This is a genomic window from Streptomyces sp. NPDC048639, from assembly GCF_043199075.1.
In the GTDB taxonomy this organism is placed as follows: domain Bacteria; phylum Actinomycetota; class Actinomycetes; order Streptomycetales; family Streptomycetaceae; genus Streptomyces.
Genome location: NZ_JBICVP010000006.1, coordinates 129657 through 186182, shown reverse-complemented (window position 1 = coordinate 186182; position 56526 = coordinate 129657). Strand labels below are relative to the sequence as shown.

General features: G+C 71.3%; 50 protein-coding genes, 1 tRNA gene and 2 pseudogenes (1 of these 53 cut by a window edge). 35 read left to right on the top strand and 18 right to left on the bottom strand.

Features of this window, described 5'->3' with window-relative positions; translation table 11 throughout:
• Window positions 1-2261, bottom strand: the 5' portion of a protein-coding gene (locus ACGFNH_RS18130; protein ID WP_393654790.1) for a glycosyltransferase. It extends 88 nt beyond the left edge of the window; only the first 2261 of its 2349 coding nucleotides appear in the window; it begins with the start codon at window positions 2259-2261; its stop codon lies beyond the left edge, outside the window.
• 907 nt (window positions 2262-3168) lie between these two features.
• Here ACGFNH_RS18130 and recQ point away from each other — a divergent pair.
• The 3 genes from recQ to ACGFNH_RS18115 all read left to right on the top strand — a co-directional run bounded on the left by recQ (window position 3169) and on the right by ACGFNH_RS18115 (window position 6063).
• A complete protein-coding gene (gene recQ, locus ACGFNH_RS18125; protein WP_393654788.1) occupies window positions 3169-5094 on the top strand; it encodes a DNA helicase RecQ in 1926 nt (641 codons plus the stop codon).
• A gap of 130 nt (window positions 5095-5224) precedes the next feature.
• Entirely contained in the window at window positions 5225-5734 is a 510-nt protein-coding gene (locus ACGFNH_RS18120) for an SRPBCC family protein (RefSeq protein ID WP_393654787.1), read from the top strand.
• Complete coding sequence (locus ACGFNH_RS18115; protein ID WP_393654785.1) at window positions 5731-6063, top strand: ArsR/SmtB family transcription factor; 333 nt, start codon at window positions 5731-5733, stop codon at window positions 6061-6063. The genes ACGFNH_RS18120 and ACGFNH_RS18115 overlap by 4 nt, the downstream gene beginning before the upstream one ends.
• A gap of 326 nt (window positions 6064-6389) precedes the next feature.
• Here the strand turns inward: ACGFNH_RS18115 and ACGFNH_RS18110 are convergent.
• Window positions 6390-6905, bottom strand: a pseudogene (locus ACGFNH_RS18110) (GNAT family N-acetyltransferase); the annotation flags it as partial.
• Between the two features lie 171 nt (window positions 6906-7076).
• On the opposite strand from ACGFNH_RS18110, the gene ACGFNH_RS18105 reads away from it, so the two are divergent.
• The gene (locus tag ACGFNH_RS18105; RefSeq protein ID WP_393654783.1) at window positions 7077-8084 is read left to right on the top strand and encodes an RNA polymerase sigma factor RpoD/SigA; all 1008 of its coding nucleotides are present in this window, start codon (window positions 7077-7079) and stop codon (window positions 8082-8084) included.
• Window positions 8085-9070: 986 nt separating this feature from the next.
• Here the strand turns inward: ACGFNH_RS18105 and ACGFNH_RS18100 are convergent.
• Window positions 9071-10234, bottom strand: a complete 1164-nt coding sequence (locus ACGFNH_RS18100; protein ID WP_393654781.1) for a low temperature requirement protein A — start codon at window positions 10232-10234, stop codon at window positions 9071-9073.
• A gap of 208 nt (window positions 10235-10442) precedes the next feature.
• Here ACGFNH_RS18100 and ACGFNH_RS18095 point away from each other — a divergent pair, with 208 nt between their 5' ends.
• The 6 genes and pseudogenes from ACGFNH_RS18095 (at window position 10443) to ACGFNH_RS18070 (ending at window position 15455) form a co-directional block, all read left to right on the top strand.
• A complete protein-coding gene (locus ACGFNH_RS18095) occupies window positions 10443-11507 on the top strand; it encodes an MFS transporter (RefSeq protein ID WP_393654779.1) in 1065 nt (354 codons plus the stop codon).
• On the top strand, window positions 11504-13711 hold the full coding sequence (locus ACGFNH_RS18090) for a molybdopterin oxidoreductase family protein (protein WP_393654777.1): 2208 nt from the start codon (window positions 11504-11506) through the stop codon (window positions 13709-13711). Before ACGFNH_RS18095 ends, ACGFNH_RS18090 begins: the two co-directional genes overlap by 4 nt.
• Window positions 13712-13718: 7 nt before the next feature.
• Window positions 13719-14318, top strand: coding sequence for a 4Fe-4S dicluster domain-containing protein (locus ACGFNH_RS18085; protein ID WP_393654775.1), 600 nt, complete (start codon window positions 13719-13721; stop codon window positions 14316-14318).
• The gene (locus tag ACGFNH_RS18080; protein ID WP_393654773.1) at window positions 14315-14935 is read left to right on the top strand and encodes a Rieske (2Fe-2S) protein; all 621 of its coding nucleotides are present in this window, start codon (window positions 14315-14317) and stop codon (window positions 14933-14935) included. Before ACGFNH_RS18085 ends, ACGFNH_RS18080 begins: the two co-directional genes overlap by 4 nt.
• A pseudogene (locus ACGFNH_RS18075) lies at window positions 14926-15189 on the top strand (hypothetical protein); the annotation flags it as partial. The gene ACGFNH_RS18080 and the pseudogene ACGFNH_RS18075, both read left to right, overlap by 10 nt.
• 65 nt (window positions 15190-15254) lie before the next feature.
• Window positions 15255-15455: a hypothetical protein gene (locus tag ACGFNH_RS18070; protein WP_393654771.1), complete on the top strand. Its 201-nt coding sequence runs from the start codon at window positions 15255-15257 to the stop codon at window positions 15453-15455.
• A gap of 91 nt (window positions 15456-15546) precedes the next feature.
• Here ACGFNH_RS18070 and mscL read toward each other — a convergent pair whose 3' ends face one another.
• The 5 genes from mscL to ACGFNH_RS18045 all read right to left on the bottom strand — a co-directional run bounded on the left by mscL (window position 15547) and on the right by ACGFNH_RS18045 (window position 21543).
• Window positions 15547-16035, bottom strand: a complete 489-nt coding sequence (mscL, locus tag ACGFNH_RS18065) for a large conductance mechanosensitive channel protein MscL (RefSeq protein WP_393654769.1) — start codon at window positions 16033-16035, stop codon at window positions 15547-15549.
• A gap of 681 nt (window positions 16036-16716) precedes the next feature.
• The gene (locus ACGFNH_RS18060; RefSeq protein WP_393654767.1) at window positions 16717-17565 is read right to left on the bottom strand and encodes an S-methyl-5'-thioadenosine phosphorylase; all 849 of its coding nucleotides are present in this window, start codon (window positions 17563-17565) and stop codon (window positions 16717-16719) included.
• Window positions 17566-17685: 120 nt separating this feature from the next.
• A complete protein-coding gene (locus tag ACGFNH_RS18055; RefSeq protein WP_393654765.1) occupies window positions 17686-18054 on the bottom strand; it encodes an FmdB family zinc ribbon protein in 369 nt (122 codons plus the stop codon).
• A gap of 66 nt (window positions 18055-18120) precedes the next feature.
• Entirely contained in the window at window positions 18121-19554 is a 1434-nt protein-coding gene (locus ACGFNH_RS18050) for an MFS transporter (protein WP_393654763.1), read from the bottom strand.
• A 450-nt stretch (window positions 19555-20004) separates the two neighbouring features.
• Window positions 20005-21543: a potassium/proton antiporter gene (locus tag ACGFNH_RS18045; protein ID WP_393655399.1), complete on the bottom strand. Its 1539-nt coding sequence runs from the start codon at window positions 21541-21543 to the stop codon at window positions 20005-20007.
• A 170-nt stretch (window positions 21544-21713) separates the two neighbouring features.
• Between ACGFNH_RS18045 and ACGFNH_RS18040 the strand changes: the two genes are divergently transcribed.
• Window positions 21714-24482 carry a penicillin acylase family protein gene (locus ACGFNH_RS18040; protein WP_393654761.1) on the top strand — a complete coding sequence of 923 codons (2769 nt, stop codon included), beginning with the start codon at window positions 21714-21716 and terminating at the stop codon, window positions 24480-24482.
• Between the two features lie 97 nt (window positions 24483-24579).
• On the opposite strand, the gene ACGFNH_RS18035 is transcribed toward ACGFNH_RS18040, so the two are convergent.
• A complete protein-coding gene (locus ACGFNH_RS18035) occupies window positions 24580-25185 on the bottom strand; it encodes a 5-formyltetrahydrofolate cyclo-ligase (RefSeq protein WP_393654759.1) in 606 nt (201 codons plus the stop codon).
• Window positions 25186-25258: 73 nt separating this feature from the next.
• Here ACGFNH_RS18035 and galU point away from each other — a divergent pair, with 73 nt between their 5' ends.
• The 7 genes from galU to ACGFNH_RS18000 all read left to right on the top strand — a co-directional run bounded on the left by galU (window position 25259) and on the right by ACGFNH_RS18000 (window position 30936).
• On the top strand, window positions 25259-26182 hold the full coding sequence (gene galU / locus ACGFNH_RS18030) for a UTP--glucose-1-phosphate uridylyltransferase GalU (RefSeq protein WP_393654757.1): 924 nt from the start codon (window positions 25259-25261) through the stop codon (window positions 26180-26182).
• 100 nt (window positions 26183-26282) lie between these two features.
• A complete protein-coding gene (gene glp, locus ACGFNH_RS18025) occupies window positions 26283-27563 on the top strand; it encodes a gephyrin-like molybdotransferase Glp (protein ID WP_393655397.1) in 1281 nt (426 codons plus the stop codon).
• A gap of 54 nt (window positions 27564-27617) precedes the next feature.
• Window positions 27618-28160, top strand: a complete 543-nt coding sequence (gene moaC, locus ACGFNH_RS18020) for a cyclic pyranopterin monophosphate synthase MoaC (RefSeq protein ID WP_393654755.1) — start codon at window positions 27618-27620, stop codon at window positions 28158-28160.
• Complete coding sequence (locus tag ACGFNH_RS18015; protein WP_393654753.1) at window positions 28157-28651, top strand: molybdenum cofactor biosynthesis protein B; 495 nt, start codon at window positions 28157-28159, stop codon at window positions 28649-28651. Before moaC ends, ACGFNH_RS18015 begins: the two co-directional genes overlap by 4 nt.
• A 2-nt stretch (window positions 28652-28653) precedes the next feature.
• The gene (locus ACGFNH_RS18010) at window positions 28654-29277 is read left to right on the top strand and encodes a GNAT family N-acetyltransferase (RefSeq protein WP_393655395.1); all 624 of its coding nucleotides are present in this window, start codon (window positions 28654-28656) and stop codon (window positions 29275-29277) included.
• Between the two features lie 151 nt (window positions 29278-29428).
• Window positions 29429-30760, top strand: a complete 1332-nt coding sequence (gene glpR / locus ACGFNH_RS18005; protein ID WP_393654751.1) for a gephyrin-like molybdotransferase receptor GlpR — start codon at window positions 29429-29431, stop codon at window positions 30758-30760.
• Window positions 30761-30862: 102 nt separating this feature from the next.
• A tRNA-Ala gene (locus ACGFNH_RS18000) sits at window positions 30863-30936 on the top strand.
• On the opposite strand, the gene ACGFNH_RS17995 is transcribed toward ACGFNH_RS18000, so the two are convergent.
• Entirely contained in the window at window positions 30928-31329 is a 402-nt protein-coding gene (locus ACGFNH_RS17995; RefSeq protein WP_393654750.1) for a hypothetical protein, read from the bottom strand. The two genes, ACGFNH_RS18000 and ACGFNH_RS17995, sit on opposite strands and share 9 nt — an antisense overlap.
• Window positions 31330-31678: 349 nt before the next feature.
• Complete coding sequence (locus ACGFNH_RS17990; RefSeq protein WP_393654748.1) at window positions 31679-32125, bottom strand: hypothetical protein; 447 nt, start codon at window positions 32123-32125, stop codon at window positions 31679-31681.
• Window positions 32126-32510: 385 nt separating this feature from the next.
• Here ACGFNH_RS17990 and ACGFNH_RS17985 point away from each other — a divergent pair, with 385 nt between their 5' ends.
• Window positions 32511-32864 (top strand): VOC family protein, encoded by a 354-nt coding sequence (locus ACGFNH_RS17985; RefSeq protein WP_393654746.1) that lies wholly within the window; start codon window positions 32511-32513, stop codon window positions 32862-32864.
• Between the two features lie 42 nt (window positions 32865-32906).
• On the opposite strand, the gene ACGFNH_RS17980 is transcribed toward ACGFNH_RS17985, so the two are convergent.
• From ACGFNH_RS17980 to ACGFNH_RS17965, 4 genes are all read right to left on the bottom strand, one after another.
• Entirely contained in the window at window positions 32907-37082 is a 4176-nt protein-coding gene (locus tag ACGFNH_RS17980) for a Pls/PosA family non-ribosomal peptide synthetase (RefSeq protein WP_393654744.1), read from the bottom strand.
• The gene (locus tag ACGFNH_RS17975) at window positions 37079-38482 is read right to left on the bottom strand and encodes an aspartate aminotransferase family protein (protein ID WP_393654742.1); all 1404 of its coding nucleotides are present in this window, start codon (window positions 38480-38482) and stop codon (window positions 37079-37081) included. The genes ACGFNH_RS17980 and ACGFNH_RS17975 overlap by 4 nt, the downstream gene beginning before the upstream one ends.
• 440 nt (window positions 38483-38922) lie before the next feature.
• Complete coding sequence (locus ACGFNH_RS17970; RefSeq protein ID WP_393654740.1) at window positions 38923-39135, bottom strand: acyl-CoA carboxylase epsilon subunit; 213 nt, start codon at window positions 39133-39135, stop codon at window positions 38923-38925.
• A complete protein-coding gene (locus ACGFNH_RS17965) occupies window positions 39132-40730 on the bottom strand; it encodes an acyl-CoA carboxylase subunit beta (RefSeq protein WP_393654738.1) in 1599 nt (532 codons plus the stop codon). The genes ACGFNH_RS17970 and ACGFNH_RS17965 overlap by 4 nt, the downstream gene beginning before the upstream one ends.
• Before the next feature lie 96 nt (window positions 40731-40826).
• Here ACGFNH_RS17965 and ACGFNH_RS17960 point away from each other — a divergent pair, with 96 nt between their 5' ends.
• A complete protein-coding gene (locus ACGFNH_RS17960; protein ID WP_393654736.1) occupies window positions 40827-41861 on the top strand; it encodes an acyltransferase domain-containing protein in 1035 nt (344 codons plus the stop codon).
• A 31-nt stretch (window positions 41862-41892) separates the two neighbouring features.
• Here the strand turns inward: ACGFNH_RS17960 and ACGFNH_RS17955 are convergent, their stop codons facing one another.
• Window positions 41893-44253, bottom strand: coding sequence for a multicopper oxidase domain-containing protein (locus ACGFNH_RS17955; protein WP_393654734.1), 2361 nt, complete (start codon window positions 44251-44253; stop codon window positions 41893-41895).
• A gap of 113 nt (window positions 44254-44366) precedes the next feature.
• On the opposite strand from ACGFNH_RS17955, the gene fabG reads away from it, so the two are divergent.
• From fabG to ACGFNH_RS17905, 10 genes are all read left to right on the top strand, one after another.
• On the top strand, window positions 44367-45107 hold the full coding sequence (fabG, locus tag ACGFNH_RS17950) for a 3-oxoacyl-ACP reductase FabG (RefSeq protein ID WP_393654732.1): 741 nt from the start codon (window positions 44367-44369) through the stop codon (window positions 45105-45107).
• Between the two features lie 10 nt (window positions 45108-45117).
• Window positions 45118-46602: a peptide MFS transporter gene (locus ACGFNH_RS17945; RefSeq protein WP_393654730.1), complete on the top strand. Its 1485-nt coding sequence runs from the start codon at window positions 45118-45120 to the stop codon at window positions 46600-46602.
• 156 nt (window positions 46603-46758) lie between these two features.
• On the top strand, window positions 46759-47079 hold the full coding sequence (locus ACGFNH_RS17940; protein ID WP_393654728.1) for a TcmI family type II polyketide cyclase: 321 nt from the start codon (window positions 46759-46761) through the stop codon (window positions 47077-47079).
• A gap of 86 nt (window positions 47080-47165) precedes the next feature.
• A complete protein-coding gene (locus ACGFNH_RS17935) occupies window positions 47166-47591 on the top strand; it encodes a cupin domain-containing protein (protein ID WP_393654726.1) in 426 nt (141 codons plus the stop codon).
• Window positions 47588-48853: a beta-ketoacyl-[acyl-carrier-protein] synthase family protein gene (locus ACGFNH_RS17930; protein ID WP_393654724.1), complete on the top strand. Its 1266-nt coding sequence runs from the start codon at window positions 47588-47590 to the stop codon at window positions 48851-48853. Before ACGFNH_RS17935 ends, ACGFNH_RS17930 begins: the two co-directional genes overlap by 4 nt.
• A complete protein-coding gene (locus ACGFNH_RS17925; RefSeq protein ID WP_393654722.1) occupies window positions 48850-50061 on the top strand; it encodes a ketosynthase chain-length factor in 1212 nt (403 codons plus the stop codon). The genes ACGFNH_RS17930 and ACGFNH_RS17925 overlap by 4 nt, the downstream gene beginning before the upstream one ends.
• A 61-nt stretch (window positions 50062-50122) precedes the next feature.
• Window positions 50123-50377 carry an acyl carrier protein gene (locus ACGFNH_RS17920; protein ID WP_393654720.1) on the top strand — a complete coding sequence of 85 codons (255 nt, stop codon included), beginning with the start codon at window positions 50123-50125 and terminating at the stop codon, window positions 50375-50377.
• A 1-nt stretch (window position 50378) separates the two neighbouring features.
• The gene (locus ACGFNH_RS17915) at window positions 50379-50849 is read left to right on the top strand and encodes an SRPBCC family protein (RefSeq protein ID WP_393654718.1); all 471 of its coding nucleotides are present in this window, start codon (window positions 50379-50381) and stop codon (window positions 50847-50849) included.
• Complete coding sequence (locus tag ACGFNH_RS17910) at window positions 50846-51169, top strand: antibiotic biosynthesis monooxygenase family protein (protein ID WP_393654716.1); 324 nt, start codon at window positions 50846-50848, stop codon at window positions 51167-51169. Before ACGFNH_RS17915 ends, ACGFNH_RS17910 begins: the two co-directional genes overlap by 4 nt.
• 18 nt (window positions 51170-51187) lie before the next feature.
• A complete protein-coding gene (locus ACGFNH_RS17905; protein WP_393654714.1) occupies window positions 51188-51622 on the top strand; it encodes an SCP2 sterol-binding domain-containing protein in 435 nt (144 codons plus the stop codon).
• Between the two features lie 111 nt (window positions 51623-51733).
• Here the strand turns inward: ACGFNH_RS17905 and ACGFNH_RS17900 are convergent, their stop codons facing one another.
• Window positions 51734-52474, bottom strand: a complete 741-nt coding sequence (locus ACGFNH_RS17900; protein ID WP_393654712.1) for a SchA/CurD-like domain-containing protein — start codon at window positions 52472-52474, stop codon at window positions 51734-51736.
• 32 nt (window positions 52475-52506) lie between these two features.
• Entirely contained in the window at window positions 52507-52953 is a 447-nt protein-coding gene (locus tag ACGFNH_RS17895) for an anthrone oxygenase family protein (RefSeq protein ID WP_393654710.1), read from the bottom strand.
• Window positions 52954-53200: 247 nt separating this feature from the next.
• On the opposite strand from ACGFNH_RS17895, the gene ACGFNH_RS17890 reads away from it, so the two are divergent.
• From ACGFNH_RS17890 to ACGFNH_RS17870, 5 genes are all read left to right on the top strand, one after another.
• The gene (locus tag ACGFNH_RS17890; protein WP_393654708.1) at window positions 53201-53668 is read left to right on the top strand and encodes an anthrone oxygenase family protein; all 468 of its coding nucleotides are present in this window, start codon (window positions 53201-53203) and stop codon (window positions 53666-53668) included.
• Window positions 53669-53742: 74 nt separating this feature from the next.
• Complete coding sequence (locus tag ACGFNH_RS17885; RefSeq protein WP_393655394.1) at window positions 53743-54795, top strand: methyltransferase; 1053 nt, start codon at window positions 53743-53745, stop codon at window positions 54793-54795.
• Between the two features lie 221 nt (window positions 54796-55016).
• On the top strand, window positions 55017-55766 hold the full coding sequence (locus ACGFNH_RS17880) for an SDR family NAD(P)-dependent oxidoreductase (protein WP_393654707.1): 750 nt from the start codon (window positions 55017-55019) through the stop codon (window positions 55764-55766).
• A 1-nt stretch (window position 55767) separates the two neighbouring features.
• The gene (locus ACGFNH_RS17875; protein WP_393654705.1) at window positions 55768-56079 is read left to right on the top strand and encodes an antibiotic biosynthesis monooxygenase family protein; all 312 of its coding nucleotides are present in this window, start codon (window positions 55768-55770) and stop codon (window positions 56077-56079) included.
• A complete protein-coding gene (locus ACGFNH_RS17870; RefSeq protein ID WP_393654703.1) occupies window positions 56079-56396 on the top strand; it encodes an antibiotic biosynthesis monooxygenase family protein in 318 nt (105 codons plus the stop codon). Before ACGFNH_RS17875 ends, ACGFNH_RS17870 begins: the two co-directional genes overlap by 1 nt.
• The last annotated feature ends 130 nt before the right edge of the window (window positions 56397-56526 follow it).

Here is a 56526-nt window from a genome sequence, read left to right as displayed (position 1 = left end):
AGCATGTTCTTGAAGTGGCTGTAGAAGACCGTGGACACCAGGACGTAGTGCCAGAACCACCGGCGCCGCGTGCGGAGTTCGGGCGCCGCCAGCCGCCACGCGAACACCGCCTGGATCAGCCCGGCCGAGACCGTGAAGAGCGTCGCCAGCAGGCAGACGGGTACGGCCCAGTCGAGTTCGCCCACACCGCCCGCCCGCCAAGCCGAGTACAGCAGCACGGGCAGGATCTGCAGTGTCAGCCAGGGCTGCACCTCCCGCCATCCCAGCAGCACGAACAGACCGGCCTTCTGACGGCGTGTGAACACCGGGGAGCGCAGGGCCTGCCACAGATGCCGGAGCGAGACCTGCAGCCAGCCCTGGGCCCAGCGCGACCGCTGGTTCCACAGCGAGGTGAGGGTGGTGGGCGCCAGTTCGCGCGAGATGAGCGTGCGGTCCATGGCGAACCGCGCGCCCTCCTTCAGCGCCCGCATCGTGGAGTCGATGTCCTCGGTCAGCATCGAGCCGTGCATACGGGTGCGGGCGAGGAGGTCGGTGCGCCAGAAGCCGTTGGAGCCGCCGAACACCCCGAATCCGTAGAGCCGGGTGCGGCCCGGGTGGCTCACCGCGTAGATCGCCTCGAACTCCACCGCCACCAGCCGGGAGACCCAGGTGCTGTCGCCGTTGCGGACGACGCAGTGGCCCTGGACGACGTCGTAGCCGTTCGACAGCCAGTCCCAGGCGTGCCGGAAGGCGTCGCGTGCCGGGTGGTGGTCGGCGTCGAAGATGCCGACGAACTCGCCGCGGACGCGCGTGACGGCGGCGTTGATGTTCTGGGCCTTGGACGTGCTGCCCTGGACGGGCAGCAGCACCAGGCGCGGGTCCCGGCGTGCGATGGCCCGCAGCGTGTCCTCGACGGGCAGGGGATGCGGGGTGTTGTACGCGAGCACGATCTCCAACTCGCCCGGATAGTCCAGGCACAGGAACGACTCGACGGTGTCGACGATCGTGGCGGCCTCGTTCGGCAGATACGCGGCGATGACCGCGCTGGCCGTCGGATACGGCGAACCCGGCCCGGCCGGACGGGGGACGGAGTCGAGGGAGTAGAGGCACTCCAGCACGATCAGCAGCGCGGAGAGCAGCAACCCGGAGACCACCACCCAGTACATGACGGAGCCCAGGTCGAAGCCCATCGCGTACACCTGCTGGTAGAGCACGAACGGCACGCCCACGCCGACCGCGAGCACCACGACCGGGGAGAGCCACGTCAGCACGGTGCGGACCGCCGCGCCCAGGGGATTGCGGCGGGGGGTGCCGCGCATCCACGGGGCGTACCGCACCGGGCGCAGATCGCGGTGGGTCGACGCCTCGGCCGTCGCGCCGCGCGCCTGCTCCACAACCCGCGTCCGGCGGTCGCAACCGGCCAGGGGCGTCCAGCCGATCGCCGGGGTCAGCAGCACGTTCTCGTCGGCGACGATGAAGCGGGTGCCCGCGACCGTGTGCGCGAACTTCTGCAGCCGGCGGCGCGCGGACTCGTCGTCCACGCCGGGCATCAGCATGAGCAGCCGGCCCTCGTGGTCCCAGCCCAGCCGGTCGCAGGGGCTGCCGAGCTTCTCGGCGACCGCGGCGAGGCGTTCGGCCACCTCGCGGCGGACGCGCGGGCCGAGCCGGGACTCCAGCACGCTCATCTCCGCGACGCTCACGATCGCCAGCACACCGCCGCTGCGGGCGGGGCGCGGGCGCTGGAGTTCTCGGTCGAGCTCGTCGAGGAAGTGCGGCTCGGAGTAGAGGCCGGTCCGCGGGTCGAGCAGGAGATTCTCGACCGGGACAGGAACGCGGCGCAGTTTCGCCTCGATACGGGCCGTGAGTTCGACCGGATCGGAGGTCTCGGGTATGCAGTCGTCGGCGCCCTGCCGCAACATGTCCGCGACATCGGCCGGGCCGGGGTTGTCCGTCACCATGAGCAGGGGCAGCGCACGGCCGGCGGGGGCATCGCGGACCTCGCGGATCACATCCAGCCCGTACGCGCCGAAGGGCCCGCTGCGGTCGTCGTCCAGGGCGACGATCGCGTCCGGGGGTGCCTGCTGGAGCGCCTCGGTCACGCGGCCGGGCAGAGCATGGCTCACCTCGTGCCCGGTGGAGAGCAGGGTCCTGGTCAGCTGCTCGAGTCTCGGTCCGGGCATGCCGATCGCCAGCACGCGCCCACCGGTGGGGGGTTGTTCGTCCCGGCGGCCGGGGAGTGCCGCGGACGAACGCAGTGAGATGGTCGGGTGCGAGGTGAGCACCTGTGAATTTCCTTCCTCTGCACGGAAGTTGTGGAAAATCCGGTACGGCTGCCTAGAGCGCGGGAATGCGTAGGGGGTTGTGTCCTCCGGGTGGAACGGCCCGTGGACACGACGGAAACAATCGGTGGACTTCCCGCCGGGGGCGGCGTGATGAGAAGGCGCGCCCGCGGATACGCGAAGCGCGGGGATGCTCAGGGAGTACTCAGGGATCCGGTACTCAACGGCGGGATAACCCGCAGCCCGTGAGGAAACCGGAGCCCGTGAGGAAAGCCTCGGCCCGTGAGGAGGCCGTGGACAGTGGAGCCCTCGGAATGCTCCCCGGAATGCCCGGAGCCCGCGGGTGTTCGTGGCCCGCGGGTGCTCAGGGCGAAGCGCGCATCGGCTTCGGGGCCGGGCGGACCTCCGGATCCGCACGGCAGCCCGTGCCATGGCCCCTGCGGTGCAGGTGCGGGGACAACTGCGCGCCGTGGTCGGCTCGTTGAAGGCGGCTGCGCTCCGGCCCGCCCGGGTGGGGCGGTCCGTGCGGAGGCCGCCCGGTCGCGTGGGGGCGCGGCGGGGCCGCACCCCGGAGCGCACCGATGCGCTCCGGCGAGTTCTCCATATTGCGGTCCCATCCTTGTCGGATTGTGGGGGAGGACCTGTGGGTGTTCGGCGTGAACTCCAGGCTGTGCCGCGCCGATATGCCGGCAGCGGCGACACCAGAGTTCATCGTCACCGTGTCATGAAACGTACGCAGAAGTAACGCCTTGATTAAAGCCGCCACCAGGGGTCCCGCGAGTGGACACACCTCCTGCGCAATGTGAAGGCATTGCGCGGATGAGGTTTATGGAAATCGCTTGTCGTTCCGCATTTCTGTGAGGGAGAGGGAACGGCCCGCGCGGTATCCGCATCCTCCTAGGATGGGCGGATGGACGACCCCGAGGCGACCGGTCCCGTGACGAGCGACCCGAGTGACGACAGTGACGTGAGTGACGGGCAGGACAGCACCGTTCCGGATGCCGGAGGCGCGGCCGAGGCACCGGCTCTGCAGGCGCTGCGACGCGTCTTCGGCTACGACTCCTTCCGGGGCGAACAGCAGGAGATCATCGAGCATGTGGTCGCGGGCGGCGACGCCCTCGTCCTCATGCCCACCGGTGGCGGCAAGTCGCTCTGCTACCAGATCCCGGCGCTCGTACGCCGCGGCGTCGGCGTCGTCGTCTCACCGCTCATCGCGCTCATGCAGGACCAGGTCGACGCCCTGCGTGCCCTCGGCGTGCGTGCCGGATTCCTCAACTCCACCCAGGACCTCGACGAACGGCGACTGGTCGAGGCCGAATTCCTCGCGGGCGAACTGGACTTGCTCTACCTCGCGCCCGAGCGGCTGCGGGTCGAGGCGACGGCACGTCTCCTCGAACGCGGCGAGATCGCGCTCTTCGCCATCGACGAGGCCCACTGTGTGTCCCAGTGGGGCCACGACTTCCGCCCCGACTACCTGGCCCTGTCCGAACTGCACGAGCGCTGGCCCGACGTCCCCCGCATCGCCCTCACCGCGACCGCGACGCCCGCCACCCACGCCGAGATCGCCTCCCGGCTGAAGCTGCAGGACGCACGGCACTTCGTCGCGAGTTTCGACCGGCCCAACATCCAGTACCGGATCGTGCCCAAGGCCGAACCCAAGAAGCAGCTACTGCACCTCCTGCGCACCGAGCACCCCGGTGATGCCGGCATCGTCTACTGCCTGTCGCGCGCCTCGGTGGAGAAGACCGCCGAGTTCCTGGTGCGCAGCGGGATCGAGGCGCTGCCGTACCACGCCGGGCTCGACGCGCGGACCAGGGCGGCGCACCAGTCCCGCTTCCTGCGCGAGGACGGTGTGGTCATCGTCGCCACCATCGCCTTCGGCATGGGCATCGACAAGCCCGACGTACGGTTCGTGGCGCACCTGGACCTGCCCAAGTCCGTGGAGGGCTACTACCAGGAGACGGGCCGGGCGGGGCGCGACGGCCTGCCGTCCACGGCCTGGCTGGCGTACGGCCTGCAGGACGTCGTCCAGCAGCGGAAGCTGATCGCCGATTCCGACGGCGACGAGGCCCACCGGCGGCGCCTGGCCACCCACCTCGACGCCATGCTGGCGCTCTGCGAGACCGTCGAGTGCCGTCGCGTCCAACTCCTGGCCTACTTCGGGCAGAAGGGCACCGCGTGCGGCAACTGCGACACCTGCCTGACGCCGCCCGAGTCCTGGGACGGCACGGTCACCGCGCAGAAGCTGCTGTCGACCGTGGTCCGGCTGAAGCGCGAACGCGGTCAGAAGTTCGGGGCCGGCCAGATCATCGACATCCTGCTCGGGAAGAAGACGGCGAAGGTCATCCAGTTCGACCACGACGCGCTCAGTGTCTTCGGGATCGGCTCGGACCTGCGCGAGCCCGAATGGCGGGGCGCGGTACGGCAGTTGCTGGCCCAGGGGCTGCTGGCGGTCGAGGGCGAGTACGGCACGCTGGTCCTCACCGACGCAAGCGCCGCCGTGCTGCGCGGGGAGCGCGAGGTGCCGCTGCGGCGCGACCCGGAGAAGGCGGCGCGGGCCGCGAAGCCGCCGAGGGGCGACAGCGCGCGCCGCGCGGCTCCGGCGGACCTGCCGGAGGAGGCGGTGCCGGTCTTCGAGGAGCTCCGCGCCTGGCGGGCGGCCACCGCGAAGGAGCAGGGCGTGCCCGCGTACGTGATCTTCCACGACGCGACGCTGCGCGAGATCGCCACGGCGGCGCCGTCCACGCTCGCGGAGCTGGGCGGAATCGGGGGCGTGGGCGAGAACAAACTGGCGAAGTACGGCCAGCAGATCCTGGACCTGCTCGCCGGGGGGTGAGGCGTCCCCGTCTCCACGGCTTGATGCGCAACCCAGGGGTTGCGCATCGACAGTGAACGTGCAACTTTGGAGTTGCGCATCAGGCCGCTGGGGCGAGGGCCGCGAGCGGACACGCACGGAGGTGAACCCCATGGCGGACAGCCGGGACAGTGACAGTCGGGACGGCCGCGCAGGCGAGCGGGACGGTGAGGACAGGATCGTCCGGGAGATCCGGATCGACGCGCCCGTCGACCGGGTCTGGGCGGTGCTCACGGAGCCTGAGCACATCGGCCAGTGGTTCGGGCAGGGCAAGCCCACGCCGATCGACCTGCGCCCCGGCGGCATCATGCACCTCGACCACGGCCGGTACGGGTACTTCCTCACCCGGATCGTCACCGTCGAGCCGCCGCGCTCCTTCGCCTACCGCTGGGCCAGCGGCTTCCCGGGCGAGGAAGCGACGGAGGAGAACTCCACGCTGGTGGAGTTCACACTGACCGAGGACGGGGACGGCACGCTGCTGCGGCTGGAGGAGAGCGGCTTCCTGGGGCGCGCGGTCCCGGCCGAGCCCAGCCCGGACGACACCTACGAGAGTCATGGCGCGGGCTGGACCGGCATCCTCGACCTCGTGCGCGCCCACGTCGAGGCGCTGGGCGCGGAATGACCGCTGAGTCCGAGGCCGCGGACGAGGCGTTCGCGGCACTGGCCGACCCGACTCGGCGTCGGCTGCTCGACGCCCTCGCCCGGCACGGCGAGGCCACGGCGACGGTCCTCGCGGCCGAGGTGCCCGTCAGCAGGCAGGCCGTGGTGAAGCACCTCGCCGTACTGGACCGGGCGGGGCTCGTCGCAGGCCGGCGGGAGGGGCGCGAGATGCGGTACGTGGTGCGGCCGGAGGCGCTCGGCGCGACCGCGCGCCTCCTGGAGCGAATGGCCGCCGAATGGGACGCCCGCCTCGCGGTGATCAAGCGCATCGCGGAGTCGGGGCAGCCGTAGCGGGCGTCTCCGCTGGGGGCGCGCCCGCGGCCTGCGCCGGATGCGGTGGCGCGTTCGCGGTGGATGGCGCGCGGGTGCGCAGTCTCTGCTTGGGGGCCCGGTGCCCGCGGTCGACCGCCGGGAGTGTGCCCGGTGCCGCGGCGATCGAGGGCAGGGGACAGGGCGGTCGAGGGGCGGGCGGCGTGCGGCTATCCCGCCTCGGCCCCGCTCCGTATGCCGCCCCGCATGCCGCCCACGCCGCTCGCGTCGCCCACGCCACCCATCACATCCGCGCCACCCGCGGCGACGGTCCTGTCCGCCACGCCGGTCTGATCCGCGCGCCGCCCGAGCGGCTTCTCGTACCAGGCCACGTCCCAGTAGCGGCCGAACTTCCGCCCGACCTCGCGGAATGTCCCGGCCTGCGTGAAGCCGAAGCGGCTGTGCAGGCGGGCCGACGCCTCGTTGGGAAGGGCGACGCCCGCGTACGCCCGGTGCAGATCCTCGCCCTCCAGCGCCTCGAACAGCGCCTTGTAGAGCTGTGTGCCGATGCCTCGCCCGCCCGCGTCGGGGGCGCAGTAGACGCTGACCTCGACCGAGGTGTCGTAGGCGGGCTTGGGGCGGAAGCTGCTGCTCGTCGCGTACCCGAGAATCCGGCCACCGGGCCGCTCCTGCGCAACCAGGAGGCGGTGCGGGCCGTCTTTCCTGTGGGAGAGCAGCCACGGGCGGCGTTCCTCGGACGTGAAGGGCCTGGTGTCGAAGGTGATCGCCGTCTCGCGGACGTAGTGGTTGTAGAGGTCCGTGAGGGCCTCCAGGTCGTCCTCCGTGCCGGGTCTGACCTGCACTTCCGAAGATACCGACACCATGTCGCCTCCCTGCGTGGCCGGACAGGGTACTGCATGATCACAAAAATTGTCGGGCGGCTTGGGAATTGTGTCCGGATTCCAGTCGTTGTTTCCATCGGAACGGGCACCCGATGTCAGGGTGAACCGCCGCCACGAACCTGCGTCAGACCGGACACGTGAAAGGGAGCACGCATGGCAACCCGCGCCGTCGCCCGTCGTCAGTCCGACGGCACGACCACCGAGACCGACCGGGTGAACAGTGGTCGCGCCGTTGGCGGAGAAATCGCCGACCGTGACTTGGTCGGCATGTATCTGGACGAGATAGCGCGCACACCTCTGCTCGACGCCGCCAAGGAGGTCGAGCTGTCCCAGGCCATCGAGGCGGGGGTCTACGCCCGGCAGATCCTCGACGACGAAGCCGGTGGGACCGAAGGAGCCGGGGCGACCCATGAGGAGCTCGAGGTCCTGGCCGCCGAGGGCGAGCGCGCGAAGGACGTCTTCATCCGTTCCAACCTCCGTCTGGTCGTCGCCGTGGCGCGCCGCTATCCGCGCAGCGGGCTTCCCCTGCTCGACCTGATCCAGGAGGGCAACGCGGGCCTGGTGCGCGCGGTGGAGAAGTTCGACTACACCAAGGGCTTCAAGTTCTCGACGTACGCGACCTGGTGGATCCGGCAGGCCATCACCCGTTCCATCGCCGACCAGTCCCGCACGATCCGGCTCCCCGTCCACCTGGTGGAGGAGCTCGGGCGGATTCGGCGGGTCCAGCGCGAGTTCAACCGGGAGAACGGCCGCGATCCGGAGCACGGCGAGATCGCCGAGGAACTCGGCTCCACGACCGACCGCGTCGGCGATGTCCTCGACTGGGCGCGCGACCCGGTGAGCCTGAACATGTCGGTGGACGACGAGGGCGAGACCCAGTTCGGCGACCTGCTCGAGGACACCTCCGCGGCCACGCCCGAGCAGTCGGTCCTCGTGATGCTGCGGCGTGAGGGGCTGGACGATCTCATCGGCAGGCTCGACGAGCGCACGGCGTCGATCATCAAGATGCGGTACGGCATCGACGACGGCCGGGAGCGCACCCTGACCGAGGTCGGCAAGCAGCACGGCCTGACCCGCGAGCGGATCCGGCAGATCGAGAAGCATGCGCTGCTCGAACTGAAGAAGCTCGCTCGCGACACGGGTTTTGATGAGGCGGCGTAGTGCCCGCGAGGGCATTGCGTCCTCCCCCTGAACAGAGCCCCGGCGCCTACCCCCCCTGGCGCCGGGGCTCTCCTGTGTCGCGGGCCGAGTGCGTTCCCGTGTGTGGGCCGCGGGCGCCCTGTGGGGGTGTCGCCGCCGCGGAGGCCGGAGTGAACCGTGGGCCCGTCCCGGCGTCCGCCCGGGTGGCCGTCCCCCCTTCCTGGGGTCCCCCCCGGTCCTGGGGTCCGCCCCCTGCCCGCCCCGCGTCCGTCCACCCCCGTCCGGCCCTGCGTCCTCCGCGCGTCCGTCCGCGAATCCCGACAGGGGGCCGTTCGCGGGCCCGTTCTGCCCGCGGGCGCGTGTGCCCGGCACCGGTCGCGGCCCGAGGCCGCGCGCCGCGCGCCCCGCGGCTCGTGCCCGCGGGCGCGGACTCGCTCCCTCGTGCCCGCGGGGCGGCGCGGACTAGTTCCCGAGCGGGCGCGCCCGCGGGCACGACCGATCGGCCGCCGGTCCGTGCCGGTTCGCACCCGCACCTCGTACTGCCCACACCCCGGCCCCCTTCCCTTCCCTCCCTCAGCGGAACGCGTCCGCGTGATCGGCCGCCACAAGTGCGGAACGTCCGGCCGGTGCCGCCGAGGTCCAGCCCTCCCGGGACACCGGTTCGGGCCGTCGCACCCTCTCGACGTAAGCCGAGAACACGCCGTCCGCCATTACGGCGGGACGGCTCTGGGCGAACATCGAGGCGCACGTCCTCCACCGGCATCTCCTCGAAGGCCGCACGGGCAGCCGACCGACGGCGTCGGCGATGGCGTCGGCGTCGACCTGTTCACGCGCGGTCAGGGGTCCGGGCCGGCCAGGACATACGTCCGGCCGTTGTGGCCCGGTTCCGTAATGGCCGGGGGCCGGGACTGCCCGCGATCTCCCGTCCATGGATCAGCGGCCGGGCGAGGTCTCCGAACGAGTCCTCCGCTACGTCGGGCGGACTCCTGCGTTGTCTCCTCCCGGACTCATGTGCCCTCCCGCTCCGGTTCCCCGAGCCCGGCTCGCCTCTGACGCGTGGCCACCGTGACGCCGGCCACCACCGAGAGAGCCGATACGACGCCCGCCAGCAGCACGGCCGCATGCCCCGTGAACGTGCACGCCAGCACGAGGACGGCCGTCACCGGCAGGACGGCCTGGCCGATCCCGCGTTTGCCGTGCCGGGCGTGCAGCAGCCAGACCGTGAACAGATACAGGGCCGTGGGGATCGTGACGGTCAGCGCCGCCGCCTCAGCGGATATGTGGGCCTTGCCGACAGCCTCCTCGACCGCGACCTCGATACCCGCACCGATGGCGGCCGCCGAGCCGAAGACCAGGTAGTGGCCGTACCCCCAGAGGAACGCCACCCGGTTCGAGGTGAGCCGCTCGTGCGCCGGGACGACGAAGTAGATCCACCACGCGGAGAAGATGATCAGCAGGCCGCCGGCCGCGATCGGCAGCAGATGGCCCAGTTCGTCGCTCTCGTCGACGGCCACCCGGATGCCCGTCGTCGCCGCCAGAACGGTCTCGCCGAGGACGATGATGATGAACAGCCCGTACCGCTCCGCGATGTGGTGGGGGTGCCAGGTCGTCTGCCACTTTCGCTCGGCCCACAGGGGGACGGACAGCTCCAGGAGAGCCATCACCAGGAACAGCCAGGGCCGGGCATGGTCCGGCAGGAACAGCAGCCCGACCCACCCGATCTGGCAGGCGGTCACCCCGGCGACGTATCTCAGGGCCATGCCGCGCTCCGCGCCGCCGGCCGACCGGGCGGACCGCAGCCACTGGCTGACGAGCGCGACCCGCATCACCAGGTAGCCGAACCAGACGAGCGCGAAGTCGTTGTCGTCGAGCGCGCGGGACACACCCGCCGCCAGGATGAGCACACCCGTCATCTGGACCAGCGTGGTGACCCGGTAGAGAACGTCGTCGGTGTCGTACGCGGAGGCGAACCACGAGAAGTTCATCCACGCCCACCAGATGGCGAAGAAGACCATGGCGTAGCCGACGACACCATGCGCGTAGTGCCCCTCGGCCAGAGCGTGGGCCAGGGACACTCCCGCCTGGGCGATGGCCACGACGAAGACCAGGTCGAAGAAGAGCTCCAGCGGGGTGGCGGCGCGGTGCGTCTCATCGCGGCTGCGGGCGGTCATACGGCGCAAGGGCACGGCGGCGCCGCCGTGCCCCGGGCCCACTGGGTCGGACCGGCCCGACCGTGCGTGCTCGCTCATCTCGGGTCCCCTCCGCATCTCGTCCCCGTGTTCCGTGACGGTCCGTAACCTGTCCGCATCCTCATCTCACCTCTCACCCGCGCGCCCCGCATATCGGGCTTCCCGCCTCATAAGCCGTTACGTTGACCGTGTGTCCGAGCCCTCAGCCGCACGTCCGGCAGCAGCGGCGCCGTCCCCCACCGCGCTGCGGGCGACCATCGTGGCCACCGCCGTCTCCCTGCTGCTCGTCCTCGCCATCGTGCTCGGCAGCCGCTACCTCCGGACCTTGGACGCCGCTCTGCTGCCCTACGCCGTCGCGACCGTCTTCCTCGCCTTCGGTGTCGCCTACCGCTGTACGGTCCGCCTCGCGGCGCCCGCACCCCGCAACCTCCACCGGCAAGGCCGGCATTCCCTGTTCTCCGCGGCCGGGCTCCGCGCGGTCCCCGCTGCCCTGGCCCGTACGCTCGCCGTCCAACTCGGCTTCAGGACGCCCCCGGGCGCGGGCTCGCGTATCCGGTGGATCGCACATCAGCTCATCGTCTGGGGCTGTCTGCTCGCCGTGCTGATCACCTTTCCGATGACCTGGGGATGGGTGTCGTTCACCGCGACCAGCCCCGCGGGCCCCGGATACATGCTGCGGATCTGGGGATTCGAGGTGCTCGGCTTCGACGCACTCAACGTCGTGGGGTGGGCACTGTTCCATGTGCTGGACCTGGCCGCCGTCCTGGTCATCGCGGGCGCCGGGTACTTCCTCTGGCAGCGCATGCGCAACCGCGGCGGAGCCACCGGCCAGAACTTCGCGTACGACATGCTGCCGCTGCTCGCGCTGATCGTGATCGCCGTGACCGGGCTGCTCCTCACCTTCTCCTCCCTCTTCCTGGGCGGCCGGGGCTATGCCTTCCTGGCGGTCCTTCACATGGTCTCGGTGGTCTTCACCCTCATCTGCCTGCCGTTCGGGAAGTTCTTCCACATCGTGCAGCGGCCCGCCTCGGCCGGTGTCGGGCTGCTGGGGGACCGCGCCCGGCGGTCCGGGGAGATCCTCACCTGCCGCCGCTGCGAGGAGCCCCTCGGTACGGAACCCGCCGCAGCGAACCTCCGCACCACGATGGGCGAGCTCGACCTCCGCCTCGAGGAGTGGGCCGGGTACTGCCCGCGCTGCAAACGGAAGATGCGCGGCGGCGCGTACTTCGCCGAGGCCAAGAAGAGCACCACGTGACGGCGCCCGGCACCGGTGAGACGCGCGTGCCGACCCACTGCTGCTACTGCGGCGTGCAGTGCGGCCTCTATCTGCGAGTGGACCGGCGCGGCACGGTCTTCGGCGTCGAACCGCGCGACCATGACATCAACCGCAAGCGCCTGTGCTCCAAAGGCATCGATGCCTACCAGCAGTTGGGCCACGCCGACCGGCTCACCACCCCGCTGATCCGGGGCACACGCGACGAGCCCTTCCGCCGGGCGACCTGGGAGGAGGCCCTGGACCACACCGCCTCCGAAATGCGGCGCATCCAGGCGGCGTACGGGCCCGATGCCGTGGGCGTGCTCGGCGGCGGAAGCCTGACGTGCGAAAAGGCTTATCTCCTCGGCAAGTTCGCCCGGGTGGCATTGCGGACCCGGCATGTCGACGGCAACGGAACGCTGGGCGCCGCCGCCGCGAGCGCGGCCGCCGACCTGGCCTTCGGCATCGACCGGTCCGCCAACCCCTTCGCCGACATGCTGCTGTCCGACTGCCTTCTTCTCGCGGGCTCGAACACCGGGCAGTGCTTCCCCGTCGTGATGCAATACGTCTGGGGCGCACGGGACCGCGGGGCGACGCTGATCGTCGTCGACCCCCGCGAGACCGCTGTCGCCCGCACCGCCGACGTTCATGTCGCCCTCCGTCCCGGCACCGACTCGGCCTTCTTCAACTCCGTTCTCCACGTGGCGATCCGCGACGGACTCACCGACCGCGCCTTCCTCGCCGCGCACACCACCGGCTGGGAGGAGGTGCGGAAGACCGCCCAGGCGTACCCGCCGGAGCGCGCCGCCGCGATCTGCGGCGTTCCCGTCGCGCAGGTGGAACAGGTCGGACGGATCTTCGGGCGCGCCCGCAACGCCATGGCCTGGCACGCACGCGGCCTCCAGCACCACACCCACGGTGTGGGCAACTGCCTCTCCCTCATCAACCTCTGCGTCGCCACCGGCAACATCGGCCGACCCGGCGCCGGATACGGCACCCTGGCGGGCCAGGCAAACGCCTCGGGCGGACGCGAGCACGGCCTGCACGCCGACACGCTCCCCGGCGGCCGGTCCGTCACCGACCCCGAGCACCGTCGCGACATCGCCCGCCTCTGGGGCATCGACCCATCCCAACTCCCCGACACCGGGGTCTCGATGGCGGACATGCCCCGCCTGATGCGCCGCGGCGAGATCCGCGGCCTGATCGGTGTCGCCACCAACCCCCTCGCCTCCCTTCCCCATCGTGCGGCAGCCAAGGACGCCTACGACGCGCTCGACTTCCACGTCCAGTGCGACGTCTTCCTCTCCGAGACCGCCGCCGACGCCCATGTGGTCCTGCCCATCGCCTCGTGGGCCGAGGACGAGGGCGTCATGTCCAACGCCGAGGCCCGGGTGGTCAAGCACAACAAGGCGCAGAACCCTCCCCCCGGGGCGCGGACCGACATCTGGGTGCTGTGCCAGCTCGCGCTGCGTCTCGGCTCGGGCGACGCGTTCGCCTTCGCCGGATCGCGCGAGGTCCTCGACGAACTGCGGACCGCCTCCGCCGGCACGCCCTACGACTACTCCGGCATCACCTACGAACGGCTGGCGGAGACCGGTGGTATTTCCTGGCCCTGCCCGTCCACCGACCATCCCGGAACACCGCGGCTCTTCGAGGAGGGCCGCACCCACCACCCCGACGGCAGGTTCCATCTGCAGCCCGTGGAATGGCAGGAGCCCCCCGAACCGCCCGAAGCGCTGTACCCCCTTTCGCTCACCACCGGCCGCGCCGGTGCGCACTACCTCTCCGGCAACCACACACGGCGGTTCCCGGACCTCACCGAGCAATCCCCGCACCCCTGGGTCGAGTTGCATCCCTCGCACGGCTACGGCACGGGTGACGCGGTCCGTGTCGTCACCCGCCGCGGGGCGGTCGTTCTGCCCGCCGTGGTCACCGAGGCCATCCGCCCCGACACGGTGTTCGTGCCGCACCACTGGCCCTTCCCGGCCGCGGCGAACGCGTTGACGTCCGACGCGCGGGACCCGCAATCCCACGTCCCCGCCTACAAGCAGTGCGCCTGCCGGATCGAACGGGGGCAGGCCACCGACGAAGTGCCCGGCCCACCCCCGCCGCCCACCGCGGCTCGCGCCGCCCGCACCGCGGACCCAGCCACCTCCGTACGGTCCGCGGACCTCAGGAACCCCACCACGGGCGAGAGGGGCTGAGCCGACGATGATGGGCAGGACACTCTTCATCGACCCGGACCGCTGCACCGGCTGCGGAGCCTGTGTCTCCGCCTGCCGTCAGTGCGACTCCCACCGCGGCACCGCGCTCGTGCACATCGACCAGCCCGACGAGGGCCGCAGTGCCGCCTCCTTCCCCACCCCGTGCATGCATTGCGAGGACCCGGCCGCGCCGTGCGTCCAGGTGTGCCCGGCCGATGCGTTGCGCATCACCCCGGACGGAGTGGTGCAACAGACCGATGTCACCCGGTGCATCGGATGCTCGGACTGCGTGAACGCCTGCCCGTTCGGGGCCACGGAGATGGACCTCCGCACCAAGGTCCCGATGAAGTGCGACCTGTGCCACGACCGCACGGCACAGGATCTCGACCCCCTGTGCGCCGCCGTCTGCCCCACTGGCGCGCTGTTCTACGGAACTCTCGAGGAACTGCACGCCGCACGCCCCGGCGTCCAGGTCACCGACGCGTTCGCCTTCGGCGACGTGACGGTCAGAACGGGCGTGGCGACGGTCGTACCCGCAGACAAGGTGCAGTGGCCGGTGCCCGGCGGGCTCCCGGTCGTCGAGGTGAACGGAGTGGACGTGCGATGAGCCTGACGGAGGAGACGGATGACCGGCCGGAGGCACCGCCAGGTAGCCCCGGCGCCGGCCCCCCGACCACCCGGCGGGACTATCTGCGCATCCTGGCCGTCGTTTCCGGTGGCCTGGCGCTGGGCGGTGCCGGGGTCGCCGGAGGGATGCTGCACCGGGAGGCCGACGCCGACGGCTCCCCGGGCCCCAAGCGCATCGCCGCCCGGCTCCCGGTCGGCCAGGCCGTCGCCTTCCGCTATCCCGGGGCGGACGACCGGGCCGTCGCGGTACGGCTCACCGACGGGTCCCTCGTGGGCTATTCCGCCGTCTGCACCCACATGGCCTGCGGGGTGCTCTGGCGCGAAAAGCCCCAGGCCGACGGCGAGTTGTACTGCCCGTGTCATGAGGGCGTCTTCGATGCCCGCACTGGCGAGGTCGTCGCCGGGCCGCCCCCGCGCGGCCTGCCGAAGGTGGCGGTCGTCGAGCAACTGGACGGCAGCATCTGGGCGATCGGGTCCGCCCGCTCCGGCGAGACGATCGAGGAAGGACTGTGCCGTCAGTTGCTCAAGAACTACCCGGACACGGCCCGCGAGATCGGTTGCCCGGGAGCTCCGCCGGTGGGGAGTGAACGGGTGTGACAGACCCGCGCGTTCGGCACAGCGGCCCGGGCATGGGCTCGGACGCCCAGCAGCAACCAGGACGCTCCACGCGGCTGTCTGGGCGCCTTGCCCTGGCCATCGCCGTGGTCGTCGGACAGCTCTGGGCGCTGTCCGTGGCCGTCGACGCCTGGATGCAGGGGAGCACGCGCACGGCTTGGTGGTGCACGGGCTTTCTCGGGCTGTCGTTCGCCGTCGTCCTGGCGCTGTGGCTGCTGGATCCCCAGGACCGCTGAACCGGACCCCATCGCACCGGCACCTGTCGGAACCGCCTCCGACGCCACCCCCGTACCCTGGGCGCATGAGCACTGTCCCCACGCCCGAACGGCCCGAGCCTGCAGAAGGCGCCGCCGCTCCGGCGGCCAGGCTGGACTTCGACGATCCACTGGCCCGGCCCTCCACGGACGACTCCGACCAGGGCTGGGGTGACCGCACCTCGGGCGGCGAAAGCGCCTCCGACCTGGCCCGCTTCCTCGACGAGAAGCCGCCGCACCACGTCTGACCGGCAGGTCGATCCGCAGCGACCGCGCGGCACGAACCCGGTCCGCGCCACCACCGCCACCGTGATGCCTGCCGCTCTCCAGCGGCCGGTGCTACGGCTGGTGCTTCTGCGTGGGCAGACGGCCCGGAGCCGTGCCGTCCCGCTGAGCCGCCAGTAGGTCGCGGATCTCGGCCAGCAGCTCGATCTCGGTCGCCTGGGCCGGTGTGGCGTCCAGGGGAGCCTTGGCCGCTTGCCGCTCCTTGTACCGGTTCATGGGCAGGATCATGAGGAAGTAGACGACCGCCGCCGTGATCAAGAACGTGATCGAGGCGCTGAGCACCGAGCCCCAGAGGAAGTAGAGCCCGTCGGTGACCTCGCCCGATGCGTTCTTCACACACTTGTCGCTCAGACACAGCGAGTAGTGGTCGAGGTTCGTGGAGCCGATGGCGCCCAGGACCGGATTGATGAAGCCCTTCACGATGCTGTTCACGATGTTCGTGAAGGCGGCTCCGATGACCACCGCGACCGCGAGGTCCACCACATTCCCGCGCATCAGGAACTGCCTGAAGCCCTGCAGGATGCCCTTGTTCTCCTCGCTCACCTCGGAGCCTCTCTCTGAGCGCACGATCAACGGACCAGACGGCTCCGCAATCTACGACAGGGAGGGCGAGCGCTGTCCAATCCCCGCCGCCTGGAGTGGCCGCGGCAGCCGCCAGCGCCGCCACGGCGGCGAGCAGGACGGCCACGGTGCGCCGACGCTTCCGTAAGGCTCTGAGCAGGCGATATCGGCGGCCGCCCGACCGCACGGGAGCGAAGAGAGGAACCTCGCGGGGCGGGGGAGTGGGAAGCGCGTGACCGGTGTGGTTGACGATGCGGGACATGGGCAGGGCACCACCTGTCGTGGAGAGCGGGGCGGCCGAAGCGACGGAGAGAGCCGGATCGCTCTCGTTTCCGCCCTCACACTGCCCGCCTTCGCGCCGCCCCGCTGAGCCCTGTGGACAGCCCCACGGCTGTGGAAAACCTCGTCACCCGAAGGTGTGCGGGCGCGCTCCGCGCCAGGCGCCCCCGGCCCGCCGCACCGCACCGTGCCCGCCGCCCGCCGCACCGCACAGTGCCCGCCGGCGCGCCGCGCCGCACCGCACTGCGCGAGCTGTCCCGCCACACCGCACCGCACCGCGCCAGCCGCCCCCGGCCACGCACCGCGCCAGCCGTCCGGCCACGCACCGCGCCCTTGGACGCTCGCCCGCGGACGCACGTACGCCCCTCCGTCGCAGCGTCAGCGCTACGGAAGCTCCACCCCGGTGTCCATACCGTCCAGTGCCGTCGAGCACAGACAGACGCGGTCCTCCGATGCCGGCAGCGCCTTCACCGCGTCGAAGAGGACGGACCGGAGCCGGGCCACGTTCTCCCCGAACACCTGCATCACCTCGGCCATCGAAACGCCTTCGCCCGTCTCTGCGCCCGCATCCAGATCGGTGACCAGCGTCATGGTCGAGTAGCAGAGCCCCAGTTCGCGCGCCAGGATCGCTTCCGGGTGGCCCGTCATGCCGACGACCGACCAGCCCTGCGCGGCGTGCCAGCGGGACTCCGCGCGGGTCGAGAAGCGCGGCCCCTCGATGACCACGAGGGTTCCGCCGTCCACCGGCTCCCAGTCGTGCCCGCGCGCCGCGGCCAGTGCCGCATCCCGCCCCACCGGGCAGTAGGGGTCGGCGAAGGCGACATGCACGACGTTCGGTACACGCCCGTCCTGCAGTGCCTCACCGTCGTAGAAGGTCTGCGTGCGCCCCTTCGTACGGTCCACGAGCTGGTCCGGTACGAGCAGCGTGCCCGGCCCGTACTCCGGCCGCAGGCCGCCCACCGCGCACGGCCCCAGTACCTGCCGGACGCCGAGCGAGCGCAGGGCCCAGAGGTTGGCGCGGTAGTTGATGCGGTGCGGCGGGAGGTGGTGCTTTCGGCCGTGCCGGGGGAGGAACGCGACCCGGCGGCCGGAGATCTCGCCCAGGAAGACCGAGTCGCTGGGTGGTCCGTAGGGGGTGTCGACCGTGACCTCGGTCACGTCGTCGAGGAAGGAGTAGAACCCCGACCCGCCGATGACGCCGATATCCGCCTGGGAGCTGCTCGTCTCGACCATGCGCCCCACTCTATGGGGCCCCCGTCACACGCCGGACCCCGCTCCCTCGAACTCTCAGGGGGCGGGGTCGGTACGTATCCGTGGCGGCGTCTCAGTGACGGCGCCGGCCGTCGTGACGCCTCAGGCCGCGCTGCCCGACTTCGCCGACTTAGCTGACGTCGACGAGGACGACGTGGACGAAGAAGAAGTCGAGGAGGACGAATCCGAGGACGAGGATCCGGTCGACGCGGAGGACGAGCCGCTGTCGCTCTTCGACTCCGTCGACGACCCGGACTCGGTCTTTGCCCCGTTACCGGCCGAGCCGGACGACGAGCCGCGGCTGTCCGTCCGGTAGAAGCCGGAGCCCTTGAAGACGACACCGACCGCGGAGTACACCTTGCGCAGGCGCCCCTCGCAGTTGGGGCACTCGGTAAGCGAGTCGTCGGTGAACTTCTGCACCGCCTCGAGGCCCTCGCCGCACTCGGTGCACTGGTACTGATAGGTCGGCACTTGCTCCTCCTGGCACTCTCACTCGATGAGTGCTAACGACGCAATATAGTGCAGCATTCCGCCGGATCAGTCCACTGCAACGGGCACACGGTGACGGACCCCACGTGCCGTTTCCGCTCCGGGGGCTTCCGGTGCACCGGCCTCCGGTGCGGCCGCCGCACCCGTGGCCGGTGCGGCTGACCCGGCCGGTGCCGCTCCCGCCGCGACCCGGCCCGTCCGACGGGGCGCGATCCGCCCCCGCAGCGCGACCACGGTCGCCAGCGCCAGCGCCGTTCCTGCCAGCGGCACGGTGAAAGCGGCGCTCGCGCCGAAGTCGTCGGCCATCCGCCCGGCGGCCGTGACTGCCGCGGCCTGCCCCAGGGCGACCGCACCGGTCAGCCAGGTGAACGCCTCCGTACGGGACGACGCCGGCACCAGCGACTCCACCAGTGTGTAGCCAGTGATCAGCGCCGGAGCGATGCACAGCCCGACCAGCAGCCCCAGCCCGCCCAGCAGCAGCGGCGAGTGCACAGCCCAGAGGGCCGAGCACGCCAGCGCCAGCGCCGTGTACGACATCAGCAGTCGCCGCTGCGGCGAGGTACGCCAGGCGATGGCGCCACAGGCCACGCCCGCGAGCATGTTGCCCGCGGCGAAGATCCCGTACAGCACCCCGTTGATGCCCGGGTGGCCGGCCTCCTCGGCGAAGGCCGTCAGTGCGACCTGCATGCCGCCGAAGACCGAGCCGATGCCGAGGAACACCACGGCCAGCACGCGGACTCCCGGTACGGCGAGGGCCGACGTGTGCGGCGCGTGCCCGTCGGCGCCGGCCTTCCACCGGTTCGCGGGCGGTGCCGTGCGCCGCTGGGCCGCGAAGAGCAGACCGCCCGCGAGCGTGAGCGCCGCCTCCGCGATCAGGCCCGCGGCCGGGTGCACTCCGGCGCACAGCGCGGTCGCCAGCACCGGGCCGATCACGAACGTCAACTCGTCCGTGACGGATTCGAAAGCGGCCGCAGTCGCCAGCAGCGGGTTCCGTCCCCAACTCGTCCCGGCGTCGCTGCCGGAGCCGTCCGAGGTGCCGCCCCCGAGCGTGGACGCCCAGCGCGCCCGCACCATGGGGCCGATCTGCGGAATGGAAGCGCCGGTCGGTACCGCGGCGGCGAACAGCGCCCACAGGGGAGCGTCCGCCAGAGCAAGCACCGTCAGCAGCGCCGCCGACGCCGCGTGGATCAGAACGCCGGGCACCAGGACCGCGTTCTGGCCGTAGCGGTCGGCGAGCTTGCCGCCCTGCGGGGCGAACAGCGCCATGGCCACGCCGGTGACGGCGGCGACCGCACCGCCGACGCCGTACGAACCGGTGGTGTGGCGGAGCAGCAGCACGATGCTGATCGTGAGCATCGCGAAGGGCTGCCGTGCGGCGAAGCCGGGCAGCAGGAATGTCCATGCGCCGGGCGTGCGCAGCAACTGCCCATAGCCGGGGCGCTTGACGGAGGGTGCAGTGGTGGTGGAGACCGCGGATGCCACGGCCGTGCCTTTCTGCCGCCTGGTGACGCACCCGGACCATGGTCACGGAGTGCGCCGAGAGCTGTCCTCTCGCGCGAGACCGGGGTAGATACCGGGTCCGCGCCGAGAAGGAGGCAGAGGGACCGCGGCCGCCGAGCGGTCGCGCCAGCTCTGCATCAGGCAGAGTGGATCGTCATGTGCCTCTTCATAGTACAGGGAGATGCGGCCGCTTCCCTGTGATGTGCGCGACCGCGGCCGCCTTCCTCCTGCGATTGCCCGGCTTCGCAGCGGTGACCCGGGTCTGTATGGGCCAACGCCCCATGACCGTACGGGTTGAAGCCCCGGTCTGTACGGGCCGGCGTCCTTGGCCTGTACGAGCTCACACCCGCGACCGTCCGGCTCGGCGACCATCCGGCTCCGTGACATCCGGCTCCGCGAACGTCCGGCTCGGCGGCCGTCCGGCCCCGCGCCCTAGCGGGCCCCCGGCCGGCGCCCGCCGTTGCCGCCCGTGCCCAGCCAGCCCGCCAACTTGCCGCCCATCGACACCGCCCGCAGCCGACGTTCCGCCGCGTCCCGCACCTGGTCCGTCGCCACGACGAGCAGTTCGTCCCCCCGCCGCAGCACGGTCGCCGGCGACGGCACGAAGCTCTCCCCTTCGCGTACGACGAGGGTGACCGCGGATCCTGCCGGCAGCCGCAGCTCGCCGACCTCCACGCCGTGCATCCGGGACTTCTTCGGGACGGAGAAGGACAGCAGGTGCCCGTTCAGCCGCTCCAGCGGGGCCGACTCGATCCCCAGGTCGGCCGTCGTCTCCGCCTCGCCCAGCCGCAGATGGCGGGCCACCCAGGGCAGGGTCGGTCCCTGCACCAGCGTGTAGACGATGACCAGGACGAAGACGATGTTGAAGATGTCCTGGCTGGCGTCGACCTCGTACACCATCGGGATCGTGGCGAGCACGATCGGGACCGCGCCGCGCAGCCCGGCCCACGACAGCAGTGCGCGCTCCGCCCAGGACGAACGGAAGGGCGCCGTACTCACCAGGACCGAGAGCGGCCGTGCCACGAGCGTGAGCACCAGCCCGACGAGGAGCGCGGGCGCGATGTCGTCGCCCAGTTCGTGCGGGGTGACGAGCAGCCCGAGCAGCACGAACATGCCGATCTGGGCGATCCAGCCGATGCCTTCGGCGAAGCCGCGGGTGGCCGGCCAGTGCGGCAGCTTGGCGTTGCCCAGGATGAGGGCCGCGATGTAGACGGCGAGGAATCCGCTGCCGTGGGCGAGTGCGCCGGCGGCGTACGCGGTGATGGCGATGGCCATCACCGCGATCGGGTAGAGGCCGGACGCGGGGAGGGCCACGTGCCGGAGTCCGTACGCCCCGAGCCAGCCCACCGCCAGGCCGATGGCCGCTCCGATGGCCAGTTCCAGGGCGATCTTGCCCAGCAGCAGATACCACGCGTCGATCGGGCCGGAGCTGGAGAAGGCGACCACCAGGATCACCACGGGGGCGTCGTTGAAGCCCGATTCGGCCTCGAGCGCACCCGTCAGCTTCGCCGGTAGCGGCACCCTGCGCAGCACGGAGAAGACCGCCGCCGCGTCCGTGGAGGACACCACCGCGCCAATGATCAGAGCCTGCCGCCACTCGAGCCCCACGAGGTAGTGGCCCGCTGTCGCGGTGATCCCCACGCTCACCGCGACACCGACCGTCGACAGCACCGCCGCGAGGGGCAGAGCGGGCTTTATCTCGCGCCACTTCGTCGACAGTCCGCCCTCGGCCAGGATGACGACCAGGGCGGAGTAGCCGAGCAGTTGGGTCAGATGCGCATCGTCGAACTCCACGCCGATGCCGTCGACGCCGACCGCGACGCCGATTCCCAGGTAGATGAGCAGGCTGGGGAGCCCGCTGCGCGAGGAGATCCTGACCGCCGCCACCGCGAAGAGCAGAAGGATCGAGCAGACCAGCAGGAGTTCATTGAGGTGGTGGACAGTCAGGGGCCAGACCCTTTCTTGCGTTATCGACCGAAGCGTTCCCGTTTGGCGACCGGAAGTTCATTGCCTTACCTAACATTTTACCGGTTCTTGACGCGGGCTGGTGCCGGGCTCCGACTCCCCGTACGGACGGTCGAGGTGCTCCGCCTATGGTTGCTCCTGCACTCCCAGGTTCACCTGCCCCGCGAAGGACAGCGATGCCCGCCAACAAGACCGGCCCTTCCGGCAAGAAGAAGGGTCGTCGTGCCCGCTTCCTCGTGATCGCAGTCGTGGTGCTGCTGCTGACGGGCTTCGGCTACGGCACCTATTGGAGCGTCAGCACCGTGCGTGCCTCGTTCCCGGAGACCACAGGATCGATCAAGCTCAAGGGCCTCTCCGGACCGGTCGAGGTGAAGCGCGACGGCCACGGCATCCCGCAGATCTACGCGGATTCCGACGAGGACCTGTTCCGCGCCCAGGGGTTCGTCCAGGCGCAGGACCGCTTCTGGGAGATGGACGTCCGCCGGCACATGACGGCGGGCCGGCTGTCGGAGATGTTCGGGAAGGGCCAGGTCGAGACCGACGCCTTCCTGCGCACGCTGGGCTGGCGCAAGGTGGCCCAGGAGGAGTACGACACCAAGCTGTCGGCGCGGACGAAGAAGTACCTCCAGGCGTACTCCGAGGGAGTCAACGCCTACTTGAAGGACCACAAGGGCTCCGACCTCTCGGTCGAGTACGCGGCCCTGGACCTGAGCCACGACTACACCCCGGAGAAGTGGACCCCGGTCGACTCGGTCGCCTGGCTCAAGGCCATGGCCTGGGACCTGCGCGGCAACATGCAGGAGGAGATCGACCGTTCCCTGATGTCCAGCCGCCTCACCCCGCAGCAGATCGAGGACCTCTACCCGGACTATCCGTACGACCGCAACCAGCCGATCGTCGGAAGCGGTGGCGTCGACCGTGCCACCAAGAAGTTCGACCCCAAGGCCGCCGCCACCGGCACGGCCTCCGGTGAGGGCTCCGGTGCGGGCGGGGCGAGCGGACTCGGTGAGGCGTCCCAGGGGGTGGCCACCCAGCTCTCGTCCCTGTCCAAGACCCTGGAGCAGGTCCCCGCGCTGCTCGGCCCGAACGGCAGCGGCATCGGCTCCAACTCCTGGGTGGTCTCCGGTAAGCACACCGCCACCGGAAAGCCGCTGCTCGCCAACGACCCGCACCTGGCGCCGCAGATTCCCTCGCTCTGGTATCAGATGGGCCTGCACTGCCGCACCGTCAGCGCGTCCTGCAACTTCGACGTCGCCGGCTACACCTTCGCCGGCATGCCCGGTGTCGTCATCGGCCACAACAAGGACGTCGCCTGGGGCTTCACCAACCTCGGCGCCGACGTGTCCGACCTCTATCTGGAGAAGGTCACCAGCAGCACCTATCTCTCCGACAACAAGCAGCTCCCGTTCAAGACCCGCAAGGAGACCATCAAGGTCGCCGACGGCACCTCGCGCGAGATCACGGTCCGCACGACGGGCAACGGCCCGATCGTCTCCGACCGGAACACCGAGCTGGGCAAGGTGGGCAGACAGGCCCCCGTCCGCGACGCCGCACCCGACAGAGGCAGTGGCTACGCGGTGTCGCTGCGCTGGACGGCACTCTCGCCCGGCACGTCCATGGACGCCCTCTTCGGGCTGAACACCGCCAAGGACTGGACGAGCTTCCGCAAGGCCGCCGCCGACTTCGACGTCCCCTCGCAGAACCTCATCTACGCCGACGCCGCGGGCAACATCGGCTACCAGGCCCCCGGCCGGATCCCCGTCCGCGGCAAGGGCGACGGCCGCCACCCCGCCGACGGGCGCTATCCCGCCCCCGGCTGGGACTCCCGTTACAAGTGGACGGGTTACGTCCCGCAGTCCGCGCTCCCCTGGGAGTACAACCCCTCGCGCGGCTACATCGTGACCGCGAACCAGGCCGTCATAGATCAGCGCACCTACCCGTACCACCTCACCGGCGACTGGGGTTACGGGGCGCGCAGCCAGCGGATCAACGACCGCATCCAGTGGAAGATCAAGGACGGCGGCAAGATCTCGACGGACGACATGCAGGAGCTTCAGCTGGACAACAGCAGCGAGATCGCCGAGCTGCTGACGCCGTACCTCCTCCAGATCGACGTCAAGGACCCGTTCGTCCGGGAGGCGCAGAAGCTCCTGGAGAACTGGGCCTACACCCAGGATGCCGACTCGGCCCCCGCCGCCTACTTCAACGCGGTCTGGCGCAACACCCTCAAGCTGGCGTTCGGCAACAAGCTGCCCAAGGAAGTACGGGTCAAGGGCCAGTGCCTGAGGGTGCGCCCCGCGGACGACGCCGGCCCGCTGGAGGACCTGGACGGCAACGCCCGGACCGTACGCGAATGCGGCGAGCGCGCCGCGGACGAGGCGCAGCCCGACGGCGGCGACCGCTGGTACGAAGTGGTCCGGACCCTCCTCAAGGACCCGGACAACGACTGGTGGAAGACCACCGGCACGGTCCGCAACCCCGGTGACCGCAGCCGCGACGAGCTGCTCGGCCACGCCATGCGCGACGCCCGCGCGGAGCTCACCGCCAAGCTGGGCAAGGACATCGACACCTGGAGCTGGGGCCGCCTGCACCAGCTCACGCTGAAGAACCAGACGCTCGGCACCTCCGGACCCGGAATGATCCAGCACGTCCTCAACCGGGGCCCCTGGAACATGGGCGGCGGCGAGGCGGCGGTCAACGCCACCGGCTGGAACGCGGCCGGCGGGTACGACGTCATCTGGGTGCCGTCGATGCGGATGATCGTGAACCTGGGAGACATGGACAAGTCCCGCTGGATCAACCTCTCCGGTGCGTCCGGACACGCCTATCACCCGCACTACACCGACCAGACGGAGAAGTGGGCCAACGGCGAGCTGCTGCCCTGGGCGTTCAGCGACGAGAAGGTCGAGAAGGCGACGTCGGACACGCTGGCACTGACGCCGTAGCTCCGTGGCTCCGTAGCTCCGCAGCGCCGTCGACACAGCGCGGCCCCGCCTCCCGGCCGACACCGGGGGAGCGGGGCCGCGGTGCTGCCGGCGCCGCTCAGGCGAAGCGGCGGACCCCCGAGGGCGTCACCGCGGCGTGCACCGGACGGTCGTGCGCCTCGGCCGGGACCTCGCCCGCGCCGAGCAGCTCACCGTCGTACAGCAGCACCACCAGCGCGGGGTCCGCGCCCGACCGCTCCAGCCGGGCCAGTACGCGGTCGTAGCTGCCGCCGCCGCGGCCGAGCCTCATGCCCTGCTCGTCCACGGCGAGGCCGGGCAGCAGCACCACCTCCGCGGTCGTGATCGCCTCGGGGCCGAGCCGTTCGCCCTCCGGCTCCAGAAGCCCGCGCCGTGCTGCCGCGAGCCGTGACGCGCCCTCGTGGACGCCCCAGTCCAGGTCGTCGTCCTCGAGCAGGACCGGCAGCAGGACGCGGGTGCCCCGGGCGTGCAGCGCGTCGAGCAGGGCGCGCGTCCCCGGTTCGCGCCCCACCGAGACGTACGCGGCGACCGTACGCGCCTGCGCCAGCTCCGGGAGCTCCAGTGCCCGCCGCGCGAGAACCGTGCCGGTCTCCGAGACGTCATCCACTGTCAACCCGCCTCTAACCGCCAGGAGATCCCGCCGCAACTCGGCCTTCCTAGCGTGACTTCGACTCACGGTGGGCACAAACCTCTCTTTATGAGAACGTATGAATCAGGGCCCCATCTTCTCCTCATACTCACCGGTTATGGTGTGCCGCATGACTGAATCGCCCTCCCGGATCAGCAAGGCTGTCATCCCCGCCGCAGGACTCGGCACCCGCTTCCTCCCGGCCACCAAGGCCACGCCGAAGGAAATGCTGCCGGTGGTCGACAAGCCCGCGATCCAGTACGTGGTGGAGGAAGCCGTCGCCGCCGGCCTCCCCGACGTCCTCATGGTCACCGGACGCAACAAGCGCCCGCTCGAGGACCACTTCGACCGCAACTACGAACTGGAATCGGCCCTGTTGAAAAAGGGCGACGAGTCCCGCCTCGCCCGCGTCCAGGAGTCCAGCGACCTGGCGACCATGCACTACGTCCGCCAGGGCGACCCCAAGGGCCTGGGCCATGCCGTCCTGTGCGCCGCCCCGCACGTCGGCGAGCAGCCTTTCGCCGTCCTCCTCGGCGACGACCTCATCGACCCGCGCGACCCGCTGCTCTCCCGCATGATCGAGGTGCAGGAGGAGCACGGCGGCAGCGTCATCGCCCTGATGGAGGTCGAGCCCTCCCAGGTGCACCTCTACGGCTGCGCCGCGGTCCGCTCCACCGGCGATTACGACGTCGTGCAGGTCACCGACCTGGTGGAGAAGCCCGAGCCGTCCGAGGCGCCCAGCAACTACGCGATCATCGGCCGCTATGTCCTGGACCCGGCCGTCTTCGAGGTGCTCCGCAAGACCGAGCCCGGCCGCGGCGGCGAGATCCAGCTCACCGACGCGCTCCGTACGCTCGCCGAGACCCCGACACTCGGCGGCCCCGTTCACGGCGTCGTCTTCAAGGGCCGCCGCTATGACACCGGAGACCGCGGCGACTACCTCCGTGCCATTGTCCGACTGGCGTGCGAACGTGAGGACCTGGGACCGGACTTCCGGTCCTGGCTTCGCAGTTACGTCACGGAGGAGATGGAGCACGTTGAGCGACACCGCTGACCGGGCCGCCGCACCGGACGGACTCGGGGACGAGGGGCCCCGTAAGGACCCGGGTCCCGGCGCGGAGCGGGGAGCGCAGGAGGGCGACCGCGTCTGGACGGTGACGGAGCACCTCGACGACATCCTCCGCCACGCACGGCCGCTGGAGCCGATCGAGCTGCAACTCCTCGATGCCCAGGGCTGTGTGCTGGTCGAGGACGTCACCGTCCCCACCGCCCTGCCCCCCTTCGACAACAGCTCCATGGACGGCTACGCGGTCCGCGCCGTCGACGTCGCCGACACCACCGAGGAGTACCCGGCCGTCCTGACCGTCGTCGGCGACATCGCCGCGGGCAGCGCGGAGTTGCCGACCGTCGGCCCCGGTGAGGCCGCCCGCATCATGACCGGCGCACCGATCCCCCCGGGCGCCGAGGCGGTCGTCCCGGTCGAATGGACCGACGGCGGTACGGGTGGTGGTCCGGCCACCGGCATGGCGGCCGCGGCGCACGCCCCCGAGGGCGCCACCGGCGAGGTCCGCGTCCACCGCGCCGCCGAGCCCGGCGCGCACATCCGACGCCGCGGCTCCGATGTCTCCGTCGGGGAACTGGCGCTCACGGCCGGGACGATCCTCGGTCCCGCGCAGATCGGTCTGCTCGCCGCCATCGGCCGCGGCACGGTCCGCGTCCGCCCGCGCCCGAGGGTGGTCGTCCTCTCCACCGGCAGCGAACTCGTCCCGCCCGGCGAGGCGTTGGGCCCCGGCCGGATCTACGACTCCAACAGCTTCGCGCTCACCGCGGCCGCCCGCGACGCCGGGGCCATCGCGTACCGCGTCGGTGCCGTCGCCGACGACGCCGCCACACTCCGCTCCACCATCGAGGACCAGCTCATCCGCGCCGACATCGTCGTCACCAGCGGCGGCGTCAGCGTCGGCGCCTACGACGTGGTCAAGGAAGCACTGTCGGAGTTCGAGGGGGGCGAGGAGGACGGCAGCGGCGGTGGCCGGGTCGAGTTCCGCAAGCTCGCCATGCAGCCCGGTAAGCCCCAGGGCTTCGGCTGCATCGGCCGCGACCGCACGCCCTTGCTCGCCCTGCCCGGCAATCCGGTCAGTTCCTATGTCTCCTTCGAGCTGTTCGTACGTCCCGCCATCCGGTCCCTCATGGGCATCGAGCCGGTCGAGAGGGAGACCGTCCGCGCGACATGCCCGCAGGGCATCGGCTCCTCCCCCAAGGGCAGGCGCCAGTTCCTGCGCGGGCGGTACACGGACGGGACCGTCACTCCTGTGGGGGGTGCGGGTTCCCATCTGGTGAAGGCGCTGGCCCAGGCCAACGCCCTGATCGTCGTGGACGAGGACAGCACGTCCGTGGAACCCGGCGGCGAGGTCACCGTCGTCCTCCTCGACTGATCCGCCGTCCCTGCCGGTACGGTATCTGCCCACGGATACCGGACCGGGAGAACGATGAGCAGCGGCGAACAGCAGCACCTCACGCACCTCGACGACGCGGGCGCAGCCCGTATGGTCGATGTCTCCGGGAAGGACGTCACCGCGCGGACCGCCCGGGCCACGGGGCGCGTGCTGGTCTCGGCGCGCGTCGTGGAGTTGCTGCGCGGGGAGGGGCTGCCCAAGGGCGACGCACTCGCCACCGCCCGTATCGCCGGGATCATGGGGGCCAAGCGGACGCCTGACCTCATCCCGCTCTGCCACCCGCTCGCCGTCTCCGGCGTCACGGTGGACCTGACGGTCACCGACGACGCGGTGGAGATCGAGGCCACGGTGAAGACGACGGACAGGACCGGGGTCGAGATGGAGGCCCTGACCGCGGTCTCGGTCGCCGCCCTGACCGTGATCGACATGGTGAAGGCCGTGGACAAGGCGGCCGTCGTCACCGATGTACGGGTCGAGGAGAAGACCGGCGGAAAGTCCGGGAGTTGGCACCGGGCGGGCGACGGACCCAGCGGTTCCGGGGAGCGCACCGGCTCCGGGAAGCGGGGCGAGGCATGAGCCGCTACCGCGCCCTCGCCGTCACCGTCTCCAACCGGGCTGCCGCCGGTGTGTACGCCGACAAGGGCGGCCCCGTCCTGCTGGAGGGCCTGGCCGCGATGGGCTTCGAGGCCGACGGCCCGCGCGTCGTCCCGGACGGGGAGTCCGTCGAGGTCGCCCTGCGCGAGGCGGTTGCTGCGGCGTACGACGTCGTGCTCACCACCGGGGGCACCGGCATCTCGCCCACCGACCGGACGCCAGAGATGACCCGCCGCGTCCTCGACCACGAGATCCCCGGCATCCCCGAGGCGATCCGCGCCGAGGGCCTGGCCAAGGTGCCCACCGCCGCGCTCTCCCGAGGGCTGGCGGGCGTCGCCGGCACTACGCTGATCATCAACCTCCCCGGTTCCACCGGCGGTGTCCGGGACGGCCTGGCCGTGCTGGAGCGCCTGCTCGTCCACGCCGTCGACCAGATCCGCGGCGGCGACCACCCCAGACCAGCGGGGAGCTGAACCTGAACGTCCCCTGGCCCGTCGAGCTGGCGGACGGCGATGTCGCCCTCCGTCCCATAAGGCTGCGCGACCAGCGCCTCTGGCGTGAGGTCAACCGCCGTAACCGGGACTGGCTGCGGCCGTGGGAGGCGACTGTCCCGCCCCCCGCTCCCGGCGGCCCCATGACCCAGCGCCCCACGTACCGGCAGATGGTCCGTCACTTGCGCGGGGAGGCCCACGCCGGACGGATGCTGCCGTTCGTCATCGAATACCGGGGGCGGCTCGTCGGGCAGCTCACGGTCGCCGGAATCACCTGGGGCTCGATGTGCTCGGGCCACATCGGTTACTGGGTCGACCAGGGCGTGGCGGGCCGCGGTGTGATGCCGACGGCCGTCGCACTCGCGGTCGACCATTGCTTCCGCGCGGTCGGGCTGCACCGCATCGAAGTGTGCATCCGGCCCGAGAACGCACCGAGCCGCCGGGTCGTCGAAAAGCTCGGATTCCGGGAGGAGGGCATGCGCCCGCGCTACCTCCATATCGACGGCGCCTGGCGTGACCACCTGGTCTACGCGCTGACGGCGGAGGAAGTCCCCGAGGGTATGGTCGCGCGCTGGCACCGGTCGCGTCCCGGAACCGCTTACAAATAAGAAATCTGTTCGAAAATTGACCGCAGTGGATCGAATTTGCCGTCTGCTGATCTCAACAATCACAAGAAAAGTTCGAGATATCAGCCAGATCGTGCGACACACCGCGCCAATTGGCAGATGGCCCCATGCAAACCCCTCTACCGTGTGAGGCGTGAGCAGCAGCGGCCTCATCTACGCAGTCATTGTCGGGGCCTGGGCCGCCTACTTGGTGCCGATGTGGCTCCGTAGGCAGGACGAGCTGAACGAAGCCCGTCCGACGGAACGCTTCAGCACCGCCATCCGGCTGCTCGCCGGACGGGCGGGGATGGAGCGCCGTTACGCCAAGGACCTGGAGAAGCGGAGCTCCGCCGACGGGGACGACGAGGAACCCGAGCGGAGTGCCGCGGACCCGGACGCCGAGACCGGATCGGTCGACGTCCGGTCCTTCGCCGTGTCCGCCTCCACCGAGACGCTGCTCCGCGCCACGATCCCCGAGGATGCGCCGCCGCATCGCCCTGACGAGGCCGCCCATCGCCGTGACGAAGCGGACCACCGGCGTGACGAGGCCGCCCATCGCCGTGACGAAGCGGACCACCGGCGTGAGGAAGCGGACCACCGGCGTGAGGAGGCCACCCACCGTCGTGAAGAGGCGTCGCACCGGCGTGACGAAACAGCGCACCGGCGTGACGAGGCCGCGCGCGAGCGCGCGGAGCGTCCTGCGCACCGGCCCGCCGCCCAGCGTCCCGCGCTGTCGGCGGCCCAGCGGGCCCGGCGCTCCAAGGCCATCGCCCGGCGTCGGCGCACGACGATGGTCCTCTTCCTCGCCTTCACTCTCGGCTCCGTCGTCGCGGCGGTCGGCGGGCTGGCCTTTCTGTGGGCCCCGGCCGTCCCCGCCGTCCTGCTGAGCCTCTACATCGGGCACCTGCGCATCCAGGAGCGCCGCCGCTTCGCCTTCACCATGGATCAGCGACGAGCCGAGGCCGCTGCCCAGCGCCTGCGTGAGCGCCGCCCGCGCCCGTCGGCCCGCCCCGAGCCGCGAGCCGAGGACACCTCCAGGGACGTGGGCCGGGCTTCTCTCCCGGACGCCCCGCCTGCCGATGATCCGGCCCCCGCTTCCCCGCACGCCGCCGGCAGGCGGGCGCTGGTCGAGCAGACCGACCACGCGGAGTGGGTCGACCAGCAGCGCCGCCGTGGTGCAGCGGAGGGCGACAGCTGGGACCCGGTTCCCGTGCCGCTGCCCACGTATGTGACGGCGCCCGTCGCACCGCGGGCCACCGGGAGTGTGGACCTCGATGCCCCGGACGCGTGGAGCTCGGCACGGTCGAGCACCCTAGGGCCGGCCTCCGAGTCCGCCCCGGCCGAGGCGGAGCCCGCCGTCCGGCGACCCGTGGGTCGCCGGGCCCGGGAGCGGGGGCGCACGCCGTTGTTCGACCAGTACGCTCCGCCGTCGTCGGGCGCCCCGGAAGCGGGCGATGTGGACCGTCCCCGGGCCGCCAACGAGTGAGCCGTCAGGGACGCCCAGCGCGACCCGGCACAGCCTCCGCCCCGGCCGGGGAACGGATTTCCAGGCTCCCCGGCCGGGATGCTAAAGTTTCACCCGTTGCAAGGGCCTGTGGCGCAGACCGGTAGCGCACCTCGTTCGCATCGAGGGGGTCAGGGGTTCAAATCCCCTCAGGTCCACAGCAGCTCAGAGTCCCTGACGGAGAGATCCGTCAGGGACTTTGTCGTGTTGTGCAAGAAGTCGCGCGGCCCGATGGGCGTCGCATGGCGTGTGGTGAACACGAAGTCCGAGTCCGTCCACAGCTCACCGGCACTCTGTGCGGACGCCTCCCGGCTTTTCCGACGGAGTTGCAGCGCGGTGAGGCAGCTCTGAGGCAGTGGCAGCGTTGCCGTCGACGCCTCTGTCCCGGCCTCGTCCCCTACGAGGGGCTGCTGCAATGCGCTGGAGCGGAGTGCACCGTGACCTTCTCCGGCATCCATGTCCACGTTGTCCCCGGTGAGGCCGAGCACCTCGCCGGGGCGGAAGCCCAATACGTGGATCAGCGTGGGCCGGGTGCAACGGATCACGGGCACCGCGGCCGGTTACGAGGAACTGCCGGGCTTCTTCGACCGACCAGGGTTGAGGACGATTCCGTTTCCGCGTTGTCGATCGGGCCTTGACCAGGCCGACGACGCCCTTCGACGCCCCCTCGGGTCAGCGCGGACCGCAGGACGGTGCGAGCATCCTGCACCGTTCGGCGGGATCGTGCTGCGGGTCGCCGGGTCGCCGGGTCGCCGGGTCGCCGGGTCGCCGGGTCGCCGGGTCGCCGGGCCGAGTCCGGCTTGAGTCCGGCTTGAGCGGCGAGGCGGGGCCGCGGACGGGAAGCGTCGTCGCCTGCTTCGATGAGGATCCGGTCGAAACGGGGGCGCCGGGATTCAGCGGCTAGCCGACGTCGACGGCCTCCACCGCAGCGGGGACGAGCACGACCTCCTGCGGGGTCCAGCAGTCCGAACGCTCGGTGGCCACATCGGCCGTGCACCAGCGGCATACCAGGTTCGGGCCGTCGCAGCCGTCCAGGCCGCAGCAGCCGTTCCGCCGTCCGCGCTGCGAGGTGAGCTCGGTTCCGTGCAGATCGGCCCGGGCCAGGACGATGCCATCCAGCCCTGTGCGGTGGAGGCCCAGTGCCGCCCCCGCCAATTGTGGCCGGTGGACCCGCTCCCCGGCCTCCGGCGGATCGTAGGCGAAGGTGCCCGGACGCATCCGCGGCGGGCACTCACCGTCCTTCGGCAGCGCGTACGGTGCCGGGGCGCTATCCGCATCGGGCAGCGTCTCCTCTCGTACGGGCGCGGTGAGATCGCCGTGACAGCGGCGGCAGCGGAAGACGACCATGCCCCAGTGTCCGGTCCCTGGCGGGCCCGGCGCCTCCGAATTCCGGCGGGCGGCCCGGGTGCCGACGGTGTCTCCGGGCCTTCGGCTGTCCGGATCCAACACGCAGGGCGTCTCGGTCCGGGATACCAACTCCCCGCCACGGCACGGGACATGACTCTCCCACTCCGTCCTTCCGGGCATAACCGTGCCCGCATCGTGCGGCGTTGGGGGGGGCGGGTGCTCACTCGTGGGGCGAAACCGGCGGGTTCGCGGAATCCGAACGCTGGTGTGTGCCGAACCTGCAGGGCGTCGGTGGTTCCACGAGGGGAAAGGCGCTCGGATTCAGCCCGATGAGGGAGGCCCGAGTGCCCGCTTTTCGAAGCCCTGGCAGGTCTAGGATCGGCGGATGGCCTTGGAATGGGAACAGGTAATTGTTCACTCGGTGGATCCGGTGGCCTTGGGGCAGTGGTGGGCTACGGCTCTCGGTTGGGTAGTGGTCCACTCCTCTGATGAGGAGTTCGAGATCCGCCCGGAGCCGGATCGCCTGCCGGGGTTGGACTTCGTCCGGCTTGATGAGAGCAAGAAGGTGAAGAGCCGACTGCATCTCGACTTCAGGCCTGATGACCAGGACGCCGAGGTGGCTCGTCTGGTGGCTCATGGCGCACGGCGTGTCGACATTGGCCAGGGTGATCAGTCGTGGGTTGTATTGGCAGACCCCGAAGGCAACGAGTTCTGTGTCCTTGGCCAGCGGCGTCAGTAATTGCGCAAGCCGCCTTGAGCCGGTCTCGCGCAACACCCTCCGTCAAGCGGCGCTCTCCTCTGCGGTTGCGCCGTCCCGTGCGACCACGGGACGGACTTCACGCGCCGGGTTGCCGCGCCATTGCGCGCCGCGGGGGATCTCTTCGCCCTTCATCAGGAAAGAGTCCGGGCCCAGCGTCGCGCCGTCGCCCATCGTCACGCCGTAGTGGACGAACGCGCCCGGGGCGAGGGTGCAGTTGGCGCCGATCGTGATGCGGCCGGTCTTGAAGGTGCCGTCCTCCAGGGAGTGGCACTGGACTGTGGACTCCATGTTCAGCGCGCAGCCGTCGCCGATCGTGACGAGCGTCTTCTCCGGGATGCCGCAGCCGTCGTCGAAGACCCTTCGGCCCATGCGCACGCCCGCGAGCCGCCACAGCAGGGGCTTGAAGGGCGTGCCGTTGAACAGCGGCACCATGCTGAGTTTCCACATGCGTTCGTGGCGCCAGAACTGCGGGTCGTAGATGGAGCAGAACCGCGGGCGCAGGGAGCGGAATCCGAGGGCCGCCCGTTCGGCGAGGGTGGAGAAGGCGATGGTGAAGGCGAGGCCGAGCAGGGTCGCGGCGGCGACCGCCAGGGCTCCGATCGCCGTGTAGTGCTCCGCGGCGAGCACCGCGAGCAGCAGCAGGACGAAGAACTCCATCCACATCACGAGCAGGAACAGGCCGATCGTGGCGGTGTTGTGCCGTCTCTTCGCCGCGAGCCGCAGGGGGAGTTCCTCGCCGCTCTTCAGGTGGTCGAACCGGCTGTCGCGCTGTACCGACCGCGGGATCTCGAAGGACGGGGACCCGAGCAGCCCGACGCCCTCCCGCACCTCTCCGTCCACGGGCACCATGACCTTCGTACCGAGGAGGCAGTTCTCGCCCGTTCTGCCGCGGGACGGATAGGCGACGTCGTTGCCGAGGAAGTTGTGCGGTCCCACCGCCGTCCTGGTGACGCGGAAGGACGTGCTGGAGAAGTCGGCGTTGATGACCGACAGCCCGTCGGAGACCATGGTGCCGCTGCCGATCACGGTCAGGAACGGCGTCTCGTGCTGCTGCGCGACGCCGAAGTTCGAGCCCGTCTGCACGACCTTGGACAGGTCCCATCCGATGGACCGCAGGTAGTGGACGATGAACGCGCTGTCCCCGAAGAGGCCCATGAACGCCGACATGTTGCTGATACGGGCGATCGTCCGCTGGACCGAGTAGTGGAATCCGTAGAGGGGGTAGACCCTGTCCGGCCTCAGGACGACGTTGAGCAGGCGGGGGACGGTGACGACGACGGCGAGCCCGGCGAGCAGCGGGCCGAAGAACAGCACCAGGGAGGCGGCGAGTTGGTCCCGGTAGAACGCCGGGCTCGTCAGGCTCAGCCCGTCGGTGGTGAGGAGCTGCGGCAGCAGCGCGCCGAGGGCACCCAGGCCCAGTGGTACGTACAGCAGGGGCACGGTGAGGAGCTGTGCGGCGGAGTACAGGGCCCGGCGGACGGTGCCGCAGTGCACCGACTCGACGACCCGGAAGTCGGTGCCGGTGCGCTGGGCGGGCGAACCGGCCCACGCCTCGCCCCCGGGCACGGTCTGGCCGGCGTGCAGCGAGGAGGCGTGGCCGAGCTGCGCGCCGTCGCCCATCGTCGCCTCGATGTCGATGACCGTGTGCTCGCTGACGAGGACGTCGTCGCCGAGGGTGACCCGGCCGGTGCGGATCCATCCGCGCTCGGCGCGGTAGCAGTTGAGGAGGGCGTTCTTGCGGATGACCGTGTTCTCGCCGACGGTCAGCAGGTCGGTGCAGACGGGTACGGACCGCGAGAAGATCACCGCTCCGCGTCCGATCCGCGCGCCCAGTGCCCTGAGGTAGAGGGCGTAGAGCGGTGAACCGGCGAACAGGAGCATCGGGCTGAGCCGGATCAGCGTCTTGACCGTCCAGAACCGGAGATAGGTCAGGCTCCAGATCCGGACCTCGCAGGGTCTCCACCGCCCGATGAGGACCCATTTGGCCACGACCGGCACCGCGGCAAGGATCAGGAAGGTGGCGATGCCGAAGACGGTGGAGCGCAGGTAGTCGTCCAGCAGGCCGCTGCCGTCCGAGACCCAGCGGTAGCCCTCGATCAGCAGTAGCGAACCGGCGTAGACGTAGCCGAGGAAGAGCAGGAGCTGGAGCGTCCCGCACAGGGCGTACCGCGGTTTGCCCGGGAGCCGTTCGACCGGCGCCGCCTCCGGGGCGGGTGCGCCGGCGGGCGAGGGCGGGGCTTCGGCGAGCGCCGTGGCGAGGCCGGTGATCGTCGGGTGGAGGTAGATGTCCCGCATCGACACCGAGGGCAGTCCCGGGTGTTTCCGCACACGGGCACAGAACCGGGCCATGAGCAGGGAGTTCGCGCCGAGCTCGTCGAAAAAGTGGCTGTCGGCCGAGACGTGGCCGAGGTTCAGGACCTCGGCCAGGAGACCGGCCAGGCTCCCCTCGGTACGGGTGGCCGGTGCCGTGTACGGGCGGGTGGCCGGGCTCCGCGGGCCGCTGGGCGCCGGGAGGCTTCTGCGGTCGATCTTGCCGCTGGGGAGGACGGGCAGCGCCGCCATCTCCTCCAGATAGGCGGGCACCATGTACCCGGGCAGCAGGGCGCGCAGCTCCTGGTGGATACGGTCCCGGTCCGGCGGGTCGGCGTACCGGCGCGGGCAGTAGTACGCGGCCAATTCGACGATTCCGGGGGCGGATTCATGAGTGGTGACGACCGCCTGGGCGATGCCCGGGACCCGAAGCAGGACGGACTCGATCTCACTCGGCTCGATCCGGTACCCGCGGATCTTGACCTGGGTGTCGATGCGGCCGTGGTACTCGATCTCGCCGTCGTCGTTGACGCGCCCCAGGTCGCCGGTGCGGTAGATCCGGCCGGAGGGGTTGTTGCCGATGTGCAGGAAGTCCTCGACGAAGGCCCGGTCGGTGAGGTCGTCGCGGTTCACATAGCCCCGGGCGAGGCCCACCCCCGCGATGCCGATCTCGCCCAACTCGCCCGGGCCTACTAGGCGTTGCTCCACGGGGTCGAGGATCACGGCCGAGTAGGTGGGCAGCGGCACGCCGATCGTCACCGGCTTGTCCGGGTGGACCGATGTCCACGTCGCGGTGACGGTGGCTTCCGTGGGCCCGTAGACGTTGAGGAACCGGCGCCCCGGCCGGTGCCAGCGGGTGACCAGGTCTTCCGGGCATGCCTCGCCGGACACCAGCAGGAAGCGCAGCGAGGGGAGTTCGGTCTCCAGCGTGGCAAGCAGGGTGGGCACGCAGCACAGCGCGGTGACGGAGCGGGTGTCGAGGAACTCCCACAGGTCCCGGCCGACGAGCGGGGAGCCGGCCGGTCTGGGGACGAGCGTCGCGCCGACCGTCAGCGGCACCCAGATCTCCTCGACCGAGAAGTCGAAGGCGATCGTCATGCCCTGGTAGACCCGGTCCTCGGGCCGCAGCCCGTAGACCTCGCCCGCCACGCGGACGAAGTTGCAGATGCCGGCGTGGGTGATGGCCACGCCCTTGGGGCGGCCCGTCGAACCGGAGGTGTAGATGATGTAGCAGAGATCGTCGGGCGGTTCGCGGCGTTCGACGCGCCGCAGCCGCCGGGGGTCCTCGGCAGCGAGGAGTGCCGCCGCCTCGTCGAGGCAGAGGACGGCCGCGCCGGTGTGATCGAGGCGGTCCCGCAACGCGGAGTGCGAGACGACGGTGCGGACTCCGGCGTCCCGCACGATGTACGCCAGCCGGTCGGGCGGGAACGCGGCGTCCAGCGGTACGTACACGGCGCCCGCCTTGAGCACGGCCAGCATGCCGACGTACGCGTGCACCCCCCGGGTGAAGAGGAGCCCGACGCGGTCGCCGGGCCGGACGCCGCGGGCCAGGAGGTGGCGGGCGAGCTGGTTGGCCCGGGCGTCCAACTGGGCATACGTGAGGACGGAGTTCCCCTCGTCCACGGCCGCCCGCCCGTTCACTGCCGAACGGCCTTCCCCGGGGACCCGCCCGTTCACCACCGAACGGCGTTCCCCGGGGGCCCGCCCCTCCCCGTCGCTCCGGCGGATCAGATCGCAGCGGGCCTCGAAGAGGTGCTCCAGCCGCTCGCCGGGGCGCCAGCGGACCGTCCGCTCGCGGCCGGGGGAGACCAGGACCGGGCCCGGCGGGGCGGCCGGGGGGACAGCCCCGTCGCCGTGGCGTTGCGCGTGGCGCGCCCCGGTGCTCATGCTGCCGGTGCTCGTGCCGCGGCGGTCGACGGCAGCGCGGGCGCGCATTCCGCGATGGCCTCGACGAGGATGGTGCAGGCGATGTCGATGACCTCGGCGGGCACATTGAGGGGCGGCAGCATCCGGACGACGCCGTCGTCGCGGCCGCCCAGCTCCACGATGAGCCCTCGCCGCAGCGCGCGTGCCTGCACGTCGGCGGCGAGCTCGCCGGCCGGGCGGCCGTCATGGGGATCGGCGAGTTCGATGCCCCACATCAGGCCGCGTCCACGCACCTCTCGGACCCACGGCTGGTCCTTGAGCTCCGCGAGCCGTGTCGCGGTCTGGTCGCCGCGGCGCCGGACGTTGCCCAGCACGTCGTCGCGTTGGAAGATCCGGACGGCCTCGAGGCCGGAGGCGAACGCGAGCTGGTTGCCGCGGAAGGTCCCCGTGTGCGCGCCCGGTGCCCAGACGTCCAGCCGCTCGTCGTAGAGGATCAGCGCGACCGGGGCGCCGATGCCGCTCAGCGCCTTCGAGGCGACGATGACATCGGGCTCGATGCCGTACTGCTCGAAGGCGAACCAGGTGCCGGTGCGCCCGCCGCCGGTCTGGACCTCGTCGACCACCAGCGGGATGTCCAGCTCGCGGGTGAGCGCCCGTACTCGGCGGACGAATTCGGGCCCGGCGGGCACCACTCCGCCCTCGCCCTGCACCAGCTCCAGGACGACGGCCGCGGGGCGCGGGATGCCCGCCAGGCTGTCGTTGAGCGACCGCTCGAGGAAGCCGACGCAGTTGGTGTCGCAGGTGTCCGGGTCCAGGCCGAGCGGGCACCGGCTGCAGTACGAGTAGGGGAAGAAGTGGACGCCGGGCACTCCGCCCGCGATCGGCTCCTTCTGCGCCACCGTTCCGCTGAGCGCCATCGCGGCATGCGTGCAGCCGTGGAAGCCGCCCTGGAAGGAGATGACGTCGGCACGCCCTGTCGCGGTCTTGCAGAGTTTCAGGGCGGCTTCGACCGCATTGGCTCCCGTAGGGCCGCAGAAGTGGACCTTCATCCGCTCGCGCAGGTCCGATGGCAGCATCGAGAGCTGGGCCTCGGTGAAGGCGTCCTTCACGGGGGTCGGGAAGTCCAGGCCGTGGGTGAATCTGCCGAGCTGCTCGGCGACGGTGCGCACCAGTTCCGGATGGTTGTGGCCCAGGGAGAGCACCCCCGCGCCGCCGAGGAAGTCGATGAAGACATTGCCGTCCAGGTCACGGACGAAGCTTCCGAACCCCTCGTCGATGGCGATGGGGAAGTGGCGGGGGTAGACCCTGGCGTTCGACTCCCGCTGCTCCTGCCGTTCCAGGAGTTCCGACGAGCGGGGTCCCGGCAGTTCGGAGTCGACGTGCGGACGGGTGAGGGTGTCGGGCTGCTGGAAAATCGTCATCGGACTCTCGCAACGATGGTGATGGTCGTGCTGGGGTGCGGATGCGCTCACGGTCGGTGCATGAGGACACCGCAGATCACGCGGAGACCGCAGATCACGCGAAGACCGCACGCGAGCGCGGGCACTGCACGTCACCGGGGCACCCCACCGCTGCGCGGTCGAGGCACGCGGTCCCGAGCCCGGCCGAGCCGTCTCGGACCGGATGGAGCGAGCGCACGTTTCACATACGACCGAAAGTGCGTTTTGGATTGTTCTGCCCGAAATGTTCAGCTGGTATCGCGGGGTGCGGGGGCGATTCCCGTGGCGCCGGTTCCGCCGGTCCCGCCGGTCCCGCCGGTCCGATCGGTCCGATCGAGCGGGGAGCGCGTGCAGTTCCGGGTGGTCCGCGTGCTCTGGGTGCTCTGGGGTCAGGTCGGCCAGGTCGGTCGGACGGGCGGGGCCTACGGGGTGCGCCACCCCGGGTGGGGACGGGTGAGCCAGGCCGCGGCCGGCAGGCCGGAGGCGAGGCGCGCCCACGGGGCAGCCGGGGGTGGTGCGGCGACGGGAGGAGCGGCGGCGCCGGCGAGGGCGCCGAGGACCACGAGAAGAGCGGCGAGTTCCTCGGCCCGCGGCTCACCGCGGACGACGCGGACCATGCCGGCCGGGCCGCTCATTGGGGCTGGTTCCCATGCTTGCGGGTGGGGAGCGGGGCGTGCTTGGTGCGCAGCATCGCCAGCGCCCCTATCAGACGGCTGCGGGTCTCCGCCGGGTCGATCACGCTGTCGACGAGGCCGCGCTCGGCGGCGTAGTACGGGTGCATCAGCTCGGCGCGGTACTCCTTGACCAGGCGGGCGCGCGTCGCCTCCGGGTCCTCCGCCGCGGCGATCTCCCGGCGGAAGACGACGTTCGCGGCGCCCTCCGCGCCCATCACCGCGATCTCGTTGCTCGGCCAGGCCAGCGAGATGTCCGTGCCGATGGAGCGGGAGTCCATGACGATGTACGCCCCGCCGTAGGCCTTGCGCAGGATGAGCTGTACACGCGGCACGGTCGCGTTGCAGTACGCGTAGAGCAGCTTGGCGCCGTGGCGGATGATGCCGCCGTGCTCCTGGTCGACGCCTGGCAGGAAGCCGGGCACGTCGACCAGGGTGACCAGCGGCAGATTGAAGGCGTCGCAGGTCTGGACGAAGCGCGCGGCCTTCTCCGAGGCGTGGATGTCCAGCACCCCGGCGAAGGCCGCGGGCTGGTTGGCGACGATGCCCACCGCCTGCCCGTCGAGCCGCGCAAGGGCGCAGATGATGTTGGTCGCCCAGGACTCCTGGACCTCGAAGAAGTCGCCGTCGTCGACGATCTCCGCGATCACGGCCCGCATGTCGTACGCCCGGCCGGGGTCGGCAGGGACCAGGTCCAGCAGCGCCTCGGTGCGGCGGCCCGCCGGGTCCGCGGTGGGCTCGGCGGGAGGCAGCTCGCGGTTGTTGGACGGCAGCAGGGACAGCAGATGCCGTACGTCCTCCAGGCAGCTCCGCTCGTCGTCGTACGCGAAGTGGGCCACGCCCGAGACGGAGGCATGGGCGTCGGCGCCGCCGAGTGCGTCGTGCGTGATCACCTCGCCCGTGACCGCCTGCACCACGTCCGGGCCGGTGATGAACATCTGGGCCGTGCCGCGCACCATGAACACGAAGTCCGTCAGCGCGGGGGAGTAGGCGGCGCCGCCGGCGCACGGTCCGAGGATCACGCTGATCTGCGGGATGACGCCGGAGTTGCGCACATTCCGGGTGAAGATCCCGCCGTACCCGGCGAGGGCCGTCACACCTTCCTGGATCCGGGCGCCCGCGCCGTCGCACAGGCCGACCACCGGGCAGCCCGCGGACTCGGCGAGATCCATCAGCTTGTGGATCTTCTCCGCATGGGCTTCGCCCAGGGCCCCGCCGAAGATCCGGAAGTCATGGGCGTAGGCGAAGACCGTACGGCCGTGCACCTGCCCCCAGCCGGTGACCACACCGTCGGTGTGCGGCCGCCGGTCCTCCAGGCCGAAGCCGGTGGCCCGATGCCGCCGCAACTCCTCGACCTCCGTGAAGGTGTCCTCGTCGAAGAGGAGCGCGAGGCGCTCGCGCGCGGTCAGTTTGCCCTTGGCATGCTGCGCTTCGGTCGCCCGCTCGCTGGGGCCGCGCCGCACGCTCTCGTGCAGCTCGGCGAGTTCGGCGGCACGGTCGCGCAGATGGCCGTCCGCGGGGGCCAGTGTGCTCAGGGGCGTTTCCTCGACCAAGCTCATGCCGACCAGCGTGCGCGCGCCTGCTCAAGACGGACTCGACGGCCTCTGGACGTACGGGTGGAGTGCGGCTCGACCCGCGCCGTCCACGCTCGCGCCATGACGCGTCTCCAGCACCGCTCCGTCGTCCTGATGTTCCCGGGCACCGGCGCCCAGCACGCGCGGATGGCGGCCGGGCTCTACGGGCACGAGCCGGTCTTCACCGACGCCGTCGACGCGGTCCTGGCCGAACTCGGCGCCGAGGGCGGGGCCGTGCGCGCCGACTGGCTCGCCGACGCGCCCGCAGAGCCCATGGACGCCGACACCCGCTCGGCGCCGCTGCTGTTCGCCGTGGACTACGCGATGGGGCGGCTGGTCGAGAGCTGGGGCGTGCGGCCGGCCGCGTATCTGGGGCACAGCATGGGCGAGTTCGCCGCCGCCGTGCTCGCCGGGGTGTTCCGCCTGGAGGACGCGGTGCGGCTGCTGTGGGAGCGGGTGCGGATGCAGCGCACCACACCGGCGGGCGGCATGCTCGCGGTGGCGGCCGCGGAGCGTGAGCTGTCGGGTTACCTGGGCGACGGCGTGGTGGTCGGCGCAGTCAACGCCCCGCGCCACACCGTGCTGTCGGGCCCGGAGGCGCCGCTGCGCGCGGTCGCGGAGAAGCTCGTCGCGGACGGCAGGACCTTCCGCCGGCTCGCGTCCCGCACCCCGTACCACAGCCCCGCCCTGGCGCCGCTGGTGCGGGACACCGAGGCGCTCATCGGCACGATGCGGCTCGCCCCGCCGCGCACGCCTCTCTATTCCGCCTACACCGCACGGCTGTTGAGCGCGGCGGAGGCGGTCAGGCCCGCCTTCTGGGCGGTGCAGCCCACGGCTCCCGTGCTGTTCTGGCCGACGCTGGACCGGGTGCTGAAGGATGACGACCGCCTGCTGGTCGAGGCCGGTCCCTCGCAGAGCCTCACGGTGCCGGCTCGGGGGCACGAGGCCGTGCGCTCGGGGCGCAGCGCGGTGGTGCCCGCCCTGCCGCCCCGGGCCCTGGGACCCGAGGCGGACCGGCGGAGTGTGCGCGCGGCGCGCGAGCTCCTTCTGGCGGTGGCCGCGCCGCTTGCGCCGGAGGGCGCCCCGGCCGGATCGGCGGGTCCGCCGGCCCGGTAGGGCGCCCGTGCGCGGGAACCTCGGGCCCGGATCACTCCGGGAGATTGCCGGTGGACCTCCCCGACTCATAGGGGCTCGACACACCGTCGTACGCCAGGTGCAGCACCATGCCGTCGCGCGCGTGGTCGAGGTTGTGGCAATGGTCCATCCACAGACCGGGGTTGTCGGCGCGGAAGGCCACCTCATAGCGCTCGCCCGGCGCGACGTTCAGGGTGTCGGTCCACCATGGGCTGCCGGTCGCCTTCTTCCCGTCCTTGGACAGGACGAGCATGCGGTGGCCATGCAGGTGCATGGGGTGGTCGTCCAGACTCCGGTTGACGAACGTGGTGCGTACCAGGTCGCCCTGTTCGACGAGGAGGGCCGGGATGTCCGGGTAGACCGCGTTGTTGATGGTCCACAGCACCATGGGCCGGCCGTCGAAGAAGCCGAAGCTGTTGCCGAGGACCAGATGGAAGTCCCGGTCGAAGCGGGGCGAGGGGCCGAACGGGGCGGTGCCGCGCGAGCCGTAGTCCAACGGTTCGAACAGCGGCCCGGTGACGGCGCCGGGACGCTCGGCCGCGGCCGTGTCCGGTGCAAGGAGCAGTGACGCCGTTTCGGCCCGGCCCGCTCCGTAGGCGCCGTCCTCGCCGCAGCCCTCGAAGCCGTGGCTGGCGTTGGAGGCGTTCGCGTCCCCGACGACGGTCAGATGGACGGGCCCTGCGGGCTGGCGGAAGGTGACGTCGTACCTTCCGCCGCCCGCGATCCGCAGTCGCCGGTCGCGCAGTTCGGTCGGCCCGTTCACGTCGTTGCCGTCGATCGCCGCGACTTTGAAGGGAGTTCCGGCGAGCGAGTACGTACGGGGGCAGTTGTCGGCGTTCACCAGGCGCAGCCGCACCTCGGTCCCGGCCGCGACCTTCTCCTTCTGCATCCGGGTGTCGTCGCCGAAGGCCGTACGCAGGGTCCCGCCGGTGCCGTTGACGCCGCTCATGGCGCCTCCGCCACCTCCACCGCCACCTCCACCGCCTCCGCGGGGCGGGCCGCCCGCGGAGGGCTTCGCGCCCCCGATGGTCCAGGCGTGCGCGACGACGGTGCGGTCCAGGACCCCGGGGCCGCCGGGTGCGTCCCCCTCGGGCTCCTCCACCACCAGTGACCCGAACAGGCCGCGCGCGACCGTGCTGCTGGACTGCTGGTGCGAGTGGTACCAGAAGGTGCCCGCCCGGTCCGGACGGAAGCGGTACACATGGCGCTCGCCGGAGCGTACGGCGTCCTGGGTGACCCCGGCCACGCCGTCCTCGGCGTTGGGGACGTCGACACCGTGCCAGTGGAGGGTGACCCCGCCCTTCACGTCCCGGTTGACCAGGACCACCTCGACCAGTTCGCCGCGGCGCACGCGCAGTTCGGGCCCCGGGAGCTGTCCGTTGAAGGCGAGGGCCGCCACCTTCTCGCCGGACGCCAGGCGGATCATGCGGTCCGTCGCGGTCAGCGTGAAGCGCCTGTCCGGCTCGCCCTTGCGGTCACCGGTGAGGTCGTCGACGTTCCGTACGCGGGCCCGGCCGGCGGACGCGCCGCCTCCGGTGTCATAGGAGTGCTGGTGTCCCGACTCGCCCATCCGGCCCGGCAGTCTGCTCTGTTCGGCCACCAGCGAGCAGCCGCCGACGGTCAGCACGGCCAGACCGGTCACCACGGCGGTCGCGCGCAGCAGGCGTCTCGGACGGGACGGAGGCCGCCAGCCGGGGGCTTCCAGGACGGTCCTGCGGCGCTGCTGGAACAGCAGCAGTGCACCCGACGCGGCCCCCAGCAGGGCGAGTTCGACGAGGACCATGCCGGTGTACGGGGGCGTGGGCGGGTGGAGCGTACCGGCCGCGCCCAGCAGGGCGGCGACGCAGGCGGACTGCACGGGGACGACGAGCCGTGCCCGGGCGGCCAGCCGCCGCAGCGCGGACAGATCGGGCCGTGCGCGGTCAGCGGTCCGCGGCGGGGCCTGGGACGTCTCCTGTGCCGCGTCTTGTCGCTCGCCCGGCGCCGCGTCCCCTACGGCGTCCGGTGCCGTGCCCGGTGCCGGAGCCGCCTCCCGTACGGCATCCCGTGCGGCGCGCAGCACCCGCCAGTACGCGGGCACGGCCAGCGCCACGACGGCGACCGCCGCGAGCACCGGGGGCATTGCCCCGAACAGCACGTAGTCGGCGCCCCCGAGCCATCCGGCCGCGCCGGCGAGAGCGAGGGCCAGCGCGGCCCGTACGGCGAGCGCCAGCAGCGCGCACCCCAGCAGGATCAGGCCGAGCAGGGCTCTGCGCCGGACGGCCGCCGCCGTGGGACGGGTCGCCAGCCGCCGCGCCCCGCGGGCCGCGAATCCCCATAAGAGGGCCGTGAGTACGGCCCAGAGGATGTTCTGTTCGAAGAGGTTCTCCACCATGGGGGACAGCCTGGCGTGACTCCTTCGAGCCTCCCTCGAGGCGGCTGGACGATGCTCGCGCACGGCCGGAGCAGCCGCCCCGGTCCTGCCGTGCACGTGGGAGGGGACACGAGATGCAGCAAAGGCGCAGTGCGCTGGTGACCGGCGGATCGAGGGGCATCGGCCGCGCGGTCGCGGTCCGGCTGGCGCGGGCGGGGTACGACATCGGTTTCTGCTCGCGGTCCGCGGACGAAGCCGCCCTGGAGACGGCACGGTTGATCGGCGAGACCGGTGCGCGGGCCCACCACGTGGTCTGCGACGTCACCGACGCCGAGGCCGTCCGCACCTTCGTCGGCGAGACGGAGGAGAAGCTCGGTCCGGCGTACGCGGTGATCAACTCCGCGGGTGTGCTCCGGGACCGTCCCATGGCGCTGATGGCCGCCAAGGACTGGCAGGCCGTGGTCGGCACGAGCCTGGACGGCACGTTCAACGTCTGCCGCGCCGTCGTGCGCGGACTGCTCACCCGCAGGGCCGGCGCGCTGGTGAACGTCTCCTCGGTCATCGGCGTGTACGGCAACGCCGGCCAGACCAACTACGCCGCAGCCAAAGGCGGGTTGAACGGCCTGACCCGCGCCCTGGCCAAGGAGGTCGCCCCGTACGGAGTGCGGGTCAACGCGGTCGCGCCCGGGTTCATCGAGACCGAGATGCTCGACGGCATGACGGCCAAGGCGCGGGAGGCCGCCCTGGGCAAGATCGCCATGGGGCGGTTCGGCAGCGCCGGGTCCGTCGCGGAACTCGTCGCCTTCCTCGTCTCCGACGCCGCCGACTACATCACCGGCCAAGTGGTGCAGATCGACGGCGGGATCGCGCTGTGAGGGGAGTGTCATGACCTCCGGCAGCACCACGGCCGCGAGCCCGGCCACCGCGCAGGACGACCCCGGCCGGCCGCTCCGGTCGATGTTCCGGGAGCGCTGGTTCTCCACCCTGTTCATGACCGACATGTGGGAGCGCTTCAGCTTCTACGGCATGCAGGCGCTGCTCTTCCTCTACGCCACGGCGCCCGCCTCGGAGGGCGGCCTCGGACTCTCGGACGGCACGGCGGGTGCCCTCTTCGGCCTCTACATCTCCGCCTCGTTCCTGGCCGCCATGCCCGGCGGCTGGCTCGGGGACCGGGTCCTGGGCACCCACCGGGCCATGCTCTGCGGGGCCCTGGTCATCATGGCCGGGCACCTCTGTATGGCCGTGCCCGCCCACGCCACGTTCTATCTCGGCCTGGTCCTCGTGGCCTGCGGCACCGGGCTGCTGAAGCCCAACCTGCCCGTGATGTTCGACCAGATGAACCCGGGGGCGAGCAGCAGCCGCCGGCAGGCGGCGTTCTCTCTCTTCTACATGAGCATCCAGGTCAGCGCCCTTCTCGGGCCGCTGGTGACGGGCGCGCTGGGCGAACGCGTCGACTGGCACCTGGGGTTCGGCGCCGCGGCGGTCGGCATGGCCTTCGGCGTCCTCCAGTATCTGCACGGCGCGCCGTCGCTGCGCGGTGCGGCGACCGGTCCCAGCCGGCCCCTGCCGCCCGACGCGCTGCGCCGCCTGATCCGCCGCGCCTGGGCGGCCCTGGCGGGCGCCGTACTGCTGGGAGCCGGTGTGGCCGTCGCGGGCGGTCTGCCGCTGCGGCCCGTCCTGGCCCTGTGCGGGCTGGCCTCCCTGGTGGCACCCGTCTGGTACTTCCGGCGGCTGCTGCGCGGCGCGGAGCTGGACGAGGCCGAACGGGCGCGGATCCGCGGCTACCGGAGCATCTTCGTGCCGTCGGTGCTGTTCTGGGCGATGTACGGCCAACTGGGCTCCGTCTTCAGCCTGTTCGCCCGTGAGCACACCGAGCGTGAGATCGCCGGGTTCACCGTCCCGGCGAGCTGGTTCCAGTCCGCGCATCCGCTGTTCCTGCTGCTCCTGGCGCCGTTGTTCGCCTGGCTGTGGCTGAGGATCGGGGCGCGCGCCGGGGTGGTGCGGAAGTTCTCCTCGGGTCTGCTGTGCGCCGGGGGCGGCTTCGCCGTCCTGGCCACCGGCGCGTGGTTCGCCTCCGACGGGGACACCCTGGTGTCCGCGCTGTGGCTGCTGGGCGCCTTCCTGTTCATGACGTGCGGCGAGCTCGTCTTCGGGCCCGTCGGGCTGAGCACGACGGCGGAGTCGACCCCCGAGGGGCACGGCAGCCGGATGATGGGGCTGTTCTATCTCGGGGCGGCCCTCGGGGCCGGTGCCGGCGGCCAGTTGTCGCACCTCGTGGGTGTCCTGCCGCTCTGGATCTACCTGGCGGGATTCGCCGCAGCAGCGGCCTTTACCGCTCTTTTACTCCGCCGCAGAACGACACGAATCTGACGTCGAGCTGCCCTGGACGAGGTCTCAAGTCCCCGGGGCCAGCATCGCTTTCGGACAGCCGCCCGACCGCTTACGGGCACGGCACCCGTCCGCTCACGGGCGCCACGGCCGTCCGCCCCGCCCGACCGCTCCGGGCCTTACCGTGAAGGAGTCCCCATGGCGCACCGCACCCTCATCGTCGCGCGGATGGACCACGACGACGCGGACAAGGTGGCCGCGCTCTTCGCCGAGTCCGACGCGACGGATCTGCCGCACATGATCGGCGTCCAGCGGCGCACGCTGTTCCGCTTCCACGGCCTGTACTTCCACCTCGTCGAGGCGGAGGCGCCCATCAACGGCGATCTCTACAAGGCCCGCAGCCACCCGCTCTACCAGGACATCAACACCCGGCTGCAGGAGTTCATGACGCCGTACGACCCGTCGTGGCGAGAGCCGAAGGACTCCATGGCCGAGCCCTTCTACACCTGGACGCCCTGAATCCGCCGACCGCAACCGGACCACCCGAGTCCACCGGTCCGCCGCATCCCGTCCCCGGTTTTTCCGTCCCCACCTGTGGAGCACCTATGCAGACCTCCGACCTGACCAAGGTCGCCATCGACGACGTGGAGCCGAACCGCAAGCGCGGCGGCGATCTGCGTGTCCTGCTCAGCCCCAAGACCTGCGGAGCGACCTCGGGGTTCATGGGCGTGGGCACGCTGGAGCCCGGAGAGTTCGTCTCCGAGCACTACCACCCCTACTCCGAGGAGTTCTTCCACGCCATCCGCGGGCGGATCCTGCTGCGGGTCGAGGGCCGGGAGGTGGTGCTGGAGCCGGGCGAGTCGTTCATGGTCCCGATCGGCGTGCGCCACCGCATCGAGAACCCCGGCACCGAGCAGGCCTTCGTGGCGTTCTTCCTCAGCCCTCTGGCCCCGCGCCCCGATCTGGGGCATGTGGACTGCGAGCCGCTGCCGGGGGAGGGCACCCTGCCCGAAGTGGGGGACGTGCGATGACCGCACGCGCGGTGATCACCGGCATCGGTGTCGTCGCCCCGGGACAGCCGGGCCGCGAGAACTTCTGGGAGATGATCGTCAAGGGCCGTACGGCGACCCGGCGCATCACGCTCTTCGACCCGGCGCCGTTCCGCAGCCGGATCGGGGCCGAGTGCGACTTCGACCCGGAGCTCAACGGGCTGTCGTACCAGGAGATCGCGCGCACCGACCGGGCCGGCCAGTTCGCGATCGTCGCCGCCCGCGAGGCCGTCGCCGACAGCGGCATCGACCTGGAGGCGGAGGACCCGCACCGCATCGGCGTCAGCGTCGGCAACGGCGTCGGCAACGCCATCTCCATGGAGCAGGAGTACCGCACCGTCAGCGACAACGGCCGCCAGTGGCTGGTCGATCAGGGCTACATGGTGCCGCACCTCTACTCGTACGTGATGTCCAGCTCGCTGGCGACCGAGGTGGCGTGGGCCGCGGGCGCCGAGGGCCCGGCGACCGTCGTCAGCTCCGGCTGCTGCGCGGGCATCGACGCGGTCGGGTACGCCGTCGACCTGATCCGCGAGGGTTCGGCCGAGGTGATGGTGGCCGGGGCCACGGACGCCCCGATCTACCCGATCACCGTCTCCTGTTTCGACACCCTCCGGGCCTCCTCCACCAGCAACGACGACCCGGAGCACGCTTGCCGTCCGTTCGACCGGCGGCGCAATGGGCTGGTTCTGGGCGAGGGTTCCGCGGTCTTCGTGATCGAGGAACTGGAGCACGCCCGGCGGCGCGGCGCCCGGATCTACTGCGAGGTGGCCGGCTACTCCGCCCGCGCCAACGGCTACCACATGACCGGATTGCGGCCGGACGGGCGGGAGATGGGCGAGGCGATCACCGCCGCGCTCGACGAGGCCCGGATCAATCCGGACGAGATCGACTACGCCAACGCCCATGGCTCCGGCACCAAGCAGAACGACCGTCACGAGACCGCCGCGTACAAGCGCAGTCTCGGCGAGCACGCCTACCGGATCCCGGTCAGCTCCATCAAGTCGATGGTCGGGCACTCGCTCGGCTCGATCGGCTCCATCGAGATCGCCGCCAGCGCGCTGGCCATCGACCGGGGCACCATCCCGCCCACCGCCAACTACGAGGAGCGCGACCCCGAGTGCGACCTCGACTACGTGCCGGGCACGGCGCGCGAGGCCGAACTGGACGTCGTCCTCAGCGTGGGCAGCGGCTTCGGCGGATTCCAGAGCGCGGTCGTGCTCACGTCACCGAGGAGGATGGGATGACTGCGTCCGTCATCACCGGTGTGGGCGTCGTCGCGCCCAACGGCCTGGACCGCGAGGCGTGGTGGCAGGCGACGCTGGACGGGAAGTCGGGGCTCGGCCGGATCAGCCGGTTCGATCCGTCCCGCTATCCCGTGCAGGTCGCCGGTGAGGCCAGCGGCTTCGACCCGGCCGACCACGCACCGCAGCGGCTGGTCAGCGAGACCGATGCCATGACGCAGTACGCGTTCGGCGCCACCAACGAGGCCTTGGCCGACGCCGTGGTGGACCCGGAGCGGATGGCCGACCTGGAGATGGCGGTCATCACCGCCAACTCCTCCGGCGGTGTGGAGTTCGGCCAGCGCGAGCTGCAGAAGCTCTACACCGAGGGCCCGCAGGCGGTGGGCGCCTATATGTCCATCGCCTGGTTCTACGCGGCGACCACCGGGCAGCTCTCCATCCGGCACGGCATGCGCGGCCCCTGCGGCGTGCTGTGCTCCGAGCAGGCCGGCGGACTGGACGTCCTGGCGCAGGCCCGGCGGGTCCTGGCCAAGGGCACCCGGCTGGTGGTCTCCGGCGGCACCGACGCCTCCCTGTCCCCGTACGGGCTGGTCTGCCAGCTCTCCAACGGCCGGCTCAGCGAGGAGACGCGACCCGACCGCGCGTTCGTGCCCTTCGACCCCGACGCGAGCGGTTACGTGCCGGGGGAAGGCGGCGCGATCCTCGTCGTGGAGAGCCACGACGACGCGCGCGCCCGCGGTGCCGAGCGGATCTACGGCGAGATCGCGGGCTATGCGGCCACCTTCGACCCGCGTCCGGGCTCCGGACGGCCGCCGGGACTGCGCCGCGCGGCCGAACTCGCCCTCGCCGACGCCCGGATGGGGCCCGACGGCATCGACGTGGTGTTCGCCGACGCTCATGGCCTGCCCGAGCTGGACCGCCAGGAGGCGGAGGCCATCACGGCGCTGTTCGGCCCGGACGGCGTTCCGGTCTCCGTCCCCAAGACGATGACCGGCCGGCTCTACGCGGGTGGCGCGCCGCTCGATGTGGCCGCGGCCCTGCTCGCCCTGCGCGACCAGGTGATCCCGCCCTCGGTCAATGCCCGCCCCGACCCCGCGTACCGCCTCGACCTGGTCACCGACCGTCCGCGCGAGGCCCGCCTGCGGACCGCTCTGGTCCTCGCGCGCGGCTACGGAGGCTTCAACGCCGCCGTGGTCCTCAAGTCCGTCTGACCGCCGGCACCGCTCGCACCACCCTGCGCCGGCACCGCTTTCCCGTCCCCAGGAGGAACAGATGAGCACCATCAGCTTCGACGACCTCAAGGCGATCATGAGCCGTTGCACCGGCGAGCTCGACGGGAGGGAGCTCACCGAGGCCGATCTGGCCACCTCGTTCACCGAGATCGGCTACGACTCGCTCGCCGTGCTGGAGATCGCCAGCCAGATACAGCGCGAGTACGACCTGCAGATACCGGACGAGGCCATCGAGGAGATGGACTCCCCGAAGGCCGTCATCGACTACGTCAACGCCACCCTGGCGGCGGTCTGACATGGCCAGCGTCACCGACAACGCGATCGTCATCGACGCGCCCATGGACCTGGTCTGGGACATGACCAACGACGTCGAGTCCTGGCCGCAGCTGTTCTCCGAGTACGCCAAGGCGGAGATCCTGGGCCGCAAGGGCGCGACCCTCACCTTCCGCCTCACCCTGCACCCCGACGAGAACGGCGCCGTCTGGGACTGGGTCTCCGAGCGCACGCCCGACCCGGTCACCCGGACCGTACGGGCGCGGCGCATCGAGACCGGCCCGTTCGAGTTCATGAACCTCCTGTGGACCTACACCCCGACCGATGCGGGCGTGGAGATGCGCTGGCGGCAGGAGTTCGCGGTCAGGTCCGGACTGCCGTTCGGTGACAAGGAGATGGCCGAGCGCCTCAACACCAACACCCGCCGGGAGATGGCCCGGATCAAGGGACTGGTGGAGAAGGCCGCCGCGGAACAGCAGGCGGTGGGGCGGTGACACCCGGACTGCGGGTGCTGCTGCGGATCCGTATCACCGAGGGGCACGAGGCGGAGTTCGAGGAGCTGTGGCGCGGCCACGCCGAGACCGTCCGCGGCTTCTCCGACAACCACGGGCAGCAACTGCTGCGCAGCCCCGGCGAGTCCGGCAGCTACACCGTGCTGACGGACTGGACGGACGAGCCGTCCTTCCGCGCCTTCGAGCAGAGCCCCGAGCAGCGGGCCTATCTCCGCAAGCTCTGGGCGATCCGCGCCGGCGGGGAGATGCAGTTGCTCGAGGTCGTCCACGTACTGTCACCGGCCGCCGCGGCCGAAGCCTGAAGAACCCGGAGGACACGCATGAACGTGCAGCAGGAACAGGTGACCGAGCTGATCGAGCTGGTCGAGTCGACACCGTCCAAGGAACTCGAAGCGGCTGTGGCGGGCCGCGAGGGCGGGCTGGACGCCGCCCTGTCGCTGATCTTCGAGCTGCTGGTGTCGGAGTTCAACCCGGAGAAGGCCAAGGGGGAGAAGGGCGTCTTCCAGTTCGACATCGCCTCCGCCGAGGGCCAGAAACTCCACTATGTGCAGGTCGAGGGCGGCACCTGCCGCACCGACAAGGGCCGGCACGAGAGCCCCGACATCACCATCGGGATCAAGCTCCCCGACATGCTGGCGATGGGCGTCGGCAAGCTGCCCGGCGCGAAGGCCTTCCTGACGGGCAAGCTGAAGCTGCGCGGCAGCCCGCTCATGGGCACCAAGCTGGGCGAGTGGTTCGACCACCCCGAGGTCTGACGGGGAGTGCGACGAAGCCGCCGCCGCGCCATGAGCGCGGCGGCGGCTTTTCGGCATCCCGGCGGGGCTCCAGTGGGCGGGGCCCACCCGTCAACGCGCCCGGGGGATACGTCAGTCGACGCCCAGGACGGACATGTGCGCGATCGAGAGCATCGCCTGCTCGTGGACCAGGGCGAGATACGCGTCCGGGTGCGAGGGCCGCTCCGAACCGTCCAGATACGGCGCGAGCCACGCCTCCGCGTCCTGCCCGAAGCAGCGGTCCGAGAGATAGCCGACCACGTCGTAGGGGTGGCCGTCGTACTGGACGACCCGCACCAGGGTGTCATCGTGCAGGAACAGCGCCGCACGGACGATCGTCGGGTGGTCCTCGGACAGCCGCAGGGAGGCCTGCCGGTTCGCCGTGGCGCGGGCAGCGGCCAGTTCCTCCCCGGCCCCCTTGCGCAGCGGATAGCGCAGGGCGACCGTGCCGGCGGCGGGACGCTCGTCGGGGCTGTGCTGCTCCAGGACCGTCATCAGGCTGCGGTGGAAGTGCTCCCGGAAGCCCTCGGGGGTCTCGGTGTCACGGGGCTCCGAGAGATACGGCAGGATCGCCCGCTCGGCATCGTGCACCCCCTTCTGGACCGACATGTGCCGGGCTATGTGCGCGGCGCCGGCGCCGTCGTGATGGATCACTCTGACCAGGGTGTCCCCCTGGACGAACAGGCCCGTGCCGAGCAGCATCCCGATGGTCTCGCCCGAACTGTCCTTGATCACAGGGGAGTCGACCCGCGTGAAGTTGTGCGGTGAGAAGACCTCGGTGAGTTCCTCCTCGTGGCCGGGCGTGACGCGATAGGTGACGGCGTCCAGTGGCATGGCGGTTCCTCCTCTTGAGCGGGCGGCGTAGGTCAGCGGGCGGCGAGCACGGCGACGGTGTCGGCGGCCAGGGCGAGCGCGGCCAGGCCCGTCCGCAGGCGGTGCCAGGCGCGCCACTGCGGCCGCGGATCCACCCAGGGACCGTCGGCGGCGAGACCGCTCAGCGAGCGGTTGATCGGGACGTTGCCGAGGTGCGAGACCGCCTGCACCCCGATGAGCAGCACCGAGGCCAGCGGGAACAGGACGCTGCCCGGTGGCTCGGCGATCCAGGCGAGCGCGAACCCGCTGAGCGTCACGACATTGACGAGGATCGGCATCAACGGGTGGTAGCCCTTGCCCAGCAGGGCGTGCGCCCGCAGATACTCGGCGCGCCCCATGGCCGACATGGCGGGACCGACGCTGACCGCGACCGCGACGAAGATGCCTGTGACGGTCCCCGTCCCGGTCAGCACGATCCCGCTCAGCACTTCCTCAAGCATCACGACTCCCGGTCGGTGGTGGGTGTGGTCGTCACCGTGCCGTCACCTGCTCGATTCGCTGTGGAGAGGCGCTCGACGGCGGGGCCCGCGCCCGCGTCGTGAGCGGCCCCGCCACCGGCGCCCAGCAGGGCCGCGGCGCCCGGCCGTTGATCATCGAGTCGTCTTCGAGCCCGTTTCGACCAGCGACGCCGAGAGTCGAGGCAGTGGTCCGCCGCATCGGGTGGCGGCCGGGGAGGGAGGGCGAATCGTGGCCGAGCTGGTCCAGGTACTGATGCCTTTGGCGTTGCTCGCCGGCGGGCTCGCGGCCGGTGGGCTGGCGATCTCCGTGCTCGCCGCCCCGCTGTTCACCACCCTGCCCACCGGGATGTATGTCCCGGTCCACAAGGGCCTGGTCACGCGCTTCGACCCGTTCATGCCCATCTCGCTGCTCAGCTGCCTGCTGTGCGACATCGCCCTGGTGATCACGGCGGAGGACGGGCCCGTACGGCTGCTGGCCGGACTCGCCGCCCTGCTGCTGGCCTGCGCCATGACCGTCTCGCTCACCAAGAACGTGCCGATCAACCGGTGGCTGGCGACGCTCGATCCGCAGGCGCTGCCCGCGGACTTCGAGCGGCTCGATCCCCGCGAGCGCTGGATCCGCTGGAACCGCGTGCGGGGTGCGCTGGCCGTCGCGGCGCTGGTCGCCAACGTCAGCGCGGCCGCGGTGCTCATATGACGCTCCATCACCATCCCTCAGGCGTCACCTCTCACCCATCACCCGCTCCCGTCCTAGGAGATCGTGTGGACACCATGACCGGTGTGGTCGGACCGGCGATGACCGCCGCGCTGCCGCCCCACGTACGGCTGTTGCTGCTGACGGACGGCAAACGGATATCCCGGGTGCTGCATGTGCTCGCCGAGCTGGGCGTCGCCGACGAGCTGGCCGACGGCCCGCTCACGGTGCCCGAACTGGCCGGGCGCACCGCCACCCACGCGGACTCCCTCGGGCGCGTGCTGCGGGTGGCCGCCGCGTTCGGGGTCTTCGAGGAACAGGAGGACGGGCGGTACGCGCTCACCGACCTCAGCCAGGTCCTGCGCTCCGACGTGCCCGGCAGCCAGCGGGACATGGTGCTCTACAACGGCACCGAGATGCTCTGGCGCTCCTACGGCTCCCTGATGCACACGGTGCGCACAGGGCAGCCCGCCTTCGAGGATGCCTACGGGCACGGGTTCTTCGAGCATCTGGAGGAGAACCCGGAGGCGAGTGCACTGTTCGACCGGGCGATGACCGGCATGAGCCGGGCCACCGCGCGGATGCTCCTCGACGGCTACGACTTCGGGCGGTTCCCCCGTATCGCGGATGTGGGCGGCGGGCGCGGCTTCTTCCTCTCCGAGGTGCTCGCCCACCATCCGCAGACGCGGGGCACGCTCGTCGACCGCCCGGCCGTGGTCGAGGAGGCACCCAAGCTGTTCGGCGACGCGGGGGTCGCGGACCGCGTCGAGGTGGTCCCCGGCGACTTCTTCCAGGAGCTGCCGAAGGGCCATGACGCCTACGTGCTCAAGGCCGTTCTGCACGACTGGGACGACCGGCGCGCGGCGGCGATCCTCGGACGGGTCCGGGAGGCGCTGGAGGGCAACCCCGACGGGCGGCTGCTGATCTGCGAGTTCCTCGTCGGCCCTGCCAACCAGTGGGACCGGGGCAAGCTGCTCGACCTGGACATGCTGGTCCGCTTCGGCGGCCGCGAGCGCGGCGAGGACCAGTGGCGGGCGCTGCTGGCGAGCGCGGGATTCGAGCTGGTGAACGACCCCGTACCCGGGCGCTGGGCGGTCCTGGAGTGCCGCCCCGTCCCGGCCGGCGGGTGAACCCGACCCCCATCACGCGGACTTCACGGCGGTGACGCCCGAGTGCCCGGCAGGACTGTCACGGCAGGACTGTCACGGCAGGACGGCGACCGTCCGGATGCGACGGCATACGAGAGCACCGCACACGACAGCACCGCGCACGACCGAGCCGGTGCACGAACACGACGGCACACGACCGCGACGGCACGACCGCGACGCGACCTGAGACGACGGAGGAAGTCATGGAACTTCGACTGGTGGGCAAGAACGCGCTCGTCACCGGCGGCACCCGGGGCATAGGCCGGGCCACCGTACTGGCCCTGGCCAAGGCCGGTGCCACGGTGGTGACCTGCTACCGCACCGAGGGCGAGGCCGCCGACAGCCTGGCACGCGAACTGAAGGAGCTGGGTGGGGACCACGCCCTGGTCCGTGCGGACGTCGGCACGGCCGAGGGCGTGGAGGCGGTGCTGGCCGAGTGCCGCAGCCGCTTCGAGACACTCGACATCCTGGTCAACAACGCCGGTGTCATCAGCCAGATCCCGTTCGCCCAGCTCCCGTTCGAGGAGTGGGAGCGGGTCGTCACCACCAACCTCACCGGCCCCTTCATGGTGATCAGCAAGGCGCTGCCGATGCTGCGCGAGGGCTCGTCGGTGATCAACATCGGGTCCCGCGGGGCCATGGCCGGCATTCCGCTGCGCGGCCACTACACCGCGTCCAAGGCGGGCCTTGTCGGGCTGACCCGTTCGCTGTGCAAGGAACTGGGTGGCAAGGGCATCCGGTTCAACGTGGTGGCGCCGGGCGTCATCGACACCTCCGAGCCGGACGAGCTGACCGATGAGCAGCGCGCCGCGTACAACGAGCGCTATCTGCGCATGATGGCGCTCGGCCGGTTCGGGCGCCCGGACGAGATAGCCGGCGCCATCCTCTTCCTCGCCAGCGACCTGTCCACGTACGTCAACGGCGAGACCCTGCACGTCGACGGAGGTGTCTGAGATGGCCGCGGAGCGGGTCGGGGCCTTTCGTGTCCTGTTGACCGTGCAGGTCAAGCCGGGCCTGGAGGCGGACTTCGAGAAGGTGTGGGCGGAGGGCAGCAAGGAGGTCACCGCACAGTCGGCGAACCTCGGCCACACGCTGGCGCGCAGCGCGCGGGAGGAGTCCGTCTACTACGTGGCCAGCGACTGGACGGACAAGGACTCCTTCCTCGCCTTCGAGAGCAGCCCGGAGCACATCGCCCACCGCGAGAAGCTCCACCCGTACCGTACGGGCGGTTCGCTGGCGATGATGCACCTGGTGGAGGTGGCCTGATGAGCGGGGCGCCGGGGCGCGTCCGGGTGGTGCTGTATCTGCGGGCCGCCGAGGCGGACGTGCCGTCGGTGGAGGAGGCGTACCACCGGATCAGCAAGGATCTGGCGGGTACACCGGGCCTGCTGGGCAACGAGCTGCTGCGCGAGGTCACCGACCCGGGAGCCTTCGCGGTGCTCAGCGCATGGGAGAGCCTGGCGGCCTTCCAGAAGTGGGAGTCCGGCTCCGCGCACCGGGGGACCACGTCGCCGCTGCGGCAGTACCAGGACGGTGAACGGCCCAGGCCCTTCGCCCTGTTCGAGGTGGCCGCGGAGTACTGACACCGCGCGTGCCATTCCATGATGGCCGTGCCGCGGGGTGGCTCCACCGCTCCGCGGCACGGCCGGCCGCGCGGGTTGCACCGGCGGGGCCGGGCGCCGGGGGCTACCGCCGGGGGAGGGCAAACCGCCG

What these genes read in the sequence shown, in the direction of transcription:
- ACGFNH_RS18120 (WP_393654787.1), top strand. Translation starts at nt 5,225, where the DNA reads ATGGCGGACAGCCGGGACAGTGACAGTCGGGACGGCCGCGCAGGCGAG.
- ACGFNH_RS17905 (WP_393654714.1), top strand. Translation starts at nt 51,188, where the DNA reads ATGAACGTGCAGCAGGAACAGGTGACCGAGCTGATCGAGCTGGTCGAG.
- fabG (WP_393654732.1), top strand. Translation starts at nt 44,367, where the DNA reads ATGCAGCAAAGGCGCAGTGCGCTGGTGACCGGCGGATCGAGGGGCATC.
- galU (WP_393654757.1), top strand. Translation starts at nt 25,259, where the DNA reads ATGACTGAATCGCCCTCCCGGATCAGCAAGGCTGTCATCCCCGCCGCA.
- ACGFNH_RS17900 (WP_393654712.1), bottom strand. Translation starts at nt 52,474, where the DNA reads ATGCCACTGGACGCCGTCACCTATCGCGTCACGCCCGGCCACGAGGAG.
- ACGFNH_RS17970 (WP_393654740.1), bottom strand. Translation starts at nt 39,135, where the DNA reads ATGAGCGGCCCGGCCGGCATGGTCCGCGTCGTCCGCGGTGAGCCGCGG.
- ACGFNH_RS17925 (WP_393654722.1), top strand. Translation starts at nt 48,850, where the DNA reads ATGACTGCGTCCGTCATCACCGGTGTGGGCGTCGTCGCGCCCAACGGC.
- ACGFNH_RS17870 (WP_393654703.1), top strand. Translation starts at nt 56,079, where the DNA reads ATGAGCGGGGCGCCGGGGCGCGTCCGGGTGGTGCTGTATCTGCGGGCC.
- recQ (WP_393654788.1), top strand. Translation starts at nt 3,169, where the DNA reads ATGGACGACCCCGAGGCGACCGGTCCCGTGACGAGCGACCCGAGTGAC.
- ACGFNH_RS17915 (WP_393654718.1), top strand. Translation starts at nt 50,379, where the DNA reads ATGGCCAGCGTCACCGACAACGCGATCGTCATCGACGCGCCCATGGAC.
- ACGFNH_RS17990 (WP_393654748.1), bottom strand. Translation starts at nt 32,125, where the DNA reads ATGGTCGTCTTCCGCTGCCGCCGCTGTCACGGCGATCTCACCGCGCCC.
- ACGFNH_RS17920 (WP_393654720.1), top strand. Translation starts at nt 50,123, where the DNA reads ATGAGCACCATCAGCTTCGACGACCTCAAGGCGATCATGAGCCGTTGC.
- ACGFNH_RS18070 (WP_393654771.1), top strand. Translation starts at nt 15,255, where the DNA reads ATGAGCACTGTCCCCACGCCCGAACGGCCCGAGCCTGCAGAAGGCGCC.
- ACGFNH_RS17885 (WP_393655394.1), top strand. Translation starts at nt 53,743, where the DNA reads ATGACCGGTGTGGTCGGACCGGCGATGACCGCCGCGCTGCCGCCCCAC.
- ACGFNH_RS17955 (WP_393654734.1), bottom strand. Translation starts at nt 44,253, where the DNA reads ATGGTGGAGAACCTCTTCGAACAGAACATCCTCTGGGCCGTACTCACG.
- ACGFNH_RS17985 (WP_393654746.1), top strand. Translation starts at nt 32,511, where the DNA reads ATGGCCTTGGAATGGGAACAGGTAATTGTTCACTCGGTGGATCCGGTG.
- ACGFNH_RS17930 (WP_393654724.1), top strand. Translation starts at nt 47,588, where the DNA reads ATGACCGCACGCGCGGTGATCACCGGCATCGGTGTCGTCGCCCCGGGA.
- ACGFNH_RS18015 (WP_393654753.1), top strand. Translation starts at nt 28,157, where the DNA reads ATGAGCCGCTACCGCGCCCTCGCCGTCACCGTCTCCAACCGGGCTGCC.
- ACGFNH_RS17940 (WP_393654728.1), top strand. Translation starts at nt 46,759, where the DNA reads ATGGCGCACCGCACCCTCATCGTCGCGCGGATGGACCACGACGACGCG.
- ACGFNH_RS18040 (WP_393654761.1), top strand. Translation starts at nt 21,714, where the DNA reads ATGCCCGCCAACAAGACCGGCCCTTCCGGCAAGAAGAAGGGTCGTCGT.
- ACGFNH_RS18060 (WP_393654767.1), bottom strand. Translation starts at nt 17,565, where the DNA reads ATGGTCGAGACGAGCAGCTCCCAGGCGGATATCGGCGTCATCGGCGGG.
- ACGFNH_RS17980 (WP_393654744.1), bottom strand. Translation starts at nt 37,082, where the DNA reads ATGAGCACCGGGGCGCGCCACGCGCAACGCCACGGCGACGGGGCTGTC.
- ACGFNH_RS17880 (WP_393654707.1), top strand. Translation starts at nt 55,017, where the DNA reads ATGGAACTTCGACTGGTGGGCAAGAACGCGCTCGTCACCGGCGGCACC.
- ACGFNH_RS17875 (WP_393654705.1), top strand. Translation starts at nt 55,768, where the DNA reads ATGGCCGCGGAGCGGGTCGGGGCCTTTCGTGTCCTGTTGACCGTGCAG.
- ACGFNH_RS17895 (WP_393654710.1), bottom strand. Translation starts at nt 52,953, where the DNA reads ATGCTTGAGGAAGTGCTGAGCGGGATCGTGCTGACCGGGACGGGGACC.
- ACGFNH_RS17960 (WP_393654736.1), top strand. Translation starts at nt 40,827, where the DNA reads ATGACGCGTCTCCAGCACCGCTCCGTCGTCCTGATGTTCCCGGGCACC.
- ACGFNH_RS17935 (WP_393654726.1), top strand. Translation starts at nt 47,166, where the DNA reads ATGCAGACCTCCGACCTGACCAAGGTCGCCATCGACGACGTGGAGCCG.
- moaC (WP_393654755.1), top strand. Translation starts at nt 27,618, where the DNA reads ATGAGCAGCGGCGAACAGCAGCACCTCACGCACCTCGACGACGCGGGC.
- ACGFNH_RS17965 (WP_393654738.1), bottom strand. Translation starts at nt 40,730, where the DNA reads ATGAGCTTGGTCGAGGAAACGCCCCTGAGCACACTGGCCCCCGCGGAC.
- ACGFNH_RS17945 (WP_393654730.1), top strand. Translation starts at nt 45,118, where the DNA reads ATGACCTCCGGCAGCACCACGGCCGCGAGCCCGGCCACCGCGCAGGAC.
- ACGFNH_RS18105 (WP_393654783.1), top strand. Translation starts at nt 7,077, where the DNA reads ATGGCAACCCGCGCCGTCGCCCGTCGTCAGTCCGACGGCACGACCACC.
- ACGFNH_RS18080 (WP_393654773.1), top strand. Translation starts at nt 14,315, where the DNA reads ATGAGCCTGACGGAGGAGACGGATGACCGGCCGGAGGCACCGCCAGGT.
- ACGFNH_RS18100 (WP_393654781.1), bottom strand. Translation starts at nt 10,234, where the DNA reads ATGACCGCCCGCAGCCGCGATGAGACGCACCGCGCCGCCACCCCGCTG.
- ACGFNH_RS18115 (WP_393654785.1), top strand. Translation starts at nt 5,731, where the DNA reads ATGACCGCTGAGTCCGAGGCCGCGGACGAGGCGTTCGCGGCACTGGCC.
- ACGFNH_RS18085 (WP_393654775.1), top strand. Translation starts at nt 13,719, where the DNA reads ATGATGGGCAGGACACTCTTCATCGACCCGGACCGCTGCACCGGCTGC.
- ACGFNH_RS17975 (WP_393654742.1), bottom strand. Translation starts at nt 38,482, where the DNA reads ATGACGATTTTCCAGCAGCCCGACACCCTCACCCGTCCGCACGTCGAC.